Annotated in this window: 49 protein-coding genes, 1 pseudogene and 1 riboswitch (1 of these 51 cut by a window edge); of the genes and pseudogenes, 34 read left to right on the top strand and 16 right to left on the bottom strand. The window is 29.9% G+C overall.

Going from position 1 to position 57,671, the window contains the following annotated elements; genetic code table 11:
- The 3 genes from OCU47_RS11290 to OCU47_RS11280 form a co-directional block, all read left to right on the top strand.
- On the top strand, positions 1-822 hold the 3' portion of the coding sequence (locus OCU47_RS11290; RefSeq protein ID WP_261828701.1) for an SIR2 family NAD-dependent protein deacylase. Its footprint begins 90 nt before the window's first position; 822 of the gene's 912 nt are visible here — the last part of the coding sequence; the start codon falls outside the window, past its left edge; the stop codon is at positions 820-822.
- A 288-nt stretch (positions 823-1,110) separates the two neighbouring features.
- Positions 1,111-1,512, top strand: coding sequence for a pyridoxamine 5'-phosphate oxidase family protein (locus OCU47_RS11285; RefSeq protein ID WP_261830622.1), 402 nt, complete (start codon positions 1,111-1,113; stop codon positions 1,510-1,512).
- Positions 1,513-1,523: 11 nt separating this feature from the next.
- Positions 1,524-1,673, top strand: a riboswitch (FMN riboswitch).
- 151 nt (positions 1,674-1,824) lie between these two features.
- On the top strand, positions 1,825-2,457 hold the full coding sequence (locus tag OCU47_RS11280; RefSeq protein WP_261828700.1) for a 4Fe-4S binding protein: 633 nt from the start codon (positions 1,825-1,827) through the stop codon (positions 2,455-2,457).
- Between the two features lie 91 nt (positions 2,458-2,548).
- Here OCU47_RS11280 and abc-f read toward each other — a convergent pair whose 3' ends face one another.
- Both abc-f and OCU47_RS11270 read right to left on the bottom strand, forming a co-directional pair.
- Complete coding sequence (abc-f, locus tag OCU47_RS11275; protein ID WP_261828699.1) at positions 2,549-4,480, bottom strand: ribosomal protection-like ABC-F family protein; 1,932 nt, start codon at positions 4,478-4,480, stop codon at positions 2,549-2,551.
- Positions 4,481-4,655: 175 nt separating this feature from the next.
- Positions 4,656-5,513, bottom strand: a complete 858-nt coding sequence (locus OCU47_RS11270; RefSeq protein WP_261828698.1) for a DUF4397 domain-containing protein — start codon at positions 5,511-5,513, stop codon at positions 4,656-4,658.
- 121 nt (positions 5,514-5,634) lie between these two features.
- Between OCU47_RS11270 and OCU47_RS11265 the strand changes: the two genes are divergently transcribed.
- Positions 5,635-6,933, top strand: a complete 1,299-nt coding sequence (locus OCU47_RS11265; protein ID WP_261828697.1) for an aminotransferase class V-fold PLP-dependent enzyme — start codon at positions 5,635-5,637, stop codon at positions 6,931-6,933.
- Between the two features lie 158 nt (positions 6,934-7,091).
- Here the strand turns inward: OCU47_RS11265 and OCU47_RS11260 are convergent, their stop codons facing one another.
- On the bottom strand, positions 7,092-8,309 hold the full coding sequence (locus tag OCU47_RS11260; protein WP_261828696.1) for a 6-phosphofructokinase: 1,218 nt from the start codon (positions 8,307-8,309) through the stop codon (positions 7,092-7,094).
- A 284-nt stretch (positions 8,310-8,593) separates the two neighbouring features.
- Here OCU47_RS11260 and OCU47_RS11255 point away from each other — a divergent pair, with 284 nt between their 5' ends.
- From OCU47_RS11255 to OCU47_RS11245, 3 genes are all read left to right on the top strand, one after another.
- Complete coding sequence (locus OCU47_RS11255; protein ID WP_376778059.1) at positions 8,594-9,103, top strand: manganese efflux pump; 510 nt, start codon at positions 8,594-8,596, stop codon at positions 9,101-9,103.
- Positions 9,104-9,116: 13 nt separating this feature from the next.
- Positions 9,117-9,881 carry a potassium channel family protein gene (locus tag OCU47_RS11250; protein ID WP_261828694.1) on the top strand — a complete coding sequence of 255 codons (765 nt, stop codon included), beginning with the start codon at positions 9,117-9,119 and terminating at the stop codon, positions 9,879-9,881.
- A gap of 80 nt (positions 9,882-9,961) precedes the next feature.
- Entirely contained in the window at positions 9,962-10,378 is a 417-nt protein-coding gene (locus OCU47_RS11245) for a Fur family transcriptional regulator (RefSeq protein WP_261828693.1), read from the top strand.
- A 50-nt stretch (positions 10,379-10,428) separates the two neighbouring features.
- Here OCU47_RS11245 and OCU47_RS11240 read toward each other — a convergent pair whose 3' ends face one another.
- The 3 genes from OCU47_RS11240 to OCU47_RS11230 all read right to left on the bottom strand — a co-directional run bounded on the left by OCU47_RS11240 (position 10,429) and on the right by OCU47_RS11230 (position 12,356).
- The gene (locus OCU47_RS11240) at positions 10,429-11,226 is read right to left on the bottom strand and encodes a metal ABC transporter permease (protein ID WP_261830621.1); all 798 of its coding nucleotides are present in this window, start codon (positions 11,224-11,226) and stop codon (positions 10,429-10,431) included.
- Between the two features lie 23 nt (positions 11,227-11,249).
- The gene (locus OCU47_RS11235; protein WP_261828692.1) at positions 11,250-11,921 is read right to left on the bottom strand and encodes a metal ABC transporter ATP-binding protein; all 672 of its coding nucleotides are present in this window, start codon (positions 11,919-11,921) and stop codon (positions 11,250-11,252) included.
- Between the two features lie 75 nt (positions 11,922-11,996).
- Positions 11,997-12,356, bottom strand: coding sequence for a hypothetical protein (locus OCU47_RS11230; protein ID WP_261828691.1), 360 nt, complete (start codon positions 12,354-12,356; stop codon positions 11,997-11,999).
- Positions 12,357-12,524: 168 nt separating this feature from the next.
- Between OCU47_RS11230 and OCU47_RS11225 the strand changes: the two genes are divergently transcribed.
- The 6 genes from OCU47_RS11225 to OCU47_RS11200 all read left to right on the top strand — a co-directional run bounded on the left by OCU47_RS11225 (position 12,525) and on the right by OCU47_RS11200 (position 21,077).
- Positions 12,525-12,920, top strand: coding sequence for a DUF6762 family protein (locus tag OCU47_RS11225; protein ID WP_261828690.1), 396 nt, complete (start codon positions 12,525-12,527; stop codon positions 12,918-12,920).
- A 19-nt stretch (positions 12,921-12,939) separates the two neighbouring features.
- Positions 12,940-14,739, top strand: coding sequence for an oligoendopeptidase F (pepF, locus tag OCU47_RS11220; protein ID WP_261828689.1), 1,800 nt, complete (start codon positions 12,940-12,942; stop codon positions 14,737-14,739).
- 334 nt (positions 14,740-15,073) lie between these two features.
- A complete protein-coding gene (locus OCU47_RS11215) occupies positions 15,074-18,250 on the top strand; it encodes a YhgE/Pip domain-containing protein (RefSeq protein ID WP_261828688.1) in 3,177 nt (1,058 codons plus the stop codon).
- 156 nt (positions 18,251-18,406) lie between these two features.
- Positions 18,407-18,562 (top strand): zinc-ribbon domain-containing protein, encoded by a 156-nt coding sequence (locus OCU47_RS11210; RefSeq protein WP_261828687.1) that lies wholly within the window; start codon positions 18,407-18,409, stop codon positions 18,560-18,562.
- 178 nt (positions 18,563-18,740) lie between these two features.
- Positions 18,741-20,003 carry a polysaccharide deacetylase family protein gene (locus tag OCU47_RS11205; protein WP_261828686.1) on the top strand — a complete coding sequence of 421 codons (1,263 nt, stop codon included), beginning with the start codon at positions 18,741-18,743 and terminating at the stop codon, positions 20,001-20,003.
- Between the two features lie 93 nt (positions 20,004-20,096).
- On the top strand, positions 20,097-21,077 hold the full coding sequence (locus OCU47_RS11200; protein WP_261828685.1) for a rhomboid family intramembrane serine protease: 981 nt from the start codon (positions 20,097-20,099) through the stop codon (positions 21,075-21,077).
- Between the two features lie 169 nt (positions 21,078-21,246).
- Here OCU47_RS11200 and OCU47_RS11195 read toward each other — a convergent pair whose 3' ends face one another.
- Complete coding sequence (locus OCU47_RS11195; protein WP_261828684.1) at positions 21,247-22,986, bottom strand: ATP-dependent metallopeptidase FtsH/Yme1/Tma family protein; 1,740 nt, start codon at positions 22,984-22,986, stop codon at positions 21,247-21,249.
- A gap of 203 nt (positions 22,987-23,189) precedes the next feature.
- Here OCU47_RS11195 and OCU47_RS11190 point away from each other — a divergent pair, with 203 nt between their 5' ends.
- The 5 genes and pseudogenes from OCU47_RS11190 to OCU47_RS11170 all read left to right on the top strand — a co-directional run bounded on the left by OCU47_RS11190 (position 23,190) and on the right by OCU47_RS11170 (position 29,651).
- Positions 23,190-24,155 (top strand): YkvA family protein, encoded by a 966-nt coding sequence (locus tag OCU47_RS11190; protein ID WP_261828683.1) that lies wholly within the window; start codon positions 23,190-23,192, stop codon positions 24,153-24,155.
- A gap of 153 nt (positions 24,156-24,308) precedes the next feature.
- Positions 24,309-25,076: pseudogene (locus OCU47_RS11185) on the top strand (ribonuclease H1 domain-containing protein); the annotation flags it as partial.
- 1,475 nt (positions 25,077-26,551) lie between these two features.
- Positions 26,552-26,722 (top strand): YtxH domain-containing protein, encoded by a 171-nt coding sequence (locus tag OCU47_RS11180; RefSeq protein WP_261828682.1) that lies wholly within the window; start codon positions 26,552-26,554, stop codon positions 26,720-26,722.
- 363 nt (positions 26,723-27,085) lie between these two features.
- Entirely contained in the window at positions 27,086-28,393 is a 1,308-nt protein-coding gene (locus OCU47_RS11175) for a helix-turn-helix domain-containing protein (protein ID WP_261828681.1), read from the top strand.
- Between the two features lie 19 nt (positions 28,394-28,412).
- Positions 28,413-29,651: a helix-turn-helix domain-containing protein gene (locus OCU47_RS11170; protein ID WP_261828680.1), complete on the top strand. Its 1,239-nt coding sequence runs from the start codon at positions 28,413-28,415 to the stop codon at positions 29,649-29,651.
- 20 nt (positions 29,652-29,671) lie between these two features.
- On the opposite strand, the gene OCU47_RS11165 is transcribed toward OCU47_RS11170, so the two are convergent.
- The gene (locus tag OCU47_RS11165) at positions 29,672-31,753 is read right to left on the bottom strand and encodes a helix-turn-helix domain-containing protein (RefSeq protein WP_261828679.1); all 2,082 of its coding nucleotides are present in this window, start codon (positions 31,751-31,753) and stop codon (positions 29,672-29,674) included.
- A gap of 145 nt (positions 31,754-31,898) precedes the next feature.
- Between OCU47_RS11165 and clpB the strand changes: the two genes are divergently transcribed.
- A complete protein-coding gene (gene clpB, locus OCU47_RS11160; RefSeq protein ID WP_261828678.1) occupies positions 31,899-34,499 on the top strand; it encodes an ATP-dependent chaperone ClpB in 2,601 nt (866 codons plus the stop codon).
- Positions 34,500-34,606: 107 nt separating this feature from the next.
- On the opposite strand, the gene OCU47_RS11155 is transcribed toward clpB, so the two are convergent.
- Entirely contained in the window at positions 34,607-35,632 is a 1,026-nt protein-coding gene (locus OCU47_RS11155) for an IS1/IS1595 family N-terminal zinc-binding domain-containing protein (RefSeq protein ID WP_261828677.1), read from the bottom strand.
- A 427-nt stretch (positions 35,633-36,059) separates the two neighbouring features.
- Between OCU47_RS11155 and hisZ the strand changes: the two genes are divergently transcribed.
- The 10 genes from hisZ to hisE all read left to right on the top strand — a co-directional run bounded on the left by hisZ (position 36,060) and on the right by hisE (position 43,954).
- Positions 36,060-37,172, top strand: a complete 1,113-nt coding sequence (gene hisZ, locus OCU47_RS11150; RefSeq protein ID WP_261828676.1) for an ATP phosphoribosyltransferase regulatory subunit — start codon at positions 36,060-36,062, stop codon at positions 37,170-37,172.
- A 9-nt stretch (positions 37,173-37,181) separates the two neighbouring features.
- A complete protein-coding gene (gene hisG / locus OCU47_RS11145; protein WP_261828675.1) occupies positions 37,182-37,805 on the top strand; it encodes an ATP phosphoribosyltransferase in 624 nt (207 codons plus the stop codon).
- Between the two features lie 195 nt (positions 37,806-38,000).
- Positions 38,001-39,299, top strand: coding sequence for a histidinol dehydrogenase (gene hisD / locus OCU47_RS11140; RefSeq protein ID WP_261828674.1), 1,299 nt, complete (start codon positions 38,001-38,003; stop codon positions 39,297-39,299).
- Positions 39,286-40,356, top strand: a complete 1,071-nt coding sequence (hisC, locus tag OCU47_RS11135; protein WP_261828673.1) for a histidinol-phosphate transaminase — start codon at positions 39,286-39,288, stop codon at positions 40,354-40,356. The genes hisD and hisC overlap by 14 nt, the downstream gene beginning before the upstream one ends.
- Positions 40,331-40,915 carry an imidazoleglycerol-phosphate dehydratase HisB gene (gene hisB, locus OCU47_RS11130; protein WP_309297468.1) on the top strand — a complete coding sequence of 195 codons (585 nt, stop codon included), beginning with the start codon at positions 40,331-40,333 and terminating at the stop codon, positions 40,913-40,915. The genes hisC and hisB overlap by 26 nt, the downstream gene beginning before the upstream one ends.
- Positions 40,916-41,176: 261 nt before the next feature.
- Positions 41,177-41,782 (top strand): imidazole glycerol phosphate synthase subunit HisH, encoded by a 606-nt coding sequence (gene hisH / locus OCU47_RS11125; protein ID WP_261828672.1) that lies wholly within the window; start codon positions 41,177-41,179, stop codon positions 41,780-41,782.
- The gene (gene hisA / locus OCU47_RS11120) at positions 41,782-42,504 is read left to right on the top strand and encodes a 1-(5-phosphoribosyl)-5-[(5-phosphoribosylamino)methylideneamino]imidazole-4-carboxamide isomerase (RefSeq protein WP_261828671.1); all 723 of its coding nucleotides are present in this window, start codon (positions 41,782-41,784) and stop codon (positions 42,502-42,504) included. Before hisH ends, hisA begins: the two co-directional genes overlap by 1 nt.
- A gap of 2 nt (positions 42,505-42,506) precedes the next feature.
- Positions 42,507-43,268, top strand: coding sequence for an imidazole glycerol phosphate synthase subunit HisF (hisF, locus tag OCU47_RS11115; RefSeq protein ID WP_261828670.1), 762 nt, complete (start codon positions 42,507-42,509; stop codon positions 43,266-43,268).
- Positions 43,269-43,273: 5 nt separating this feature from the next.
- The gene (hisI, locus tag OCU47_RS11110; protein WP_261828669.1) at positions 43,274-43,603 is read left to right on the top strand and encodes a phosphoribosyl-AMP cyclohydrolase; all 330 of its coding nucleotides are present in this window, start codon (positions 43,274-43,276) and stop codon (positions 43,601-43,603) included.
- Between the two features lie 24 nt (positions 43,604-43,627).
- On the top strand, positions 43,628-43,954 hold the full coding sequence (gene hisE / locus OCU47_RS11105) for a phosphoribosyl-ATP diphosphatase (protein ID WP_261828668.1): 327 nt from the start codon (positions 43,628-43,630) through the stop codon (positions 43,952-43,954).
- 75 nt (positions 43,955-44,029) lie between these two features.
- Here the strand turns inward: hisE and fba are convergent, their stop codons facing one another.
- Positions 44,030-44,893: a class II fructose-1,6-bisphosphate aldolase gene (fba, locus tag OCU47_RS11100; RefSeq protein ID WP_261828667.1), complete on the bottom strand. Its 864-nt coding sequence runs from the start codon at positions 44,891-44,893 to the stop codon at positions 44,030-44,032.
- A gap of 397 nt (positions 44,894-45,290) precedes the next feature.
- On the opposite strand from fba, the gene OCU47_RS11095 reads away from it, so the two are divergent.
- On the top strand, positions 45,291-47,078 hold the full coding sequence (locus OCU47_RS11095; protein ID WP_261828666.1) for an ABC transporter ATP-binding protein: 1,788 nt from the start codon (positions 45,291-45,293) through the stop codon (positions 47,076-47,078).
- Complete coding sequence (locus tag OCU47_RS11090; protein ID WP_261828665.1) at positions 47,078-48,880, top strand: ABC transporter ATP-binding protein; 1,803 nt, start codon at positions 47,078-47,080, stop codon at positions 48,878-48,880. The genes OCU47_RS11095 and OCU47_RS11090 overlap by 1 nt, the downstream gene beginning before the upstream one ends.
- 193 nt (positions 48,881-49,073) lie before the next feature.
- On the opposite strand, the gene OCU47_RS11085 is transcribed toward OCU47_RS11090, so the two are convergent.
- From OCU47_RS11085 to OCU47_RS11070, 4 genes are all read right to left on the bottom strand, one after another.
- Positions 49,074-49,580: an HIT family protein gene (locus tag OCU47_RS11085; protein WP_261828664.1), complete on the bottom strand. Its 507-nt coding sequence runs from the start codon at positions 49,578-49,580 to the stop codon at positions 49,074-49,076.
- Between the two features lie 268 nt (positions 49,581-49,848).
- Positions 49,849-50,622 (bottom strand): histidinol-phosphatase HisJ family protein, encoded by a 774-nt coding sequence (locus tag OCU47_RS11080; protein ID WP_261828663.1) that lies wholly within the window; start codon positions 50,620-50,622, stop codon positions 49,849-49,851.
- A 106-nt stretch (positions 50,623-50,728) separates the two neighbouring features.
- Positions 50,729-51,694, bottom strand: coding sequence for a P1 family peptidase (locus tag OCU47_RS11075; protein ID WP_261828662.1), 966 nt, complete (start codon positions 51,692-51,694; stop codon positions 50,729-50,731).
- Positions 51,695-51,859: 165 nt separating this feature from the next.
- A complete protein-coding gene (locus OCU47_RS11070; RefSeq protein ID WP_261828661.1) occupies positions 51,860-52,462 on the bottom strand; it encodes an ECF transporter S component in 603 nt (200 codons plus the stop codon).
- Positions 52,463-52,889: 427 nt separating this feature from the next.
- Between OCU47_RS11070 and OCU47_RS11065 the strand changes: the two genes are divergently transcribed.
- The 3 genes from OCU47_RS11065 to thiI all read left to right on the top strand — a co-directional run bounded on the left by OCU47_RS11065 (position 52,890) and on the right by thiI (position 55,936).
- On the top strand, positions 52,890-53,522 hold the full coding sequence (locus OCU47_RS11065; protein ID WP_261828660.1) for an HD domain-containing protein: 633 nt from the start codon (positions 52,890-52,892) through the stop codon (positions 53,520-53,522).
- A 123-nt stretch (positions 53,523-53,645) separates the two neighbouring features.
- The gene (locus tag OCU47_RS11060; protein WP_261828659.1) at positions 53,646-54,785 is read left to right on the top strand and encodes a cysteine desulfurase family protein; all 1,140 of its coding nucleotides are present in this window, start codon (positions 53,646-53,648) and stop codon (positions 54,783-54,785) included.
- Positions 54,782-55,936 (top strand): tRNA uracil 4-sulfurtransferase ThiI, encoded by a 1,155-nt coding sequence (gene thiI, locus OCU47_RS11055; RefSeq protein WP_261828658.1) that lies wholly within the window; start codon positions 54,782-54,784, stop codon positions 55,934-55,936. Before OCU47_RS11060 ends, thiI begins: the two co-directional genes overlap by 4 nt.
- A 225-nt stretch (positions 55,937-56,161) precedes the next feature.
- Here thiI and OCU47_RS11050 read toward each other — a convergent pair whose 3' ends face one another.
- Together OCU47_RS11050 and OCU47_RS11045 are read right to left on the bottom strand one after the other, a co-directional pair.
- The gene (locus OCU47_RS11050) at positions 56,162-57,121 is read right to left on the bottom strand and encodes a D-2-hydroxyacid dehydrogenase (RefSeq protein ID WP_261828657.1); all 960 of its coding nucleotides are present in this window, start codon (positions 57,119-57,121) and stop codon (positions 56,162-56,164) included.
- Positions 57,122-57,156: 35 nt separating this feature from the next.
- Entirely contained in the window at positions 57,157-57,588 is a 432-nt protein-coding gene (locus OCU47_RS11045; protein ID WP_261828656.1) for a GtrA family protein, read from the bottom strand.
- Positions 57,589-57,671: the final 83 nt, after the last annotated feature.

The following is a 57,671-nucleotide window of genomic DNA, read 5'->3' as shown; positions in this document are numbered from 1 at the left end:
ATAGTGATTGGAGCTGGATCAGGACTTTCAGCGTCTGGAGGTATAAATTATGCAAATGAAGAACTAGCAAAAAGATGGTTTCCTAAATATTATGAAATGGGACTTAAGAGTATTCTTGAAATACAATCAGTGTTTTGGGAACTAACTGAGAAAAATGTACTTTCATATTGGGGATATTGGGCAAGACATATTCAAAATATTCGTTACAATATGCCTGTCACTAAACCTTACGAAATATTATTTGAGCTGCTAAAAGATAAAGAGTCCTTTATTTGTTCGACTAATGTAGATGGGCAATTTGAAAAAGCAGGATTCAAAAATGAAAAGATTTTTGCACCACAAGGAAATTATGGATTATTTCAATGTTCAAAGCCTTGTAACCAAGATGTTTATGATAATAAAGAAATGATAGATAAAATGATTAATAATATGGGAGATTCTTTAAAAATTAAGGAAGAAGACATTCCAAGATGTCCGAAATGTGGTGAATTTTTAGTCCCTAATCTTCGTGTAGATAATACTTTTGTGCAAAAGCCACATTTTATTAATGCATCTAAGTATGAAAAGTTTGTTAATGAAGCTAAAGTTAAAAAACTTGTGCTATTAGAATTAGGAGTAGGATATAATACACCTGGAATTATAAGATATCCTTTTGAGAATATAACATATAACTTTCCTCAAAGTAATTTAATAAGGATTAATATGAGTAATGCAGAAATACCTATGGAAATTGAGGGGAAAGCAGTAGGCATATCAGCGGACATAGGTAAGGCATTAAGTGATATACTTAATTATTCATGTGAAAATATAGAAATAGAATAGGAGATAGCTTTTATGAAGAAAGCTATACTAATTTATTATAAGACTGAGAAGCTTGTTGCTTAAAGACAAGCTTCTTTTTGTTATATAATATTGCATTTCCATAGTATCCTATTGGAAACTATGATTCTTTAAGGTGCTTATACCACTTTAAAGTGCGTACTTCACAGTATTAATTCATCCCTTTATAATAAAAACATAGGAAGTGGCCACTTCGTACAATAAGGAGCTTAGAGAATGAGTTTTAAAGAAATTATAAAAAATGTTTTTGGAAATAAAGGAGATAACAAAATGAAAGAAGTAATAGAATTTTTACAAGCAAATCCAGTTCAATATTTAGCAACAGTAGGCCGTGATGGAAAAGCAAAATGCCGTCCATTTATGTTCTGTTTAGAACAAGAAGGAAGGTTATGGTTTTGTACAAATAATACTAAGGATGTTTACAAAGACATGCAAGCAAAGCCTGAAATAGAAGTATCAGTTTCAAGTCCAGAATACGCTTGGATCAGATTAAGTGGAAAAGCTGTATTTGAAAATAACATGGCTGTTAAAGAAGCATGTATGGCAAATCCTATAGTAAAGGGACAATATAATGAAGCTTCAAACCCAATTTTTGAAGTATTCTATTTAGAAAATGCAAAAGCAGTAATAGCAGATTTCTCTGGTAACCCACCAAAGGAATATAGTTTATAATATAAATAACATACAATCTTCAGGGCAAGGTGACTCTTATTGAGGAGATCTCAACTAAGCAAGAATTCCTGACCGGTGGTGATTAGTCCACGAGCCTAAGTATTGGTTGATTTGGTGTAAATCCAAAACCGACGGGATAGTCCGGATGAAAGAAGATGGTTACGTTTCAGCATGAAAATAATTTTCACAGAGAAAATAAAATTACTCTTGTGAATATGAAAAAAGCCTTGAAATATATTTCATTTCGGGGCTTTTTGTATTAAATGTCCCCATATTAAAGAATATTATTTAGGGAGAAATAGGAGCAGATGTATGGAAACAAGAGATTATTTAAGGATGTTAAAAGATGAAATACACTCAACAGTATTTGCAACAATAGATGAACATGGATTTCCCCAAGCTAGAGTTATAGATATTATGCTTGTGGATGATAATAGTTTGTATTTTATTACAGCTAAAGGAAAAGAGTTTTATCACCAATTAATGCAAAAACAGTATGTGGCTATAAGTGGAGTGACTGTTGGTGAGAGTTCATTAAACAAGAAGGCAATTTCTCTTCGGGGAAAAGTTAGAAATGTGGGGCAAGAATTATTGCATAAGGTGTTTGAAGTAAATACATATATGCATGACATTTATCCAACAAAAGAAAGCAGAATGGCTTTAGAAGTTTTTCAATTGTATGAGGGGCAGGGTGAATATTTTGACTTATCTACAAAGCCTATAACAAGAGATTCTTTTGCATTAGGAAAAAAGGTAGAGATAAAAGGTGGGTATTTTGTTACAGATAAGTGTAGGGGATGCAAGATATGTTACTCGAAGTGTCCTCAAAAATGTATTGATATATCTGTAAAGCCAGTAGTAATTAATCAAGAAAATTGTTTGCATTGTGGCAATTGTATATCAGTATGTCCATTTGGTGCAGTTAGAAAGAGAGAAAGAATATAAAGTAAAGGTCAGACAAGTGTAGATATACTGTCTGATCTTTACTCTATTAAGTGAAACTTGATTCCGGTGGGGTTTGATTCCCATCTGAATCTTAGTTTAGCTGAGTATCTAATTCCTCCCATTCTTCATAAAGTGCTTCAATTTCAGAATTTAATTCAGCTATTTTTTTATTTACTTTTCCGCATTCCTCAGGATTTGAATAAACTTCTTCTAAGCATAATTGAGCATTTAAATTTTCTAATTCTTCCTCATTTTTAGCTATTAGTTTTTCCACTTCCTTAAATCTTAAAACTACTTTTTTAGATTCTTTTTCTGCTTCTCTTTTTTTCTTTCTTTCTTCTTTTAATTGAGTTTTAGTTTTACCATTTACAGAACCATCATCTAAGTCTTCAAATCTATTAGGATTATTCTTTTTATCAATATAATAATTATAGTTTCCAAGATAAGTTTTTATTCCGTCTTCATTTAGTTCGTAGATTTTTTCAATTACCTTGTTTAAGAAATATCTATCATGGGAAATTACAAGAAGAGTTCCATCATAATTAAGGATAGCATCTTCAAGAGCTTCACGGGATAGTATATCCAAATGATTAGTAGGCTCATCCAATAATAAAAAGTTAGATTGTGACAGAATTAATTTTAATAAGTTTATTCTACAACGTTCGCCACCACTTAAATGACTGATTTCCTTAAATACATCTTCACCTTTGAATAGGAAGGAAGCTAATACTGTTCTTACCTCTGTAGTGGTTAAGTTAGGAAAGGTGTCCCAAACTTCATCAATTATAGTTTTATTTATATTTAAATCAGATTGCTCTTGATCATAGTAACCTATATTAACATTTCTGCCTAAAACTTTACTTCCGCAGTCAGCATTTATTTTATCCATAAGTATTTTCAGTAATGTGGTTTTTCCTCTTCCATTTTCACCGATTAAAGCTATTTTTTCTCCTCTTTTTATGTCTAAAGAAAGGTTTTGGAATAAGACTTTATCTCCATAGCTCTTTTTTAAGTTTTCTACATGAAGAACATCATTTCCGCTCTTAACTCTAGTTTCAAACTTAATTTTGCTAGCAGAAGTTTGAACTACTGGTGAATCTAATCTGTCAATTTTAGCAAGGGCTTTCTCTCTACTTTCAGCAGCTCTTATGCTTTTTTCTCTATTGAAGGAACGGAATTTTTCTATTATCTCTTCTTGACGCTTAATTTCAGCCTGTTGAAGATTATATGCCTTAACCTGAGCTTCAATATCCTTCTCTCTTAGCTCTATAAACTTTGAGTAAGGTGCATTATAACTATAAATTTTTCCGCCACGTAACTCAAAGGTAGAAGTTGTTACTGAATCAAGGAAAAATCTATCATGAGATATTACAAGCACAGTACCTTTATATGATTTTAGGTATTCTTCTAACCATTCTATGGCAAGCAAATCTAAATGATTTGTTGGTTCATCCAGAAGAAGAATTTCAGGTTTTATTAGTAGAAGCTTACAAAGAGCAACTCTGGTTTTTTGACCACCACTTAAGGTAGATACTTCTTTGCTATAGTCTTCTTCAGAGAATCCTAAACCTTTTACAACTTTAGAAATTTCCCCTCTGTAAGTATATCCACCTCTTTTCTCAAAAAGTTCTTGAGATAGAGTATAGTCTTTAATTAACTTTTCGTGATATTCAGCATTTGTTTCATCATAAGGTTCATTTAATTTTTGCTCTAGTAGTGATATTTTATCTTGAAGTTTTGTTAGGTCTTCAAAAACAGATAACATTTCATCATAGATGGTGTTTTCAGATGAAAGATCTAAATGCTGAGATAGATATCCAACACTTTTATTTTTATCTATAAAAAGCTCACCATCATCGTAGGAAAGTTCTTTCATTAATATTTTAAATAGAGTTGATTTACCTTCGCCGTTAGCTCCAATCAAACCTACCTTATCATTATCATTAATAGAAAATGTAATGCCTTTTAATATTTCATCTATACCATAACTCTTAATTAAATTTTTACAACTCAGTACTATCATAACTTTTTACTCCTCTGTTTTTCGTAAGTATCTATGCAGCTAATATTGCAGCATTTTTAAACAACATCAGCCTTGTTGCTCTAATAGTACTATTATACTATGTAAGAAATATATTGACAAACAATGAGGGTAAAACAATAGGAGTTAAATAGATTTATTTAACTCCTAAGAGAAATTAATAATTTTTATTATCTTTGTAAATAGCTGTTCTAATACTATTTGGCATGGTAACATCACCCAAAATAAAAATAGTATAGTGATTGTTAGGCTCAAATAATGTACTTGGGTGTTTAATAGATTTTAGATTGTAATTATTATCATATATATTGAAGCAACATTCTTCATCAGGAAGAAGAAAATAGTTTGTAATTTCTTTATATTTAACATATTGAAAAAGAGGTTTTCCATCTTCTAGAGCGAGCGTTAATAAAGGTGAATATGCTAATAGGTTAACAAATTTAATTGAAAGCGAGTATCTTAAATTAGAAGGTATATCATCTATTATAGGGAAAATATGAAATTTATTATTTTCCTCGAATATTGCTAGTGTATAAATTTTTTTCCCTAAGAAATTTAATGCATTTTCCAATAATGGTTTGGTATTATCCCCACTTTTATATATAGTTATTTTGGAATTATATACGGGAGCATGAGTATAGGGAGTGCTCTCACCAAAACCAAGTTTAGTTTGAATAATAGAATTATCTATATATACATCAATAGCGTCTACATAAGGGCAAGCGTTAAGTATTCGTATAGGTGAAGTTGAGTTTGGAAGAAAATCATAATTACTATTAGAATTAATATTATTTTCTAAGTTAGATTCAGGGAGAGTTTGTAGGGCATTAGGCTGAGGGACTAAAGATGAGAAATTTAGCTTATTATTTTCAAATAGAGAGTGGGTAGTTTCTTCTGAATCAGTATTCATATGCTGACAGGGGCATCCTCTATTAAAATCTAGGTAGGATAAGAACGCAAATTTTATATCATCATCATTAGATTTTAGCGTCATATATTTTTCATCTGGAAACATAGGTTCACCTCAATAAATATTTTATATAAATATATGATTAGAATATTTCAATTTTTACTTATTTTTATTTTTTAGGTACAGAATTAATTAATTTTAATAGTATATAGTGGAGGTAATGTATATGTTAATGAAGGATATTATTAATTGTAAAGATTTATTTGTTGGGCTTGATACCTTAGTTCCTAATACTAATGGCGAAAATGTAAGATACATCAATTTTGATAATGCAGCTACAACACCACCATTTAAAGAAGAGTTAAAGGTTTTAGAAAACTATATGAACTACTATTCCTCAATAGGAAGAGGTAATGGCTATAAGGCTAAAATAAGTACTGAAATTTATGAAGAATCCAGAAATAGGGTGAAAAAGTTTTTTAATATAGACAATAATGATAGTTACACAGTAATTTATGGAATGAATACAACTGGGTGTATGAACTTATTAGCCAATACTTTAATTGATGATAAAAAAGATATAATAATTGCAACAAGAATGGAGCATCATTCTAATGATTTGCCATGGAGAAGGGTAGGAACAGTTAAATATGTGGAAGTAGATGAAAAGGGTAAATTGAAGTTAGATCAATTTGAAACCCTAGCCAAAAAATATGCGGGTAAACTTAAGGTTATTACTGTTAGTGGTGCATCTAATGTTACAGGGTATATTAATGATATTAATTACGTTGCAAGGATTGCGCATAAATATGGAGCTATGATGGTGGTTGATGGAGCACAGTTAGTTCCACATAGGAAAATAAATTTAAACAAAAAGAATTTTGAAGAAGAAATAGATTATTTGGTTTTTTCAGCTCATAAAATGTATGCTCCTTTTGGAACTGGTGTTATTGTGGGAAAAAAGACTCCCTTTATTAAAAAAGATTCTTCTATGCCAGGGGGAGGAACTGTTGATATTGTTGGACATGATAGAGTATTTTGGTTAGATCCTCCAGAAAAAGTGGAGGGGGGAACTCAAAATATAGTTGGTGTGCTAGCTTTAATGATATCTATGGATGAGGTTGAAAAGATAGGTTTTGACTTGATGGAAAAGCAGGAAAGTTTACTTCGAGATCATTTTACTGACGAAATAAAAGCGATGAAAAATATTAAATTATATTATGACACAGATGAAAAAAATAGGTTAGGAGTATGCGGATTTAATATAGAAGGGATATATCATGAGGTATTGGCAGAATACTTGGGAAAAGATTGTTCAATAGGTATAAGAGATGGCTGTTTTTGTGCACAGCCTTATGTGAAGAAAATTTTAGGAATAAGAGATCAGGATACCTTTGTTTTAGCTTATGATAAAACTTTAAAATCACCTGGGATAGTAAGAGTTAGCTTTGCACCCTATAATACTATTTCAGAAGTTGATTATTGTTTGGAATGTATTAATAGATTTATTAGTAAAAAAAGATAGGTGTATATTAATAATAGCTGACAAAACATATAAGAAATTCATATGTTTTATCAGCTATATTTAAATTGTATATTAAATTATGTATTTTGTAGCACAAAGTGTTAGTTAGTAGGTAAGGATACAAAATACATATATTTAAAAGCTAGTAGTATATAAGACTATCTACTAAATACCCTGTATTTAGGTAAATAGTTTTCAATTATTAAATTAGGTTCATCAACAATAAGAGGTCTTAAGTATTTTAAACCTTCTTTAGTAATAAAGTTTCCTTCTTCATTTATCCATTCAGTAGGGAAGTATTTAACTTTATTAGCTACATCTTTAGCCTTAACTAAAAATGTAGAACTCTTATATGGCATGTTAGCATCGCGCTTAATTGCTACCATGTAACCAGAATTGCCATCCTTTGCATAATTCAAAGCTTCTCTGCCAACCATAGCTGCTTCATCAATGTCTGTTTTAGAAGCTATATGCATTGAACATCTTTGCAATACACTAAGTTCAAGAACCTTTACTCTATGAGTAATTTCTTTATCTATAATTAAATCTTTTAGGTAATTTCCTACACCGCCTAGTTGAGTATGACCAAATTTATCGTGAGCCTTCTTTGAATTTAGTGAAGTAATAAAGTCACCATCTTCGTTTTTTAGGCCTTCTGAAGCAACTATATAAACATGTTTTTTCTCTTTATAAAGTCTAGCTACATCTTGAAGAAATTTTTCAGTATCAAAAGCAACTTCTGGTAAGTATATTAAATCAGCCACTGGTTTTCCATCAACAGTTGCAAGAGCACTTGAAGCAGCTAGCCAACCAGTATCTCTTCCCATGGTTTCAACAATAAAAACACCATTATCTATATATACTGTAGAATCTAAATAAGTTTCTAATGTTGAAGTTGCAATAAATTTTGCAGCACTTCCAAACCCAGGTGTATGATCAGTGAACATTAAATCATTATCTATAGTTTTTGGAATTCCTATGAACTTAATGTCTATATTTTTTTCTTCAGCATAAGCACTTAATTTTGCAATAGTATCCATAGAATCATTGCCGCCTACATAGAAAAATGCTTTAACATCTAATTCATCTAAGATGTTCATTAGTTCTGTATATTCTTCTTCATTTTCAGTAAAATTTTTAAGCTTATATCTGCAAGAACCTAAGCCTGAAGATGGAGTGTATTTAAATGTTTCTAATTGATCTTTAGTTAATTCTGAAAGATTTATTATGTTTTTATCTAAAATACCTTCAATGCCGTTTAAACCAGCAAATACATTATTAAAAATTTTTAAATCGTTGTTAGCTTCAACTAATCCTGCAACACTAGAATTTATTACAGAGGTTGGACCACCTGATTGAGCTATTATACAGTTCATTGAAATCTCTCCTTAAACACAATAATAATTACATAATAGTATATATGTGATATACAATTCAAATATAATTGCTACACTATTTAATAATATACACTAAAATAGACATAAAATAAAGCATTTTTTAAAAGAATGTAATCTATTATATATTTTAAGTGTAAAAAAATAGCTAATTATAAATAGTCAGCATATTTTTAGAGTATTAAAAATACAAATAATTAAGAAATAAATATGGAGGAAAAATTGTGGATTATAGTAGGTTGATTTTAATTGCGCTTGCATTATCTATGGATGCTGCAGGAGTATCATTAAGCTTAGGTATAGGGGGAAACTTAAAGAGAAAAAGTAAAGCTCTCTTTGCATTATCTTTTGGATTCTTTCAATTTTTATGTACATTTATAGGCGCATACTTAGGAGTGTTATTTAGTGAGCATTTCGTTGCGATTCCCTGCATTATTGGAGGGATGATTATATCTACTGTAGGTGTATTTATGATAAAGGATGGTATGCAGGAAAAAGAGCAGCCATTAGTAGATAAACCTCAGATGTATTTTATATTGGGAATTTCCGTTAGCGTGGATGCTTTAGTGGTAGGGTTTACAATATTTCAGAATTTAAGGCAGATAAAATTGTTACTTTGGAATACTGGTGTAATTGGAGTAATAACTTTAGTTATATCAATACTAGCATTTATTTTGGCTGAAAAAATAAAAAGTATATCATTTATCGCAAAATATGCTGATTATATTGGAGGAATAATTCTATTTTTATTTGGAATGAAAATGATTTTTTCCTAAGAGGTTTTAAAATATGATTAAAAGAAGTGACTTTTATTATTTTTGTAAGCTTGCTTTTTGCTTTACAGTAATAGTAGTACTATCAATGGAATTGATTTTAAAGCTTCCAAGATCTATATTAATAGTCCTTAACAATGTTGATATTATAATTGGAATTTTATTGCTTTTAGATTATGTAATAGAATTTTTCTACACACAAAACAATTTGAATTTTATAAAAATGAATATTATTGGCTTTTTAGCAGTAATACCAACTGATATTATTGTATTATTGTTTTGCATTCCAAGCCTTTCAGAATATATTGTTACCTATAAGATTATTAAATTTGTTAAGCTTATTAGAATCATGATATTAATTGAACTTTGCAGAGATATACTAAATAGGTTAATAAAAATAACTTTATTTATGTATTCTATTATAGGAACCTTTATCACCACTTATATTGGAGCTATAGGTATAGAAATTGCAGAGGGAATAAGTTTCGAGGATTCCTTGTGGTGGAGTTTTGTAACAGCAACTACAGTTGGATATGGAGACATAACGCCTACAACTATTTTAGGAAAATGTATAGCTTCAATTTTAATAGTAAGTGGGACTGTTTTTATCAGTATATTGACAGGAACAATAGTTGCAAAGGTTATGAAGAAAACCAATAAAGATCAAGATTATAAGAAAAAAGTGATTTCTGAAATTAAAGAAAAACTAGATGATTTTGATGAGTTAAGTGAAGAGGAGATAAAACAGATTTATAATGTGCTTAAAGGTTTGAAAAAATAAAGTTTTTATAGATAATATTAAGAAATTCCTTTAAATTGTGTTATAATTATGTTTATTATAAGGAGAAAGTGGGTAATTGTATGGATGCTGATAGTTTCTTTAGACAGAAGAACTTAAAAGTTACAAAGGCTAGAGTATATATATATATGTTATTGGCTAAAAGTTCAGAGTCACTTACAGCAGAATATATTTATAGTAAGAGCAAAGAGGATGGTATAGATATCAATTTATCAACAGTATATAGAACTTTGGAAATATTTGAAAAGAAACATATTATAGAAAAGTTTAATATAGGTGAAAACAGTCATCTTTATTCATTGATAAAGGAACAACATAAACATGTTTTGCAATGCAGTTTATGCCATAAAGAAATAGAAGTTCCATGTCCAATGAAGCAAATAGAAGAGTTAGTAAAAAATCAAACTGGATTTACATTAACTGAACATACTCTTAAGCTTAAGGGGATTTGTGAGAAATGCTCGAAAAAGAAAGAATAAAAATAGTAAGATAAAAAGAACTTATCCAAGTTAATATGGATAAGTTCTTTTTAATCTGATTTTAAAATTGAACCGAGAATTATTGATATAACCAATGTAGCTACAGTAGTTAATGCTATTGTTCCTCCAGGGGCACTATCGTAACGAAAAGAAAACATTAAACCTAAAAATACATCTACAATACCTAATATTATAGAAATGATCATTGTTTTAAAAAAGCTTTGCCTAAATTGCATAGCAGCTGCTACTGGAATTACAATTATAGATGAAATCACAAGAATTCCCATAATCCTAATTGACATTGAAATAGTTACACCAACTACTATTGTAAATAGATAATTTATAAGTTTTACATTTATACCAGCAATTCTTGCACCTTCTTCATCAAAGGTAACATAAAGCAATTTCTTGTACAAAATTCCAAGGATTAATAAGCACACAATTGAAGCAATTATGATTAGTAGTATATCTTCTGCAGATACAGTCAAAATGCTACCGAACAAGTACGAACTAACTTTTACCGAAGTTTTACCTGTGCTAACCAGAATTATTGCAATGCCTAAACTTAAGGTTAATATTATGTTCATTACTAGTTCACTGTACTTTTTAAAATAACCTCTTAGGAACTCAATTAGTACAGCACAAATAGTTGTAAAAACTAAAGCGGTCAGTATTGGATTGTAGCCTATTACTAAACCAATAGCCACTCCAGCAAAGGATGAATGGGACAAAGTATCTCCAATCATTGAATATCTTTTTAATACCAAAAAGAGACCTATTGAAGGGCAGAGAATTGATAAAAATAATCCTGCTGTAAAAGCATTTCTCATAAATTGTAAACTAAACATGGCTTGTAAATCTTGCATAGGAACTAATCTACCTTTCTTATATATTGAGTGCTATTATTTAAGGAATCTGCATATTCTTCAACAGTATAAAGTGCAGTAGCTCCTTCTGAAACCTCTAGAATATGTGTGGAATATTTTAATGCTATAGGTATGTTATGCTCTACAGATAAAATAGTCATGTTTTTTTCTGTATTGAATTTTTTAATTAGAGAGTAAATTTCTTTTTGAGCTTTTGAATCAACTCCTGTACTCATTTCATCTAAAATTAGCAATTCTGGATTTCCCATAAAAGCACGAGCAATCAATACCTTTTGATATTGACCTCCAGAAAGGCTACCTATAAGCGAATTAAGTTTTTCACTCATATTTACTTCATCTAATGCTTTTTTTAAGCTTTCCTTTGGAAGCTTTAATGTGCTTAAATGACAATTCAATATTTCTTTTACGGATATTGTGAACTGTGAGTTGAAACTGTCCAATCTTTGAGGCACATATCCAATATTTTTTGTTTCAATTTCTATGTCACCAGAAGTTGGTTTAAGTTGTTTTAATATAAGTTTTACTAAGGTAGTTTTTCCGCTACCATTACTACCAACAATAGATACATAAGAACCCTTTGGGATAGTAACATTTATATTTTCTAATTGATTTATTTTCTTATTATAAGAAAAACTTAAGTTTTTTATATTTATCAAAAGTATCACTCCTAAATTCATTGCAACTACTATTATATAACTTAATGCAAATAATTTGCAATGCCTAGGAACGCCTTATTGAAAATAATCATAAACAGTACCTAATTTCCATGAATCATTTTCTGCTTTTGTAAAATATGCCTTATAAGTTACAGATTCATGGGGTGTTTTTTCTTTTGCGCCAGTGACTTCAACCACAGCAGTTTTCTTATCACAGAATGTAAGCTTCATAGAACTTATTTTGAGCAATTTTTTACTATTAAATATGCTTTCAGTCATGTAATACTCGGTAGCTTTATAAATATCAGTACAAATACTATCAACATGTTTGATCCAAAGTGCACTTATAATAATGGTAATAATAATAGTGATAGTTGAAACTTTAAATATAAAAAGCTTGAACTTTAAAAGTCTTTTTGATTTTTTTCTTGCCATTGTATCACATCCTTAAAATAATTTAATAATATAATAGCACTATTTCCAGAAAAATTCCAATTAGTCGTAATATTTACTTATCTAAAATGAAACACTATAATGTAATTATTAAAAATTATTTAGAATAGTTTGGAAGTTATTAAATAACTTAACTTTAGGAGGAAGAACATGGAGTTTCAATCATTGGTATTAATAGAGAGAGATAATGAAGGACATTTCGTAAGGGAGCTATCAAGTTATAAGATTAATCCAGGAGCTGTATATGCAAAAAAATTCTATATGCAAAATGATAAGGTGTACTTAGAATTTCACACTGATAAAGATGTAGAAGAATGGGAATACACAGCAATTTATGATTTGTTTGATATTGAAGCTTTTGAAAAAGCAGGATTAGATATTGAAGAGTTAGATGATGAGTACAATCCTACTTGGAAAGTTTGTTTTGATTTTTATGAAGATCATTTAGAAATGGAAGAAAAATTAAATTCTATATTAGATTTAGTTGAAGATAAAATAGAGGAGGTTCTACAAAATATAAAGGGGAAAGAAGAACAATATCAATAATAAAAAGGGAGCGATAATGATGGGTGAAGTAAAAAGACAAAAATTAAGAGAGGAAATAGACGAAAAGTATAAATGGAAAGTTGACAAGATTTATGAAAGTGTTGAAGCTTTTGAAAAGGATTTTGAAATTCTTAAGGCAGAGGCTCCAAAACTAAAAGAGTACCAAGGAAAACTAAAGGATGGAAAAACTATATACGAATTTCTAAAGGCTTCAGAAAAGTATAGCAGATTGGCTGAGAAGCTTCTTATGTTTGCATACTTAAGATGCTATGAAGATACTTCAAATTCAAAATATCAAGCATTAAAGACTAAAGTTGACATATATCTTGCAGAGTTTGGAAGCTATATAGCATTTTTTGAACCAGAAATACTAGCTTTACCAACAGAAGAATTAAAGAATATTATAAAGAATACTGAAGAACTTAAAGAATTTAATTTTATGTTTGACACATTATTAAGCCAAAAGGAGCATGTCCTTTCAAAAGAAATAGAAGAGGTTTTAGCATTAGCTTCTGATTCAATGCAAGCTCCTGACAATATAAGAAGTATGCTTGCTAATGCAGATATGAGATTTTCTATTATTAAAGGAGAAAATGGAGAAGAAATTCAATTAACTGAAGAAAATTATTCATCTTTAATAAAAAGTAAGGATAAATCTGTTAGAGAAGCAGCATTTAAAGCATTATTTGGTGAATATAAAAAACTAGAAAATACTTTTGGAACAGCCTTAATAAGTTCAATAAAGAATTTTATATTTAATGCAAAAGTTAGACATTATAAATCTGCTTTAGAAGCTTCATTAAAGCCAAATAACATTCCTACAGAAGTATATAAGAGTGCAGTTAAAACTATAAATGACAATTTAGGATTACTTCATAGATATGTTAAGTTAAAGAAGAAGCTATTAAATTTAGATGAAATTCACATGTATGACTTATATGTACCAGTTACAGATTACAAGAGTGAAGAAATACAATTTGAAGATGCAGTAGAAATAGTTAAAGATGGATTAAATCCATTAGGAAAAGAGTACCTTAATATATTTGATGATGGTGTTAAAGCTGGCTGGATAGATGTATTTGAGAATAAGGGTAAAAGAGGAGGGGCCTTCTCATGGGGTTCTTATGATACTATGCCATATGTTCTTTTAAACTATAACTATGAACTTAATGATGTATCAACTTTAGCACATGAAATGGGGCATTCAATACATTCATATTATTCAAGAAAAGAGCAGCCATATCAATATCATAATTACTCTTTATTCTTAGCGGAAGTAGCGTCTACTACAAATGAAATATTATTGATTAATCATTTAATAAATAAGGCTGAAGATAGAGAAAGAAAACTATATTTAGTAAATCAACAATTAGAACAAATAAGAACAACAGTATTTAGACAATTGATGTTTGCTGAATTTGAATTAGTTTCTCATGAAGAGTTAGAAAAAGGTAATGCATTAACACCAGAAGACTTCAATAAAATATGGCATGATTTAAATGTTAAGTATTTTGGGGAAGAAATGGTTGTGGATGAAGAAATAGATATAGAATGGGCAAGAATTCCTCATTTCTTTAGTGATTTCTATGTATACCAATATGCAACTGGTTATTCAGCTGCTAATGCTTTTGCAAATAACATTCTTGAAAATGGAGAAGCTGCAGTTGAAAAATATAAGGGTTTCTTAAAGGCAGGAAGTTCAGATTATCCAATAAAAGTGCTTCAAAAGGCAGGGGTAGATATGCTTACTCCAGAACCAGTAGAAGCTACTATGAAAACTTTTGAGAGCTTATTAGCAATACTTGAAGAAATAATATAAATTAATAAAATATTTTCAAGGGATATTCCTAAAACAAGGAATATCCCTTCTTTGTTATCATATATGTTGAAATTGAACGATAAAGAACAATATTTTTCAACTTATAATTCAATTAAAATGTGATATTTTTTTTACAAATTAATTTTATAAGTATTATATAAAAACGTATACAAATATAAAATAATAAAATTTTTTGAAAAAGTTCGCTAAAATGACGATTATTTTAAAAAGCATATGAAAAAAGTTACTAAAATTTACATTGACTATTAGTCATAAAATAAGTATAGTATTATTGTACTGAGTAGTCAGTATAATTCTCATGGGGGTTGATAGGATGAATTTTCTTCAAATTGCAGGGAATGATATCAAATGCATTTTCAAGAATAGAATCATCAGAGTATCCATTATAGCAATAATAATTGTTCCGTTGTTGTATTCATTGCTATATTTAGATGCCTTTTGGGATCCTTATGCAAGAGTTGAACAACTGCCTATAGCAGTAGTTAACTTGGATAAAGGCGCCAAATTAGATGGTGAAGATAAAAACTATGGAAATGACTTGATTGAAAACCTAAAGAAAAATCATCAAGTGGGTTGGAAATTTGTATCAGAAAGTGAAGCCAATTCAGGACTTGATGGAAAAAAATATTATGCTAAATTACAGATACCAGAAGATTTTTCTGCAAATGTCACAGCAGCAAAAACAGGTACTCCAAAGGTTTCAAACTTACAGTTTGTAAGTAATGATAAGAAGAACTTTTTAGCTGCTCAGATTAATGGTAAGGTAGAAGTAATACTAAAATCAGAGATAGTTAAAAATATATCTGAGAATTATGTAAAAGTTACATTTGACAACTTATACAAAGCTAAAGATGGTATGATTAAAGCTGCCGATGGTAGTGGACAGTTATATGATGGTTTAAACACATTAAATGGTAAGATACCAGAATTAGCAGATGGTGCTTCTCAATTAACAGATGGAGCATCACAATTATATGATGGACAAATTAAACTTAACAATGGAATAGTTAAGGTTGATGATGGCTTAAACAAATTAAACAAAAAGATGCCAGAATTAACAGATGGAACAACAAAGCTATATAACGGACAAATTACGCTTAATGATGCAATAAAGGCTGTTGGTAGTGGTGTAGTTAAATTGAGTGGTAGTATGCCAACATTAGCAGATGGTGTTAATAAGCTATCAGATGGTTCATCACAATTATATGCTGGTCAAATCGCACTTAACAAAGGATTATTTCTTGCAGATGATGGTTTAAACAGATTAAACAAAAAAATGCCAGAATTAACAGATGGAACAACACAGCTATATAATGGGCAAATTGCACTTAACAATGGATTAAAATTTGCAACCACACAATTAAAGTCAGGTGCAAATGATTTGAATGTTGGAGCTTCTCAACTAAAAGATGGTATGGGAGCTTTGAAATCTAAATTGCCAACATTAGCTGAAGGAGTTGGACAGCTAAATGATGGAGCTTCAAAATTAGACGCAGGTAGCCATGGATTATATGCAGCATTTTCATCTCAAAGTGAAGATCTTGTTAATCATCCTGAAAAAATTGGACTTTATCAAGCAATTAGTTTGTTAAAGCAAGGTGCTGATTCTGCAAATTCAAAATTACAGTCTCCTGAAACAAAGAAGAATACAGCCTTATTGTACAAAGGAAGCGATGCTTTAGCATCAGGAATATCAAAAACTAAGGATGGAGTACATGAACTTATTAATGGAGTGCAATCTACATCTGACGTTATGAAGTCAATAGGGCAAGAACTAGCTGTTGCTAGTGCAGCAACTACTGTTGATGAGAAAAATGCTCAAATAAACAAAGCTTTAGCACAGTTACAAGCATTACAAAAAGCTAATGCAGACAACAATACTGATGCTAAGATTGCAGCATTAAGCAGTGGTGTAGATACATTAAATGAACAAGGACAAACTTATACTAATGGTGTTAAAACTTTAATAGGTAGTGTTTCAGATCTTAGTACAGGGATAGGAACAATGAGTTCAAGTCTTGATTCATTAGAAGCAAAATTAAATGAAAATAATAAAGATTCATTTGGAGCTGGATTAAAGGCTCTTGCACAAGGAACTTCAGATTTGAAAACTGGGGTTGTAACAATGCAATCAAAGCTTCCAGAATTAAATGGGGGAGTACAAAAGCTAGTTGATGGTTCTGCAAAGTTAAATAAAGGAACAAGTGATTTATATGCATCAGCAACTGGATTAGCAGATGATTCAGGTGGATTACTTGCAGGTTCAAAAAAATTGGTTGATGGACAAACTCGATTATATCAAGGAATCGTTAAATCAAATACGAAGGAACCAACTTTAAAAGAAGCAATTCCACAGTTAGCAGTAGGAGCAAACCAATTACTTGCAGGTTCAAACAAACTAGTTAAAGGACAAACTCAATTATATGGTGGATTGAATCAATTCAATTCAAGTGTTCCAACATTAAAAGATGGAGTTTCACTATTATCTGATGCTCTTTCAAGAATAGCAGATGGATCAGATGCTTTAGTTGCTGGACAAACTAGATTATATCAAGGAATTGTTAAATCAAATACTACGGAACCAACTTTAAAAGAAGCAGTTCCTCAGTTAGCTGATGGAGCAAACCAATTACTTGATGGATCAAATCAATTAGTTGATGGACAAACTAAAGAAAAGAATGGAATGGATAAATTAAATTCAAGTGTTCCAACCTTAAAGGATGGAGTTAAAAAGTTATATGATGGTTCAAAGGAATTATCTACTAAGTTAGATGATGGAGCTAAACAACTTAAGGATGGTTTAGTGAACTCATCAGATAAAATGGGTACATTTGTTTCTGACCCAGTAAACTTAGCAGCAAATCCAATAAATTCAATACCAAACTATGGTACAGGTTTTGCACCATACTTTATACAATTGTCTTTATGGATAGGCGCAATAATGATGTTCTTTATAATATCACCACATGTTCAAGTTGATGAAAAGACATCTAAGTTTAATAAGGTAATGGGTAAATTCTTATCCTACGGTTTTGTAGGTATACTTCAAGCTCTACTAGTAAGTGTTGTAGTACTTAGTTTAGGATTACATCCAACTAACACTGCATTATATATAGCTCTTATAGTATTCTTATCATTAGTATTTATTTCAATAATACAATGCTTAATAACTCTATTTGGAGATGCCGGAAGAGTACTTGGAATTATCCTATTAATAGTACAATTAACATCTTGTGCAGGAACATTCCCACTAGAGTTAGTACCAAAAATGTTTAAGGTATTAAATCCATTTATGCCATTTACTTATGGAATGGATGCTTTAAGAGAAGCAATTTCTGCAACAACTATTAATTACTCAATAGTAGGAAAAGATGTTGCTATCTTAGGTTTAGTATTTGTAATATTCTTAACTATATCAATAGTATTTAAGAATGCTGGTGAAAAGCTTCAAGAAATTATTGAAGGAAGAAAATCTGAAATAAATATATAAATAATACTTGATTTATTTCGATAAGATGTTATAATAAGTATATGCGTTAGGTTACTTAACGTAAAAGATTAAAAAAGATTCATCTAGATAATACTTTCTTTAATTAGAGAATATATTAATCAACATGAAATCTTTAATTAAAGGAGAGATTTATAAATGGAAGATAAGACTTTAGTATGCAGAGATTGTGGTAAGGAATTCGTATTTACAGTAGGAGAACAAGAATTCTACAAAGAAAAAGGATTCGATAACGAACCAACAAGATGTGCTGATTGCAGAAGAGCTAGAAAGCAACAAAATAACAGAAGATAGTCTGTTGTTAAAATAAGAGTCGTGAATTTTATTCACGGCTCTTTTTATATTTGTATTCAAATCGTAATCAAATAGAGATAGAAATATTTAATTGTAATGAGGTATAATTATTTTATGAAGCAAATACGTTCTTACGCAAATAAACTTTGTGTTTAAAATTAAGAAGGGGATGGCTGTATTGAATAGAAAGATAAAATTAGGATGTATTCCAGTTATAGTTCTGCTAAGTATAAATTTTGTTGGATGCACAAATAAAAATTTAACAGTATCAACCAGTGGTGAGGTAAAGCAAGTAGAAAAAACTAGCTCAAGTGATGAAAAACAAAAAAGTGAAGATCTACTCAAGCAGGCTGAAAAGTTATCACAAGGATATTTTTATGATGAAGCCATTTCTTTATTAGAAAAAGATAAATCAATAAAATCCAGTGATATAGAAAGTGCAATTGATAAATATAAGAAAGAAAAAAGTTCGCTTGTTAAATATAATGGACCAATATTTCATGTTTTTTTTCACAGCTTAATTGTATATCCTGAACTTGCTTTTGATAAGGATAGTAAGGCAGAAGGATATGATATGTGGATGACTACAGTTAATGAGTTTAAGGTAATGCTCCCTAAGTTTAAGGAAGACGGATATGTACTTTATGATATTGAGCAAACTGTTGAAAAGACTGATGATGGGAAAATTAAACCTAAAGATATATATCTTCCAAAGGGAAAGAAGCCTTTGATTATTTCTGTGGATGATGTAAGTTATTATAAGTATATGGATGGAGATGGATTTGCTCAAAAATTAGCCTTAAATTCTTCTGGAGATGTTATTAATTTAGTAAGAAACAAAGATGGACAAGTAACGGAGACTTATGATGGAGATGTAATGCCTATATTAAATAAGTATGTTGAAGCGAATCCAGACTTCTCATATAGAGGAGCCAAAGGGGTGATTGCTCTTACTGGTTATGAAGGTATATTAGGATATAGGATAACTGATTTAAAGGGAGAAGAATTAAAAACAGCTACTGAGCAGTGCAGTAAAGTAGTTTCAAAATTAAAAGAAACAGGTTGGAAATTTGCAAGTCATAGCTATACACACAATAACTATTTTAAAGATGGAACTATTACCTTAGGTCAGCTAAGATATGATACAGAAAGATGGAAAAAATATATTGAACCTGTAGTTGGAAAAACTCAAATATATGTTTCACCTTTTGGTGTTTTATTTAATGAAAATGGACCATTATATAGATATTTAGTTGGACAAGGCTTTGATATATATTGTTCAGTTGGCAGCAACTTAAAAACAGAGTATAATAAGGACAATATGCAGCAGAGTAGATTTGATTTAGATGGGTATACTATGCTTAAAAATGCTGATTATGTGAAAAAGTATTATTTTGATCCAAAGGATGTGCTTGAAGCATCACGTCCGCCAATAAAATAGAGTGTCTGAAAATAGACTGCATATGAATTTACTTATTTCTGAAGATATCTAATATACAAATAGATGTAAAGTGAATTTTAAAAGGAGTAATGCATGGAAGCAATTGAAGAAAGACTATTTAAAACATTGATAAATAATTATGGCTTTTTTGTTGAGCAATATGAGTGCAATGGAAAATTAAATTGGATGGCTTTGGGCAATACCAATACAGGGATTTGTGCAGTTATTGTTTCAAGTGCAAGCATGGAAGAAACTAATGCGTATTATGCTAATGTATATTTAAAAGCTAAAAATATAAGTTATACAGTTCATAATATTATAATTACTGAAGGATCATATGAAAAAAGCAGAGAAGGCAACAATTATGAAAAATTAGTATACAGCAAAAGTGAAGATACAATTTTGTTTTATAGCTCTTCTACGGAACCTATAGCAAAAATTTTTCAATCAGTTAGAAATAATAAGGTTAGCATGAGAAATACAGATAAGTCTTATTTTAGTATTACCAATATACTTATTGGTTTAAATGTAATAATGTTTATTGTTTCTGTTTTGATATCTGGGCAGATTTTTGATATTGATACTGATGTTTTAATTATACTTGGTGCCAAGGTAAACTATTTGATTGACCAAGGACAAATTTATAGACTTGTTACAGCAATGTTTTTACATGGAGGGTTAATGCACATAGCCTTCAATATGTACGCTCTTTATGCTTTAGGAGATTTTATTGAAAGAATATACGGGAAGATAGGGTATTTAGTAATTTATTTTGTTTCAGGCATAGCAGCAAATTTACTTTCATATATGTTGTCACCAAATTATGCGTCTATGGGTGCCTCAGGAGCTATATTTGGTTTGTTTGGCGCAGCCTTAGTATTTGGAATAAAAGAAAGAGATAAGATTGGCAAAGATTTTCTTATTAACATAGGAAGTGTAGTGGCTATAAATGTTTTTATAGGAATGAGTCAAAGGGATATAGATAATGCTGCTCATTTTGGAGGTTTTATAGGAGGAATTGTTGTAGCATTTATTATTAGAGAACTTAAGTTATCAAAAGCTAAGCAAGGGTAAATAAGATATTGAGATAACAAGTTAAACAAGGTAAATAATGCAATAAGATGCTGAGGTAAAAGACTAAGAGGTATTTTGTAATCAACAAAATACCTCTTTTTAGATTTTTGTAAAACTTATAAGATTCAGAAGTTTAGGTTAACTTTAATCATGATTTATAAAGTTAACATTAATGACTTAAAAGTGCTATTTCTTCATCAGAAATTTGTTCTTTCTCTTTAAGTGTATTTGCTATAGCATGAAGTAAAGGTAAGTTTTCTAAAAGAAGTTTTTTAGTATCTTCGTATAGATTATCAATTAACCCTCTTGCTTCTGTTATAACTGGATTACCGTAAGAAGAAGCGAACTCTCCTAGCTCTGATAATTTTAATAAGCCTAGTTCTTTTCCCATACCGTATTCTGTAATCATGGCAGTTATTATTTTTGTACTTTCAGATAAGTCACTATAAGCTCCTGTGGTGATATTGTTTTTTCCAAAGATAATTTCTTCAGCAGCTCGTCCACCAAGCAATACTTGTACTCTGTTTTGCAAGTAAGATAGAGTCTTATATTGTGCATCTTCAGGAATTGTCAATGTGTAACCACCAGCTCCCTTTGTAGTAGGGATTATAGAAACTTTAGATATAGTTTCATTAGGTAATAGTAGTTTTGAGATAACAGCATGTCCAGCTTCGTGATATGCTGTTATTTCTTTATCAGAATCCTTGATATAACTTCTATCCTTCTTTTCTTGCCCTGCAAGAATGATTGAAAATGCTTTTTCAACATGATCCTCATTAATAAAAGGAGCTGTTTCTTTTGCAGCAAGTATAGCTGCTTCATTAACTAAGTTCTCAAGTTTAGCTCCTGAGAATCCAGCGGTCTTTTTTGCTATGCTAGATACGTCTATATTTTCAAAAGGTTTATTATTTAAATGTAGAGACAATATAGATTTTCTACTGTTTACATCAGGAAGACCTACTTCAACATGTCTATCAAATCTACCTGGTCTTAGCAGTGCAGGGTCTAAAGTATCAAGTCGATTTGTAGCTGCAATTACTACAATACCTTCACTTTCACTAAAGCCAGACATTTCTGTTAATAAGGCATTTAATGTTTGGTCACGTTCATCAGATCCGCCTGAAGAACTAGCCCCGCCTCTTTTCTTACCTATAGCATCAATCTCATCAATAAAAATAACAGCTTTACTAGATGCTTTTGCTTTTTTAAATAAATTTCTTATTCTGCTAGCACCAACCCCTACATACATTTGTACGAAGTCAGAACCTGTTACGGCAAAGAATGGAACTTCAGCTTCGCCAGCTACAGCTTTAGCTAAAAGTGTTTTACCAGTTCCAGGTTCACCGTATAGAATAATTCCCTTAGGAATACGTGCCCCGTATTTTGTATATTTTTCTGGGGTCTTTAAGAAATCTACAATGTCCAACATATTTTCTTTTGCTTCTTCATTTCCAGCTACAGAATGAAATCCAAACACAGAATCCTTTGCGAAGGTAACAGGCTCTGTAGATATAGTTGAAAAAGATTTTGCACCTAAGTTTTTCTTTTTTAATATAACTAAGGCAAGTATTACAATTGAAATTGTTAATGTGGTAGCAGGTATAGTTTTACTTAAAGGTTCTTTAGACAACTCAACAACCTTGATATTTTTTTCTAGAAGTTGAGCTTTTAAATTATCGTTTTTAGGATTGTCTGTTAAATATTTTGTATTATTTTTTAAGGTTATTTCTAAATTATCTTCATTAATTTTAACTTTACTTATGTTATTTTTATTTAAATCTTCTTTAAAAGATACATAATTTCTTTGTACATTTATTTTAGGCGACCAAGGATTGTAAATTAAAAATGCAATAGACAAAATTAAAGTTATTATAGAAAATAAAACCCATTTATTTTTCAAATTACTCATAAATACCTCCCTTTAAAAGTGCAAAGCACCAGTCAAATTTTTATCCGTAAATCTATTATAAAAGTTATAATTTTTTTGTCCAACGAAACTCATAGCTTTTACCAATGTAACTTATGGAGATTCTGCCTTTTAAAATTGGTAAGAATAAGCTATACTTAGTTTAGTATGTATTTTTAAATGCCTAAATAATGGAGGGGTAAGGGATGAATATAAGTTCAGTAGATCTTAGGTTAAATGCCAGAGATTTGATGAGTATAATCAATGATTTTGTGAAAATTGATGGATTGAGTATAGGAAGTTTAATTATAGGGGATAGAATATTTGTTGAAGGTATATATAAAAATATAGTAAAGATACCATTTAAGGCAGAGGTTAGTATTGCGTACATTCAAAATAATGTTCTTGCCTTAAAGTTAGAAAAAACAAAGATTTCAAAAATACCAGTATTTAAATTTGTTACGAATTATGCTATGAAATTAGGCTTAAAGAAGTTAGATGTTGTAGGAATTAGTAATACAAAAAATGAAATTAAGGTAGATTTAAATAAAATATTTAAAAAATATCCATTCTTAAATTTAGAGTTAGAAAAGATATATATTGAAGAAACAATTGTTAAAGCACAAGTGAAAGAAGTTTCACTAGATATATCAAGATTTGGAGAAACTGCAGAAGTAATAGCTGATAGTGAGGTACATAATTTGCAAGAAGTAGAAATTGATTATACACATATCAACAAAGTTGAAGATGGATACAATAAAGGTAGAGATTATGTAAAGTCTAATATGCCCCAAAAGATTAAATGCGTTTCTGATTATGTATTAATTATACCTGATATAATTTCGTTAATATATAGGTTGTTAAAGGAAACAAGAGTATCAGGAAAGACAAAAGCAGTTATTATCTCATCTTTAGCATATTTATCTCTACCTATAGACATTATTCCGGATAAAATACCATTCATAGGTAAGATAGATGATGTAGGAATAGTGTTTTTTACGCTAAATAAAATAATCAATGATGTTCCAATGGAAATATTGTTAGAAAATTGGGCTGGAAAGAATGACTTTGTATTTGTTCTTAAGGAAGCAGTAAACTATTTGACACAATTTACTGCTGCAGACAATGTTGATAAGATATACAAGGTTATAGATAGCATGGTTACAGTTTAGAAATTAGGTAACTTCTAAAAGATAAATAAGTCCATATTCTTGAAAGGGTTATTTATTTTCAGATGTTTTAAATCTAAGAAAATATCAATTTGTACTGCGGGAACCAGGCAAATCTAAAATAGCTTTAAATCAATTATAAGGAGAAGATATACTTTGGGAAAGAAAGTTTATGCAATACAAGAAGGTTTTAATTTTGATACAAACCAAAAAATCGAAAATATAATTGTTGATACTTGGGCAGAATGCTTAAAATATGTTAAGGGAGTAAAGGGGGCTAAGTATAAGAGTTTTGAAGATATAAATAGTGCTAAAGAATATTTAAATAGTGGCAGTAAGTTACTTAAAAAGGGAGTAGATAAATATCCTGAAGATTGTCTACATGTGTATGTAGATGGAAGTTATAATGCTGGTACAGAAAAATATGCTTATGGTTTAGTAGCGGTAAGAAATAATATAGTTGAATACATTGATAGCAATTCATCAAAGGATAGTTCTAAAAGTAATATAAGGCAGATCGCTGGTGAATTAGAAGCATCAGTAAAAGCAGTGGAATATGCAATAAGCAAGGGTGAAAAGAAAGTAGTAATCTTTCATGATTATGAAGGGGTTTCTCACCATGCTACCGGCTTTTGGGAAAGAAGAGAGCAATCATCTGTAGAATATTATAATAAGATGAACGAACTATTTAGTAGAGGAATAGAAGTGATTTTTGTAAAGGTTGATAGTCACACAGGAGATTTGTTTAATGAACTTGTAGATGAAAAATGTAAAGAAAAATTAGATATAGGTTCAGATAAGACGGTGGAAAAGTACCTTCTTCAAAATGTAATAGCAGTAAGCAGTGAAGAGGTAAAGCAGCAAATATTAAGTGTTGCTCCTAAGGGAAAAGAAAATATTATAATAGCTGGAGGGGAGAAACAGGTTAACCTTGAAGTTAGGAAACTTAATTTTTACTTTTTCGGGGATATAGGAGTTTATGATAGTTATAATCCAAGATATGTTTTGGATAAAGAGAAGGCATCTGAAATTTTATACTTAATTGCTAATAATGAACCTTTTATGATTTCTAATAAGCAAATAGCTAATACTCTTCACATTGATGAAGCAAAAGTTAATGAGATAATACAAAATCTTGAGGTAATAAATGCAGTTGAGAGAAACAATGACTCATACAGAGTGAAATTTCCTGTTTTTTTAGAAAAGGATGTACAGCAAGTGCAAAAGTTTATTAATGATATAGGCCCAATACTTGGAAAAGAGATAATATCATTAAAAGATGTGCTTTATAAAAATATATCAAAATTGAAATGCTCAGAAATCTATAGCAATGAAAGAGTTCTTTACCACATCATTTGTGATAAAATTTTTGATGGTACAGCCTTTGAGTATTTTGGTAAAAAAGGTGTTTTTTCCACAGCTAAATCTCAGCCTGGAAATAGAGATTATATTATAATAGCATATGAAGAGAGCGAATATATAGAGGAATATAGCAACAAGTTATTATGTAGTAGCAATAATTACAGAAGTTCTAAATTTACTTTCAATAGTTTTGGAGATTCTGATGGTTCAAGAAAGGATATATACAGATTTTTCAGACTTAGTCAACAAAAACTTGGCAGCTTAGAACAATTTGAAGCTTTAAATTCCACATACATGATGTTAGTTGATGCTATGAATAAAGAGATAGTAAATAATAGTGGAGAGTTAATGTGTAAAATTATTAATGATTCACTTAATTATGAAGAAGCTACAGAGCAAGACAAAATATTAATAGATTTTTTGAAGAAAATGGATTATATAAAAAAGGATAAAAAAGAGAATTCTATATTAGTAAATGTGCCTGTTTTTTATGCAGAAGATAAAAATGTGATAGCAGATTTATCAGATATGATACTGTCTAAATTATTACCTACTGTAGAAGGTATTATTAAAAATATTGAGAATATAGGTTCAAGCTTAACTTCAGTAAAGCATGGTGTAGATATAAAGGAGTTGAGTAATGAATTATGGCATCAGATTTTTGGTGCTATTAATGAGTATTTAGTTAAGGTAGGATTTGTTGCACAACCAGATTATTTTGAAATGGAAGGAAGATATTTAAAAAGTTTTTCTATTAATTTTTAATCTAGTTATAATTTATAAAAGTATAGTTATTTATGCCACATATTTCATATCATAAATATATATTTTTTAGACAAAATATTAGTAAGGTATCTGAAAATAAATAACAAATCTAAATATGCGACGGATATTTTTTGTTAGACAAGGAAACAGTCACTGCAGATAGGAATTATCTAAGGGTTCTGTTGATGAAGTATAATGTCAAATAGACTAGCATATAAACTTATGTATCTTTAGGTGCCTAAATAAAATATATTTAGTATGAGGTGATATATATGAGATATCTTAGAGGAATTATTATGGGAACTTTATTAGGATTAACAGCAAGTTTTGCTATGATGCCTAAAATGGATTGGAGAACTAAGAGAAAAATAAGAAGAATGACAGGAAGAATGTTTGATGGTGCAGAAAAAAAGTACAATTATATGATGCATATGGTAAGATAAAAATCTACATAAATTGAATAGCAAAAAAATTAAACTAAATGAAATCCTTATTTGCAATCTAAAATATTAGATAATTAAGATACTTATATTAATTTTAGATTATATTTAAGGATTTTATTTAGTTTTTATTCATTTTTTATTCATTTTTTTATTTAGTTTATTCAACTCTTAACGATAAATAATTTATATCTGAGAATTAAATAAAATCACAAAAAAATAGATTAATTTTGAAAAAAAGCTATAAAATTAATAAAAAATGAAGTTTTAAACAGATAAATGAAGAAAAATAATAGATTATACCACTATAAATATGATATAATTATAAAATGGTGGATAAAGATTAAATGAAAAGGAAGTTAAGAGATGGAGATTCTTTCACTTGGAGAAAAAATTAAAAAAAGAAGAAAAGAGCTTAATATGACTTTAAAAGACTTGGCTGGAGAGAGAATAACTCCAGGACAAATAAGTCTAGTAGAATCAGGTAGGTCAAATCCATCTATGGATTTATTGGAATATTTAGCTAGTACGTTGAATACCTCTATTGAATACTTAATGGAGTCAGAAGAAACACAAGCCAATAAGATATGTACTTATTATGAACAAATAGCTCAAGGGTATATTTGGGAAGAGAATATATCAACTGGCGAAAAATATTTAGAAGAAGGATTATTTTATGCAGAGAAATATAATCTAGAAAATAGAATTGCTAAGATACAATATATGAAGGCAGAAATTTGTGTTAGTAAGGAACAATATTTTGATGCTCAACAACTATTTTTATCGTCTAATGGCTTATTTATTAAAAATAATGATTATGAAAATGTGGTGAAAACATTTTTAAGTCTAGGAAAAGTAACTATTGAAATGAAGGCTTATCATTCATCTATTTCATATTTAAGTCAAGCTGAAAGTGTGTATCAACAAAATCAATTGGGATATGAAGCTTTATTAGCAGAGATTTATTTTTGTAAAGCAGTAACATATTATAGAATCAATGAAATGGACAAGGCTATAAATTATTCGTTCCTAGCTAAAGAAAAGTTTGGGAAATTATACAATAAAAAAGAGTATGCAAGAACGTTATTATTAATTTCTGAACAATATAGTGAGGAAGGAGATTTTGAAAAAGCTATAGATTATTCAAAGAGAGCATTAAAAGAGTATGCAAAAATGAGAGATGATGAAAATATCTCTGATATAGAAAATAACTTAGGAAGACTATTCTTCAACTTTGAAAATTTAGAAGAATCGTTTATTCATTATAATAGAGCTAAAGAAATCAGAAGCAAAAATAATGATAAAAAGTTAATTGATACATTAATGGATCTTTTTGAAAACTATATTAGACAAAAGGATTTAATAAAATGTACAAGCGTTATTAATGAATTAGATAAGATAATTGGATCAGATGATATAGTAAATCTTGTTAAATTACACATTATTAAATTTAGAATATGTATTGCTAATAATAATAATGATGATGCAGAACTTATTTTAAATGAAGCGTATAAAATGGCTAAGGCTAATGGATTAACACAAGAAGCGGCAGATTTAGCAGTTAAGCTTGGAAAATTCTATTTGGATCAACAAAAAGATGCGGAAGCTGCAGAGTTTTTAGGTGAAGGAATTAGTTTATTTAAAGAGATGGGTATAATAAAAGATTGGATGTAATCAATGATGGGTGATTTAAATGAAGATATTATCTACAGGGGAAAAAATTAAACGATCAAGAATATATAAAGGTATAACATTAAAAGAGCTGTGTGAAGACAAGATTTCAATATCTAAAATGAGTTGTATTGAAAATGGTAAGATTGATGCTGATAGAAAGACTTTAGAATATATAGCTGATAAGCTAGATTTAAAGCTAGAGTATCTAATTGAAGATGTAAGAGTTCAGATTGAAAAGAATATTGATAATATTGATAATTTTAAGGGCGAAGAGTACGAGTACGAACTTAAGTCAAATTTTGATTATTCATTAAAATATGGATATGTTGATTTAGCTGTTAAGTCTATTCGTAAGTTATTTAAGTATTATCTTGATAAAGACAAATATGGCCACATAGAAAAGATAATTCCTATGTACTATAATTTATATCAAAAAAATACTTTTATAGAAGATATTTATTATAGAGATATGGCAATGTATTTTTTTAGAACTGGCGAATATTTAGAAGCAATTACATATTTTAATAACATAGGTGAAAAAATAGGGGAAGCTAATAAAAACGCAGAATATTTTTTAGCAGAAAGCTTATGTTATTCAAGTAATAAGCAATATTCTAAAGCTTTTGAATGCATAAATAGAGCAATTGAAAAGTTAGATGAACAAAGCGATGATGAAAAAATAAAGATTCAAATTTATGTAGAACAACTAATCTTAAAGCTAAAGTTAAATGGTGTGCTTGATGAAGAACTTTTAAAGAATGTATGTGAGCCAATTGAAAAATATAAAACACTACATGTAGATTTATATTTAAGGCTAGCAGAAAGTTTTGGAGAAGCAGGAAAAATTGAAGAATTAATGTTTTATATAGAACGAGCTAAATTAGTAGTGGAAATAAAACAAAATTCAAAATATGTTGAATTTTTAAACAGATGCATAGTAGACTTAATGGCATATGATAAATTAAATGAAGCAGGAATTATGGTTGAAGAATCATTAAATTTATCAATTCTATTAGATAATTTAGAGCTAATAGAAAAAGGTTATTATCTTAAAGCTAAGTTATATCAGAAACTTGGTAATATGAATCAAGCAGAAATATACATGAATTTATCTATGGATGCTTTGGCAAAATACTCAGGACCAGAACAAATTCATGATAGGTATTTGGAAATGGGAAATATGTACTATAAACTTAGCGATTTAAGAGAATCATTAAAGTATTTTACCTTAGCTAAAAATATGGAAAAGAATATATAGTAGAAGAGGTGCAAAAACATTTATTCTAAATGTTTTTGCACCTCTTTTATTATTATTAATTGAGCTGAATAACCAGGTAACTTAGCTTGTAAATTTAATAAAGGACTCTTTTTAGTATATTTAAAATTGATTTTTGGAAAAGATGCCTTATGAAGAATCTCTTTTTCTTCTTTACTTAATCTTTTAGGTCTTCCCATACCAATCCAATAATTATATGATGAACCCATGCCTTCATTAACTTCATAAGTGGTAATTCTACAATTTGAGTTAATATTAACTATATTAAGATTATATTTTTTTTGAGTAGTATTTTTTACTCCTCTTAATTTTGAAATACTATTAATATCAGATAAAGATTCTAATTCTTCATTATAAGAATAGAGTAATATTTGATATTCTTCTTCTTCATTTTTGGTTACAATATATCCTTCTCCCATAGTAACTATATAATCACCAAGTTTATTTAATAAATAGTATGCGTAATAAGAAGGCTTTTTAATTCCCTTATCATTAATTAGTCCAGGATATCCGAAGAAGACCTCATTGGTTAGGTTAATCTGCTTATCCAATACATCAAATGCCTTAAATGATGTTAGAGGGGTATCTTGTTTGCATATTTTATTTATTATATAGGGAAGCATATAAGCAGTATCATATATCAAATTTGTATCATTTTCATTTGAGTAATGTTTCTCATGAATATCCACAGAGTATTTGTTAAATAAAATATCTCGTACTTCTTCTTCTAAATGCTTATTAAAATTATTTTTGAATATAAACTTGAAATTACGTAAATTTAAGCTTTCTAATTCATCGAAGTAGTTTAAGAATGATTCAATGGTTAACAAATAATTTTTATCCATAAATTCAGAGTCATCTAATACTATAAGTGGCTTTAAATCTAAGTAATCTAAAAATTCTAATACTGCTAATACTCGACTCCAGTTGTGAAACTGGGAATTCGGGAAAATACCCATATCTGATGAGAAAACATTTGATAATAAGGCGTAATTAAATCCTATTTCTTCTTGAATTTCTTCAACGAAGTCTTTATTATCTTCTATAAGTAAATCAAAGGCATCGCCTAAATTGATAATATTTTTAAAACTTTTTTCAAAGTCTTTTTCAGTTTCACTCATATCAATATTTATTTTAGTTATTTTATTTTCATAGTTAAATCTATCGTAATCTTCTAGGTAGTAGGTTACCATTTCTAGAGCAACATTAGTATCTAAATATCTAATTTGTTTTAGATTTTCATAAGCTTCTTCATTTACGTTATGCTTTTTTCTGAATTGAAGAGGTGTAAGCTTATAGTTTAGTTTAAAGTGTTTGTTGAAATATCTAGTATGTGAGAAGCCTACTTCTTCAGATATTTCTGAAATTGTCATATCAGTATCTAGCAATAATTTTGCTGACTCCTCAACTCTGGTTTGATTTACAAGGTCTGTGAAGCTATAGCCAGTAGCATTCTTTATTTCATGAGACAAATAATGAGAACTTAAAAATTCTTTTTTAGCTATTTCTTGCAATGTTATATTGTTGTAGTTATTAAAAATATATTTTGATATTCTATGATACCTTTCTAATTGTTCTTCATTATCTTTAAGCTCTTCTTTATCATATAGTAGATAATGAAAGTTGTTAATTAAATGATATAGAAGTTCTACTAGAGTTGCTTCTATTTCATCATCATAATTTTCTTGCTTTTGAATTGATTCACAAAGAATTCTGCAAAGAAAAGTTCTAAGTTCATCGTAAGGTTCAGAATCTTGAGCTCCATCGTCAGAACTATTTACGTAGAAAATCATATTAGCAATATCATTATAATATTTCTCAAAGAACCAAGGATCAATGTGAAAAATGAGTATTCTATTTTCATCATCGTTGGAGTATATTCTATGGGCCTCATCTACATTAATTATTTCTAATTGATTATTGCTTATCTTGAAAGTATCAGATTCAATATCTACAAATAGGTTGCCTTCAAGAACATATAGTATTTCTATGCTATTATGCCAGTGAATTGGATATTCTTTAATGCTGCAAAATAATATTTCTACAGGCATATAGGAAGGATAGTTAATGTATTCCTTTCGCATAAAATTCCTCCTTTATTAAAATATATTAATATTAGTTTAACATAAAAAATATAAAAAGAAAAATAAATAAACTTTGACTTTCTTTGATGTTTGTATTATTATAAAAATATACAGAATAGAAAACTAGGTAAGAGAGGTAATGTATATGAATATAGAAAAGATGACACTGAGAGTTCAAGAGAGTTTGAGTGATGCACAAACAACTGCTGTTAGATGCAATCATCAACAAGTAGATGTTATACATTTGTTTTCAGCATTACTAAATCAAGAGGATGGTTTAATTCCTAATATATTCGAAAGAATGGGCAAGAATATTCAGCAAATGAGAAAAAAGGTTTCTGATACTTTAGATAATATGCCTAAGGTATTGGGAGATGCAGCGAGTTCTTCAGCTGTATATGCTACTAGAAAAATAGAAGAAACTTTAGTTAAAGCTGAACAAATAGCTGATAAGTATAAAGATTCATATATTAGTGTAGAACATGTAATGTTGGCTATTATGGAAGTTGAAAAAAGTGGTGCTGTAAGTGATATTTTAAAACAGTTTAATATCAATGAAAAAGATTTTCTTAAAGTTCTTGCAAATATAAGAGGTAATCAAAGAGTTGATACACAAGATCCTGAGGGAACTTATGATGCTTTAAAGAAGTATGGTACAAATCTTATAGAATTAGCAAAACAGCATAAATTAGATCCTGTTATTGGTAGAGACGAAGAAATAAGAAGAACTATAAGAATTTTATCAAGAAGAACCAAGAACAATCCAGTGCTTATTGGAGAACCTGGTGTAGGTAAAACTGCTATAGTAGAAGGTCTAGCTGAAAGAATTGTTAGAGGAGATGTTCCGGAAGGTTTAAAGGAAAAAATAATTTTTTCACTAGATATGGGAGCCTTGATAGCTGGAGCAAAGTACAGAGGTGAATTTGAAGAAAGATTAAAGGCTGTATTAAAAGAAGTTCAAAATAGTGAAGGAAGAATAATTCTATTTATAGATGAAATTCATACGATTGTTGGAGCAGGAAAAACTGAAGGTGCTATGGATGCAGGTAACCTTATAAAACCACTACTTGCGAGAGGAGAATTGCATTGTATAGGAGCAACAACTTTTGATGAATATAGACAGTATATTGAAAAAGACAAGGCTTTAGAAAGAAGATTCCAACCTGTTACTGTAGATGAGCCAACAGTAGAAGATACAGTTTCAATTTTGAGAGGATTAAAGGAAAGATTTGAAATTCATCATGGAATTAGAATTCATGATTCAGCCATTGTAGCTGCAGCAAAATTATCTGATAGATATATACAAGATAGATTTTTACCAGATAAGGCAATTGATTTAATTGACGAAGCTGGAGCTATGATTAGGTCTGAAATAGACTCTTTGCCAACTGAGCTTGATATAGTTAGAAGAAAGATATTTCAGTTAGAAACTGAAAATGAAGCATTATTAAAAGAAACAGATGATTATTCTAAGAATAGATTGTTGGAATTAAGCAAAGAGTTGGCGGAGTTAAAAGCTAAAAATGATGAAATGACTGCAAAGTATGATAAGGAAAAAGGAGCAATCTTAGAAATAAGAAACTTAAAAGCTCAATTAGATGAAGCTAAGGGTAAAATAGAACAATATGAAAGAGCGTATGATTTAAATAAGGTTGCTGAACTTAGGTATGGAGAGATTCCAAGATTAGAGCAAGAGATAAAAATAAAAGAAGCAAAGATGAAAGAAAATTATGAAGGTGCACTATTAAAAGAAGAGGTAACAGAAAATGAAATTTCTGAAATAGTATCAAAATGGACTGGAATACCTGTATCAAGATTGGTAGAGGGGGAAAAGGAAAAGCTATTAAGACTTGAAGAAGAACTTGAAAAGAGAGTAGTAGGTCAGCAAGAAGCTGTATCTTTAGTATCTGATGCGGTAATAAGAGCAAGAGCTGGTATGAAGGATATAAGAAGACCTATTGGTTCATTTATATTCTTAGGGCCAACCGGAGTAGGTAAAACAGAGTTAGCTAAAACTTTGGCAAGAACTTTATTCGATTCAGAAGATAATATCATTAGAATAGATATGAGTGAATATATGGAGAAATATTCAGTATCTAGGTTAATAGGAGCTCCTCCAGGATATGTTGGATATGAGGCTGGTGGGCAGTTAACAGAAGCAGTTAGAAGAAAGCCGTATTCAGTTATATTATTTGATGAAATTGAGAAAGCCCATGAAGATGTATTTAATGTTTTTCTTCAAATTCTTGATGATGGTAGACTTACAGATAACCAAGGTAAAACAGTAGATTTTAAGAATTGCATAATTATTATGACATCTAATATTGGTAGTGAACACTTGCTGCTAAATCAAAGTGAAGAGATAATAGATGATAACATTAAATCCTCAGTAATGAATGAGATGAGGAGTAGATTTAAACCTGAATTTTTAAATAGAGTAGATGATATCATTATGTTTAAGCCATTAAGCAATGAAGGAATTAAGAAGATTATTGATATATTCTTAGCAGATGTAGGTAGAAGATTACAAGAGAAGAATATCAGTATGAATATCACTGAAAAAGGTAAGGAATTATTAGCTAGAGAGGGCTATGATCCTGTCTACGGAGCTAGACCATTAAGAAGATATATTGAACATGTACTTGAAACTGAAATTGCAAAACAAATAATAAAAGGTAATATACAAAATGGTAGTACTATATTAATAGATGCTTCAGAAGATCAGTTGATTATAGAAAACAAATAAAACTAAATAATATTATTGTTTTTGGATAATGCTGTTTGATATTGGATGGTATTACCACAGGACTGTAGATATGATTGTATAATAACAAAATATCTATAGTCTATTTTTTATGCAGCGGATGCAATTAATCCATCTATGGTTACATCTTTAAAATCTGTAGTTCTCAAGACCTTAGTGCTATTTAATAAGTTTATAAATAATCCTTTGACCGCAGTGTCAAATTGAGTAGATCGATTTTTTATTTCCCATACATATAGAGCTAGATAATAGTTAACGTATTTAGTGGCTATGCCCATGAACTTTGCAATATATTTAATAAAATCTAATCCATTACCGCTAGCTTTTTTATTATTTAAAAATTCTCCATTTTTTGATTTATATTTATGAGATAATCCTAAGGCTATCTTTAAGTTATTTTGCTTGGCAAAGTATGCATAAGCAAAGTTTTTAGCCGCGCACAATATTGATTTAGGCTGCACTATAGGTTTAAGCAAGGAACTAATTTCATTATAAGACAATTCCTTAACATCCATACCTCTTAAAATAATATTTTCTGAATCATCTACGCAACTCATTATTTTTATTCTTTCATTATAAGGAATGGTAAATTGTGAATTTATGATTCGGGATTTTTTTAGTTCAAAAGGCTTTATCTTATTGCCTTTAAAGTTTTTTCTCATTATAATTTCAGCAATTTGAACATGATGGCAAAGCTCTTTATCCATAATTTTATTTTCTATAGAGCTTAATATTTTATGTCTCCATGCAAATGCTGTCTTTATATTTATGTTAAGCTGCATGGATATTGATTTTAAAGTCATACCTTTAGCTAAACAACCTAGATATGCTATCCAAAGGCTAATATCTTTTTTACTGTAGCTTAATGGAGAAGTTGTAACTTCAGAAAAAGTCCTATTGCAACTTTTGCATTTATATCTTTTATGTTTGTTTTTGCCACTAATTAAAAAACCATTCTTTACGATATTAGTGCTATTGCAATGAGGGCAACTATCTATTTTATTATTACATTTAACAAAATTATTATAATAATTCTCACAGTCACTTATATAGTTTGAGTTAGATACATCAAAGTTTTTGTTGTAAGTTGAAAATAAATCTAAGTTATAGTACATAATAATCACTCCATTTAGAAAATGCGTTATGCATTAATTATTGACTGTTTTGGTGATTATATTCAGTTGGATAGGGAACATTTATCAATGAGGTTGTGTAAATAAAAATTACGTATGTATATAGAAGTATTCCGTTAAAAAGTTGATGGACAAGTTACAAAAATTCGACAAAATTTTATCAACATTTATATGGAATACTTCTATACGTGTTGAGAAAAAATAATATTATCAGGTTATATCTAAATTATGGATGAAAAGTTAATTGGCATATAATATTATAATTAGTCTAAATTATGCACATATTAGTACGGAATAGTGACTTGACAAAAATTGAAAATATGCTATTATTAAATAAAGTTTAGCAAGTTAAAGCGATAAAATGATAAATCGATAAAGTTTTTGCGTTAAAAATATAGGAGCGAGGATAATGATGGATATGAGCAAGAATATTCCTGGAGGAATGAGAGATATAGTACCTTCTGAATGTGAGCAAAAGTTGTTTATAAAAAATACTTTAGAAGAAATTTTTTATAGCTGGGGATATGAAAGAATAATAACCCCTACTTTAGAATTTTATGATACATTTCAGCAATATAAAAATTCTTTAGGACAAGAAGAAATGTATAAGTTTTTTGATAATAAAGGAAGAATATTAGTATTAAGACCAGATATGACAGTGCCCATTGCAAGGTTAGTAAGTACAAAGTTTAAGGATAAGAAAAAACCTGTAAGATTGCAATATTATGCAAATGTATTTAGGGTGAATGAATCATTAGGTGGAAAAAGAGATGAGTACATTGATTGTGGCATAGAACTTATAGGTAAAAAAGGATTTAATGCTGATATAGAAGTAATATTATTAGCAATTAAAGCATTAGAAAAGCTCGGACTTAAGAATTTTAAAGTAGAAATTGGTCATATAGGAATTATGAACTCTATATTTAAAAAATTAAATATTTGTGATGAAAAAAGAAATGAAATAGCAAGTCTTATTGAGAAAAAGAGAGTTGTAGACTTACAAGAAAACCTAGAAAGTTTAAATTTAGCTGAAAAGGAAAAAGATATATTGAATAAGCTTCCTTGGCTGTTTGGCGGAATAGAGGTACTTGAGAATGTATTAAATATGAACGTGTCAGAGGATGTAAATATTGAAGTTAAGTACTTAAAAGAGATTTTTAATTTCTTAAAAGACTTTGGCTATGATAAAAATATTAGTTTTGATCTTGGAAGAATACCAGAGCCAGACTATTATACAGGAATTATTTTTAGGGCATTTACAGATGGAATTGGTGAAAATATTCTTTCAGGTGGAAGATATGATAAATTGTTGAGTTGTTTTGGTAATGAAGAAGCAGCAGTAGGTTTCTCAGTAAAAGTAGATTCATTGTTACCATTGTTTAAAAATGAAGAGAAACAGGTGGTAGAAGTATGTTGCAATAATAACTTAAAAGCTGCAATTTTAGAAGCAGAATCCTTAAGAAGTAAAGGTGAACGTGTAGTTTTAGTAGAACAGCCCAATATAGATGGGAAGAATAAATAGGGGGTAAAAATGAGTATAAATATTGCTATAACAAAAGGAAGATTGGAGCAAGAGACAGTTAAAATTTTTGAAAAAGCTCAATTTGATATAGATGAACTTAAAAATAAGGGTAGAAAGTTAATCTTTCAAGATAAGAGTAACTTATATAAATACTTTTTGGTTAAAGGTGCTGACGCCATAACTTATGTGGAACATGGAGTTGCAGATGTGGGAATTGTAGGAAAGGATACGTTAATAGAAAGTGATTTGGGATATTATGAGCTTATGGATTTGGGCGTAGGGCGATGCAAATTTATTATGGCATCTTTACCTAATACGGAGGTATTGAATGCAGAAAGACATATAAAAATAGGAACAAAGTATCCAGTGGTTGCAAAGAAATATTTTCAAAGCAAGAATATGGATGTTGAAATAATAAAAATAGAAGGATCAGTAGAATTAGCCCCATTGCTTGGACTATGTGATGCAATAGTAGATATCATGGAAACTGGTACAACTCTTAAAGAAAATGGGTTAATTGTAATAGATGAAATTTGTAATATTAGCGCAAGAGTTATTGTTAATAGAGCATCTTTTAAATTAAAGCAAAAAGAAATAGAAGATTTTTTAGATAAAGTTAGAAAAGTGTTATAAATAAAAAGTTAAAATAAAGTTTAGCTAATAACATTAATATATATGTTGCAATTAGTTTTCTGCATTGAGTGCTTAGTTATTTAATTAAGTTTAAATGTTAGTTAAGAAAATGTAGTTTTACTATTGGAACATATATCATTTTGTTGATAATTAGAAGTTGTAATTATAGAGAGTTTATACAAGGAGGCGTAATATATGTTTAATATATTTCAGTATAGTGAAGATAAATATAAGGAATTTGTAGAGATTTTAAATCAGAGAAAAAGTCAACAAAGCAGTAATGTAACTGAAAAAGTTCAAGATATACTTGCAAAAGTTAAGCAAGAAGGCGATGGAGCCTTAATTGAATTAACAGAAAAGTTTGATGGAGTTGTATTAAAGGATTTAGAAGTCAGCAATGAAGAACTAGAAGAAGCTTTATCAAAAATAGATGATGAATTCAAAAATATCTTAGAAGAAGCAAAGAAAAATATTGAAAGTTATCATAATAAAATGCTTCAAAGATCTTGGTGTGATTTTCAAGAGGATGGAGTGTTTTTAGGGCAAAAGGTGGTGCCTCTTGAAAGAGTGGGGGTGTATGTTCCAGGTGGAACAGCAACATATCCTTCCTCAGTTCTTATGAATATAGTTCCAGCTAGAGTAGCTGGAGTTAAAGAAATCATTATGGTAACTCCTCCAGATAAAGAAGGAAAAATAAATCCAGCAGTAGCTGTGGCAGCAAAGGTTGCAGGAATTGATAAGATATATAAGGTTGGGGGAGCACAAGCAATAGGAGCTCTGGCTTATGGTACTGAAAGTATTGGAAAAGTAGACAAAATAGTGGGACCAGGAAATATATTTGTTGCTACTGCTAAGAAAGAAGTTTTTGGAGAAGTAGACATAGATATGATTGCAGGACCTAGTGAAATTTTAGTTATAGCTGATGAAAATGCAAATCCCAAACATGTAGCAGCTGATCTACTTTCGCAAGCAGAACATGATAAATTGGCTTCATCAATTTTTGTAACTACTTCAAAAAAGTTAATGGATGAGACTATAGAAGAATTGAAAATACAAACTAGTAAATTATCAAGAAAAGAGATTATAGAAGAATCACTTGAAAACTATGGGCTGTTTATTTTATGTCAGAGTATTGATCAGGCAATAGAGTTATCCAATAAAATAGCACCAGAACATTTAGAACTAATGATTAGTAATGTAACAGAAAACTTACCTAAAGTTAAGAATGCAGGTTCAATATTTTTAGGGTATTATACTCCTGAACCAGTAGGAGATTATTTTGCTGGCCCTAATCACGTATTACCAACTGCAGGAACTGCTAAATTCTTTTCTCCTCTATCAACAGAGAGTTTCTTAAAGAAATCTTCATTTTTATACTATTCCCAAGAGAAGCTTAATAAAGAGGGAAATAAAATAATTAAATTTGCAGAACAAGAAGGGTTAACTGCTCATGCAAATTCAGTGAGGGTGAGGGTTGAAGATGGCAGAGTTTAATGGATATACGGCTGAAATGGGCGAAGCTAAGATAAGACTTAACGGTAATGAAAGTTTTAATGATATATATAAAGAGTACTTAAGTGAAAGTTTAGAAAATGGATTGGAGCTTAATAGATATCCGGAGGATGAATCTATTGAGCTTAGAAAAGCTTATGGAAAATATGTAGGAGTGAGCGAAAAAAATATTATAGTAGGTAATGGATCAGATGAGATGCTTCAGTTGATTATTGGTGCGAGAATAAAGAAAGGTAAGAAGTTTTTAACGGTTTGTCCCGATTTTTCTATGTATGATTTTTACGTGGCTTCTTATGATGGTGAGATAATCAAACATGACTTTTACAATAATGGTGAGTTTGATTTAGAAGGATTTATAGAAAAGGGAAAATCAGAAAATGTTAGCTTGATCATGTTTTCTAACCCGAACAATCCTACTGGTGGTGTTCTTACAGAAGAATCTATAATAAGAATACTTGAAGAATTTAAAGACATAGATGTTGTTGTTGATGAAGCATATGTTGAGTTTTACGGAAATAGCATGATTAAGTATATCAGCAAGTATAAAAATCTAATTGTTACTAGAACTTTATCAAAAGCGTGGGGGTTAGCTGCAATTAGAGTAGGATTCTTAATAGCAAATCAAGAAAAAATAGAGGAACTAATAAAATACAAGGTTCCATATAATATAAATTCTATTTCTCAAAGTATAGCTACTTCAGCTATAAATAAGCCAGAAATTATGGAAGAAAACTTAAAGATAATTTTAGCTGAAAGAGAATATTTAGTGAAAGAATTAAAGAAAATAGCAGAGAATAACCAGGGCAAGATAAAGCTTTATGATACGAAATCCAATTTCATTTATGCTCAATCAGAAGTTAAATCAGAAATTATAAAAGCTTTAGAGAACTTTGGAATAGTTATTAGAAATTTTAATGATGATAAATTCAGATTAACAGTTGGCTCAAGAGAGGATAATAGTAAAATTATCAGTATAATAGAAAGAGTTTTAAGGGGGGATAATTTTGCAGGATTTGCAGGAGAGGGTAGCTGCTTATAGTAGAAAAACTAAAGAAACAAGTATAGAAATAATGATGAACCTTGATGGTGAAGGTAAAAGCAACATAAGTACAGGAGTTGGCTTTTTTGATCATATGCTAAATTTATTTTCATTTCACAGTGGAATAGATTTGGATGCAAAGGTAACTGGTGACTTATGGATTGATGATCATCATATGGTTGAAGATTTTGGTATAAGTTTAGGGTGTGCCATAAAAACAGCATTAGGAGATAAAAAAGGAATAAATAGATATGGAACTTGCTATTTACCTATGGATGAATCTTTAGCATTTGTAACTTTAGATATTAGTGGGAGACCATATTTAGTTTTTGAAGCTGAGTTTAATAGAGATAGTGTTGGTCAATTTTCTACTGAAATGGTAGAAGAATTTTTTAGGGCTGTAGCCTTTAATGCAGGGATAACACTTCATTGCAAGATTTTATATGGAAAGAATGATCATCATAAAATAGAAGCTCTTTTTAAAGGATTTGGAAGAGCGTTAAGAGATGCTATTGCGGTTACTAATGATAATATACCATCTACTAAAGGGGTTCTTTAATTAAAGACTATTCTTATAAATTTAGGAAGTGTTTTTCAGTAGTTTGATGCTTAGGAACCCTTTAAATGGAAGTATTGCTATAGAAGAAAGCATAAGTTATTAATTTTTAATGTTATTCAACAAGTTATGAGAAGCATAGAAGAGAAGATGCCTTACATTTTACTGTTAATCATATTAAATAATTGTTGAAAATCATAAAAACCACAAAAAATATAAAAGTGATAAGAGTAGTTAAAGCAGTTAGAATAAGGAGGTGCTGAGATGATTGTTGTTATAGATTATGGCATGGGAAACTTGAAAAGTGTTGTTAATGGACTAAAATATCTTAATATAGATTGTAAAATATCAAGTGATGAAAAAGAAATAAGAGAAAGTAGCAAATTAATTCTTCCTGGAGTAGGTGCTTTTAATAAAGGAATGGAAAATTTAAAGGCATCTCAATTGGATAAAATAATAATAGAAGAAGCGAGAAAGGGCAAACCTATATTAGGAATTTGTCTTGGAATGCAGCTGTTATTTGATAAAAGTTATGAAATTGAAGAAACTCAAGGACTTTCATTAATTAATGGAGAAGTAGTAAAATTCCAATGCGATGCAAAGATACCTCATATGGGATGGAATTCTCTTGACTTTAAAAAAGAAGATAATATTTTATATGGTACGGAAGAAGAAAGTTTTGTGTATTTTGTTCATTCATACTATGCTGAGATGCAAAACAAAGAGGAAATGGTTGCAACATGCACTTATGGAGGGATTGAGGTACCAGCAATAGTTAGAAGAGAAAATATAATAGGAATGCAGTTTCATCCTGAAAAGAGTGGAGATATAGGACTTAATCTATTAAAAAACTTTAAGGAGCTGATATAATGATAATCCTACCAGCAATAGATATTAGAGGTGGCAAAGCTGTAAGGCTGTACAAGGGTGATTATGATAAAGAAGAGGTAGTAGACTCAGATGTTGTTAAGAGAGCAAAAGAGTTTGAGACCTTGGGCGCTGAATATATTCATATAGTTGATTTGGATGGAGCTAAAGAGGGGAAGACAGTAAATAAAGAATTGATTTTTGAAGTAATAAAGAACGTAAACGTGCCAATAGAAATAGGAGGAGGCATAAGAAATTTTGAAACAGTAAAAGAGTATGTTGAAAATGGAGTAGAAAGAGTCATTTTAGGAACAGCAGCCATAAGCAACAAAGAGTTATTAGAAAAGAGTTTACAAGCATATGGAGATAAAATTGCTGTGGGTATAGATGCTAAGAATAACATGGTTTGTGGTTCTGGATGGCTTGAAACTAGTGAAAGAGAGTATATAGAGTTTGGTAAGGAATTATATGCTATGGGTGTAAGGACCTTTATAGTAACAGATATATCAAAGGATGGAACCTTAAATGGAGTTAACATAGAAATGCTTAAAAAATTTAAAGAAGAGGTTACTTCTAATGTTATAGCATCAGGTGGAATTAGAGATATACAAGACATAAATGCTCTTATAAAAATGAACATTTATGGAGCAATAACCGGAAAGGCCATATATTCAGGAAAGTTAGATTTAAAAGAAGCCATTGAAGCAAGTAAAAAGGGGCGATAATAATGCATACTAAAAGAATAATTCCTTGTCTAGATGTTAAAGATGGTAAAGTCGTTAAGGGAGTAAACTTTTTAGGACTCAAAGAAGTTGGAGATCCAGTGGAGCTTGCTACTTTCTACAACCAGCAAGGTGCAGATGAATTGGTTTTTCTAGATATAACTGCAACTCATGAGGGAAGAGGAATAATGGAAGATATGGTTAGACGTGTGGCAGAGCGTATTTTTATTCCTTTTACTGTTGGAGGAGGGCTTAGGAACTTAGATGATATGAAGGCAATTTTAAGAGCTGGTGCAGATAAAATATCATTAAATTCTGCAGCCATAAAAGATTCTCAACTAGTAAAGCAAGGGGCAGAATATTTTGGGTCTCAATGCATAGTGGTTGCTATTGATGGAAAAAGAAGAGCAGATGGAACTGGATGGAACGTGTTTATTAATGGAGGAAGAATAGACACTGGGTTAGATCTTTTGGAATGGGCGAAGAAAGTTAGAGATTTGGGATGCGGTGAAATTCTTTTGACCTCTATGGATGCTGATGGAACAAAACAGGGATTTGATTTGGAGTTGACAAGAAGAGTATCAGAAATAGTTGATATACCTGTAATTGCATCAGGTGGTTGTGGTGATATATCTCATTTCTACGATGCATTTAATGAAGGAAAAGCAGATGCAGCTTTAGCAGCATCATTATTTCATTATGGAGAACTTCAAATTAATGAAGTGAAAGAATATTTAAAAGAAAAGAAGATACCAGTGAGGATGTGATTTTTATGACAGGTAATTTGCTACATGAAATTGATTGGAAAAAGTGTAATGGATTGATTCCAGCTATAATTCAAGACAAGCAAACTAAAGATGTATTAATGATGGGGTACATGAATGAAGAGAGTCTTAGCAAGACTTTAGAAACAGGATTTACTTGGTTTTATAGCAGAACCAGACAAGAGCTTTGGAACAAGGGAGCTACTTCTGGACATTATCAAAAGGTTGGAGATATATTTTTAGATTGTGATGGTGATACTCTTTTAGTACTGGTAGATCAACAAGGTGTAGCTTGCCACACAGGAGAAAAAACTTGTTTTTTTAGAAAGTTTTATTAAAAAGTTTTATTGGGAGGTAGATTAATGGATAGTGTATTAGAAGGTTTATATGAAATAATAAAACAAAGAAAAGATAATCCGGAGGAAGGGTCGTATACATCATACCTATTTAATAAAGGATTAGATAAAATTCTTAAAAAGGTTGGAGAAGAGAGTACAGAAGTAATAATTGCTTCTAAAAATGCAGATAGCAAAGAGACTGTGCTTGAAATCTGTGATTTAGCTTATCATATCTTGGTTATGATGGCTGAGCAAGGGATTAGTTTAGATGAAGTTAAGAAAGAGTTAGAAGTAAGAAGGAACAAGACTGGTAATTTAAAGAGTGAGAGAAAAGCTGTTGAGAATCTATAAAGGTGTAGTTATGTTTATATAAGAAAAAAGGAACTGATTGAAAAACAACCAGTTCCTTTTTTATATTCAAATTAATTAAGCTTTGTTTACAGAACCGAAAAGATCCATCTTTTCTTTAACTGTAGCTTTGATTGCTTCGAATCCTGGAGCTAATAACTTACGAGGGTCAAATCCTTTTCCTTCTAAGTCTTTTCCAGCTTCTATATATTTACGAGTAGCTTCTGCGAATGATAATTGACATTCAGTGTTAACATTGATTTTAGCAACTCCTAAAGATATAGCTTCTTTAATCATTTCAGCAGGGATACCAGTACCTCCGTGAAGAACTAGTGGCATATCTCCTGTAAGTTCTTTGATTGCAGCTAATGCTTTGAAATCTAATCCCTTCCAGTTTGCTGGATATTTTCCGTGGATATTTCCGATACCAGCAGCTAACATTGTAACTCCTAGATCAGCGATTGATTTACATTCGTTTGGATCTGCAATTTCGCCAGCTCCAACAACTCCATCTTCTTCTCCACCGATTGATCCAACTTCTGCTTCTAAAGATATTCCTTTTTCAGCAGCAAGTTTAACTAATTCTTTAGTCTTTTCAATGTTTTCTGCTATTGGATAGTGAGAACCATCGAACATAACTGAAGAGAAACCAGCTTCTATAGTTTTAAAAGCTCCTTCGTAGCTACCGTGATCTAAGTGTAATGCAACTGGAACAGTGATTTTAAGGTCTTCTAATAAACCATTAACCATTCCAACTATAGCGTGATATCCACCCATATATTTTCCTGCACCTTCAGAAACACCAAGTATAACTGGTGAGTTGTTTTCTTGTGCAGTTAATAAAACTGCTTTTGTCCATTCTAAGTTGTTGATATTGAATTGACCAACAGCATATTTTCCATCTCTAGCCTTGTTTAACATTTCTTTAGCTGAAACTAACATTGTATATTACCTCCATTTGTTTGAAAATTTTGTTTTAAAAATTTTGCTATTTATAATTTGTGAAAAGAAAAATTATTAAATCATTTTTCCTCTACAAACCATTATAACTTTAAATCAAATAAAATGGAATACCTTTTTTAAATTATACGATTTCCTGAAAATATTTGTTATAAAATGAAAAATAAAGTACAAAGTGGATTTGATATTATTTACAAATGTAAAAAATAAATGTAATATTTATTTATATATAAAGAAAAATAACCCAAAAATGTATTTAAAATAATAAATTTTTCTTGTGAAAAATATCAGTTTAATCACAGAAAATAAACATTGTTTTTATGTATCATTTTTGCTAAAAGATTTATTAAATGTCATAGGTAAAAAGGGGGAGATGTCTATGAAATTAGAAAAACAAAAATATGGGTTAGGGGACATAGTAAAAATACCACTTAAAAGTGCACCCATATCTGCTACATTAATGGGGGTTTTAAATTTATTTCAAGGTTTGATTCCAACAATTCAATTATTGATTACAGCTCAATTTTTGGATACAGCTATTGCTATATTTAATAAAAAGCAAGATGCTTCAAGTATAATTACTCCATTAATATTATTATCCTTGACAATAGCTTATACATGGATTTCTTATCAAATTATAAAATTTTCTGAGGTAAAGCTTGAAAATAAGCTTAGACAAAACTTCAGGGTGTTTTTAGTTGAGAAAATAGCTAATTTAAAATATAAGCATATTGAAAGTCAAGATAGCTGGGATCTAATTTCAAGAGTAGTTAAGGAACCAGAAATTCAGTGCAGAAATGCTTACGATCAATTACTTGCTATGATTTCAATGATACTTAGGATTGTAGGTATTCTCGCTATATTATTTGCTAAAGTATGGTGGTCAGGTTTATTTATTGTTGCAATTTCAGCACCTTTATTTTATATAGCATTAAAAGGTGGAAAAGCGAGTTATGAAGCCAATAGAGAAACTGAAAAATTCAAAAGAAAAGTTGAATATCTAGGAGAGGTTTTAAATGGAAGAGAGTCAGTAGAAGAGAGAAGTCTTTTTGGATATTCAGAAGAAGTAAATAAAAAGTGGCATAAGCAATATGAGACTGCTAGAGGTATAGAGTTTAAGGTTAACTTAATTTGGTTTTTAAAAGCTAAAGGTGGCGGTGTTATTACAGCAATTTTATCTATATTAATAGTATTTATTTTAATCAGTCCAGTTCAAAAAGGATTGATATCAGTTGGTTTATTTATCTCAATAGTTAATAGCGTTTTTAGCTTAATACAAAGTTTATCATGGCAGCTTCCACAGTATGGAGATCAATTGGCTAAAAATAAGGAATATCTAGTTGACCTAACTAATTTTGTTAAACTTGATAGTAAGGATGGAGCTGTGGACAAACCTTCAGAAGATATTAAGAAGTTAAAAACTTTGGAGTTTAAAAATGTCTCTTTTAAATATCCAGGAACAGATGCCTATATATTAAAAAATATATCTTTTATTATAGAAGAAGGAAAACACTATGCTTTTGTAGGGGTGAATGGATGTGGTAAAACCACTATAACTAAGTTAATTACAGGTTTATATGATGAATTTGAAGGAGAAATATTACTTAATGGAAAAAGCATTAAAGAATATGCTCAAAAAGATTTAAAGGCAATGTGCTCCGTTGTGTATCAAGACTTTGCTAAGTATTTTGTTTCTGTAAGAGATAATATAGCATTAGGAAATGTAAATAATGATAATCAAAATGAAGAAATAGAGAAATCTATTGAGACAATAGATTTAGGAAAAGCAATTGATGAATTGCCAAAGGGAATAGATACAATTTTAGGAAAGATAAAAAGTGATGGTATAGACGTATCTGGGGGACAATGGCAGCGTATAGCTATGGCAAGAGCAATTGTAAGTCCAGCTCCTCTTAGAATTCTAGATGAGCCAACAGCAGCGTTAGATCCTATCAGTGAAAGTAACATGTATGAAAGATTTGAGAAAATCAGTAGAGGTGGAACAACTATTTTTATAAGTCATCGTTTAGGTTCAACTAAGCTAGCTGATGAAATATTTGTTATTGGAAATGGTGATATTTTGGAAAAAGGCTCTCATGAAGAACTTATGGATAAAGATGGTGTTTATGCTGAAATGTTCGAGAGTCAAAGGAGTTGGTATTTATAATGGAAAGAAAAGCTGAAGCAAAGGAAGTTTCCTTTTTAAAGATATTAAGAAAAATAGGCCCACTAGTAGTTATGGCTTGCCCAGTATATTGTATAATGAATACTATAATTGCTGTGTTCCATGGTGTTTCATTTGGGCTTAATACTGTTATGACACAAAAATTTTTTGATGCAGTAACTAATTTAGTTAAAGGTAGTGCAACGTTAAAAACTACAATTATAATGTTAGGATTACTATGTTTAACCCTTGTTTCTAGTCAAATTTTAAATGGAGTTAGTAATTTTCTAACAGGTAACTTAGGAAAAAAGTTAGTAGGTAAGATGACAATAATTTTAAATAGAAAAAGTTCAAAATTAAATGCAGTTAATTTTGAAAATCCATTACTTCTTGATGATATAAATAAGGCTAAAAAAGGTTTAGAAAATGGCGTCTATTTAATTATGATGTTGTTTTTTATAGTATCTTTCTATATACCATATTTTCTTTTTATGGGAGTTTACTTGTATAGTTTGAAACCAATACTTTCAATATCCTTGGTGTTGATTTTTATTCCTGTTGCCTTAGCACAATTCGTAAAAATAAAAATATTTGCTAATTTAGAGGATCAGGTTGCACCAGTAAGAAGGGAATACGAATATTATGAAAGATGTATAAAAGATAGGGAGTATTTTAAAGAAACTAGACTTTTAGGGGCCTTTGGTTACTTTAAAAGTTTATATAGTTCATCCTTGGGAAGCTTAAATAAAAGTATATGGAAGGCAGAGAGAAAGTCTGGACTAATTGAAATTGGTCTTAAAATAGTAACACTTGCAGGTTATATAGGAATATTAATATTATTATTTGATGCATTAATGGATGGTTCAATATCAGTAGGAGCTTTCGGTGCGGTTTTTTCATCTATAGGATTTATGTTTGATATTATGGAAGAAATAATAACTATGCATATAGGAACAATTACTAGGAATTTAGGAACAGTAAAGAATCTTGTAAGATTTTTAGAAATGCCAGAGAGAATCGGAGAAGATATAGAAATAAATTCAGTTCCAGAAATATCTCTAAAGAATGCATCTTTTTCTTATCCTGGAGCAGATAAAAAGTCACTAGAAGAAATATCATTAGATGTTAAATCTGGAGAGACTATAGCCATAGTAGGAGAAAATGGTGCAGGAAAAAGTACTATAGTTAGACTTATGACTGGCTTATACATTCCAACAGAGGGAAAAGTATTTTTTAATGGAGTGGATACTTCAAAAATATCAGCCCAATCAATTTATAAAGGAATATCTGGAGTATTTCAGAAATTCCAAAAATACAAGATGACTTTGGAGGAGAATGTTTCTATAAGTAATACAGATGTACTTTGCAATGAAGAATTATTAAATATAGCAGCAGATAAGGCTGATTTAGAAATAAATTCAGATAGATTTCCAGAAGAATATAAAACCATGCTATCAAGAGAGTTTGATGGGGTGGATTTATCAGGTGGACAGTGGCAAAGAATAGCTATAGCAAGAGGTTTTTACAAGGCACACAATATGATTATACTTGATGAACCTACAGCAGCTATAGATCCTGTAGAGGAGACAAAAATCTATAATAAGTTTAAAGAAATGTCAGTGGGAAAAACAGCTGTAATAGTTACTCATAGACTAGGATCTGCAAAAATAGCAGACAGAATCCTAGTAATGGATGCAGGAAAAATAGTACAAGTTGGAACTCATGATGAACTCATTGCAGTAGAAGGCAAATATAAGGATATGTATGAAGCTCAAAGCAAGTGGTATATAGAGGAATGCAGTTAGGCAGAATAGCTATAAGTTACGTTATTTTGTTTTATATAACTTTTCATTAGGAATTATGAAAAGTTATATAAAGTTGATGCTTTAAGATATGTCTTTCTTCAAGATATGCTTTGTGATTATGAATATGGCAATAAAGTGGACAGAAATACCTGTCCACTTTATTGATAATTATATTATTTTTAGGTTTCTTTATCTAGAGCATTAACTCTTTCATTCTACACTTATAAAGTTCTACTTCTTCTTTATAATCCATAAGAATTCCTTCTTCTCTGACAAAATTTTGGTAGCCTCTTGGTTCTCCTTTTAATCGAGGGAAAAGTTGAAAATGCAGATGATTTCTTTTGCCATCACATATAGTACACATATACACTTTTTCTGCACCAATAATTTCCTTATGAAGATTAATTATCGCATTTGATATTTTTAATATATAAGTTCCTAATTCAAGAGGCATTTCAGAAATGTCTTCGTAATGCTCCTTTGAAACAATAATTGTTTGACCAGTTGCTCTTGGATATTTTTCAAATTGACACCTTACTTTCTCATCCTCGTAAAAAATCAATCCATCGTCAGGGAATATATCTCCTGTAGTAAAGTTATAACATCCAAAACAGATGTCTTTTTCTTGTAGTTCTTTTATCTTTTCAAATCTTTGCTTTAGTGATTTCTCTTCATCTTCTGATAATTTCTTAACGTACAATTTAAGTCCTCCCTTTTCACAGAATAAGTAAATGTATAATATTACTATAAATCAAGTGCTATATTCTGTAAACTGAAATTCAAATCCTATCTTAAGTATTTTTTAATAATTAAAATTTCATAAGAAATAAATATAGATTTAAATAAAACTTTATTTATAGAAATATATAAATAAAGTTTTATAGAAAAATATATAAATATTTATAGGAAAAATCGGCGTTTTGGATGGGAGGGGAGTATAGTTGTTACAATAGACTAGTAACCAAATTTTATTTAATATTTAGCGGAATAAGCTTTTTCTCTCTAAAGGTAACAGGTGTAAGATTTAATGAGTTTAACATAGTTAATCCTGCTTCAAAATTATTCATGATATCTTGTGGCTTATGAGCATCAGATCCTAAGGATATATATCTTCCGCCTAAGTCATAATACCTTTTTAAAATTGTATTTAAATTATTGAAAGCAGTCTTGTCATTAAGTCTACGAGTATTTAATTCTAGAACCTTATCTTTTCTTATCAAAGTTCTTAATACAGTGTCAATGTGATCACTGAAGTCTTCATAATACATTTCTGGATCTTTAAATGGAGCATATCTACTAGGGTAGTCTAAGTGAGATAAAACCTGAAAGCAGTCGTATAGTTCAATGCATTTTGCAGTGAATTCGAAGTATTCTTCAAAACCAGCTTGTTTGGTTACACCTTCTTGAAAAAATTCATTGAATATATCTTTGTCATTTACAATATGGATTGAACCTAAAACAAGGTCAAAATTATTGTTTGAAGTTTCAATATTTTTGTCTAAAATTTCTTCTCCAAGACCTATTTCAATTCCAAGGTTTAAAGTGTCATTTCTATATTTTTCGTAAGCTTTTAAATAAGCTTTTACATCACATCTAAATAAATTAGGATTTCGATAATTCCAATCAACATGTTCTGTGATTGTAACTCCTAGATTATTTTCTTTTTGTACTTTTAGGATTTCTTCTATTTTCATTTTAGAATCTGAGGACATTTCGCTATGCATGTGATTATCAAATATCATATTAATTCACTCCTTAAATCAAATTTACTAAATTAGGCAGCTAAAATAAATAAAAAGCTTAGAATAGGTTATGCATTGACTTACATATTTTGAAGATCTATATATATTATTTTAAATTATTATATGATAAGAAGTTATGTGCAGTTTCAGCTGCCTTAACTCCATTTACGATTGCTTTTTCCATAACTCTTGCAGCAAGAAGGCCAACTACGTTCATATCAGCATCCACTTTATTAGTAGCCATAGTGAAAATTGTATCACCATCAAACATGGTATGAGCAGGTCTTATTGCTCTTCCATAACCATTATGAGCCATAGAGGCTACTTTGTTTGCTTGAGCCTTGGTAAGATTGGCATTTGTAACAATAATACCTATAGTAGTGTTGCCTTTAAAAACGTTCTTTTCCTTATCATATTGTGATATCATTATTTCTTCTGTGTTTAATAGGCAAGTCTTATCGTCATTAAGTACGCCGGCTATAAAGCTTTGAGATTCTGAGTCATATATATCACCTAAAGCATTTACAGCAACTATAGCACCTACTTGCAAATCTCCAACTTGAACAGCATAGGTGCCAAGGCCACCTTTCATTGCATATTCAGGACCTTTAAATTTACCTACTGTAGCACCAGTACCAGCACCTATATTTCCGTTTAAATTATCTTTGTAGGTTTCAGAATTTATGCAGGCGTTATACCCCATAGATTTATCAGGACGGCAATTGCTGTCTCCACAAGGCAAATCAAAAAGTACAGCGCTGCAAACTATAGGTACCTTTGTGACAGCAACATCAAAACCTACATCATGTTTTTCAAGATATTCCATTACTCCAGAGGAAGCATCAAGACCAAAGGCACTACCACCAGCTAAAACTACTGCGTGTATTTTATCTACCATTTCTACTGGGTTTAGTAAATCTGTTTCACGGGTTCCGGGCGAACCACCTCTTACATCAACACCACCTGATGCACCAGCTTCACAAATAACTACTGAGCATCCAGTACCGCCTTTGGGATTCTGCGCATGGCCAAGTTTTATGCCTTCCAGATCAACAAAATTAATTTCTTTCATATAATTTCACCTTTCTTTCATCAATATTAAAATTAATATATAATTTCTAAATTAATGTTTTGAACCAATAGTTAATGAAGTAACTAAAATAGTTATTCTTGTTTTTATAATAATATACCCTCAACTAGTATGCCAAACAAGTTGAGGGTGATTAATAACTAAAGTTTATTTTCTTTTAAATGCTTTTTTAGTTGCAAGAACTATAGGAACAGTAATAACTGCTGAAACTATAGCTTCAGGAATTCCATTAACAACACCTATCCAAGCAATAGCCTTTGCTCCTGCAGAGGCAGTTAATCCTAAAGATTTTGCAAATCTGTCTAAGTAAATAAAATATGCAAGACCTAAAACACCAATAGTGTTAATTAATGATCCACATACTGCTGCAAAGCCTATAGAAAAACCGGAAAGTTTATTTTTTAAAGCTTTGTTAATGATTGCGTATATATAGTAACTACCAAGTCCTATCAATATTCTAGGAAGCACAGCTACTAATGGATTCCAAAATACAAAAGCAGTTGGTGTTGGTGTGACAAAGGCATTATACATACTGAATAAGCCAAAGAATAATCCAACTAAAGCACCAGCTAAAGGCCCTTCAAGTATTGCACCAATGATTACTGGCACATGAAGTATAGTTGCTTTTACTGGAGGTATAGGAATAAATCCTAAACCAGATAAACCTAGAAATATTGAGATTGCAGAAAGCAATCCTACTGATACAAGCTTTCTTGTATCGAACTTTGATTTTGATAATTTTCTTTCCAATATAATTCCCCCCGTTCTTATTCCTTATGGATATAAGTCGTAATATTATTTTAATAAATACATTAGTTCGGTTCTTTTTGAAATACCGACAATATGTATTTTATCATGAAAAAAATATATATCAATAGCTTTAATAAAAAAATAACATTGCCATGTAAAAACGTAACATTGCCATTTAAAAAGTAAAAGGAATGAAAAATGCATCATAAGCATAAAAATTAATATTAATATAGTTAATCGTTAAAATAAATGAACTTTTAAGTTTAGACATCAAAGTATATTTAGTTTGAGAATTAGAAAATTTTTATTTGGATATAATAATAAGGAATCTTGAAAAAATAAGTAAGTCCATCTGCTAGCATATTTGGACTTGTTATTTTTTCTTAGATGATTAAATGTTTAATTAATATAAATGGAGAAGATGAAAATGAATAATAATGAAATTTTTAATGATATAGAAAAGCACCTTTTAGAAGATGAGAAACCATCACTTTGGATTGAGAAAATGAGAAATAAGGGTGTATTTGATGTTAAACCTTTTAAAGTTTTTTCAGAATTGAATGAAACACTACAAGAGAAAAAACATCACCCTGAAGGAAATGCATGGATTCACACTTTAATGGTAGTGGATAGAGCTGCTAAGGAAAAGGAAAAAAGTGATTTTCCAAGAGCTTTTATGTGGGCAGCTTTATTGCATGATATAGGTAAGGTAAGAACAACTATGAAGAGAAATGGGAGATGGACTTCTTATGACCATGACATAGTAGGAGCAGAAATGGTGAAGTCATTTCTAGATGAATTTCAGCTAGATGATGATTTTAAAGATAGGGTAACAGCTTATGTAAGATGGCATATGCAACCATTATACGTAATAAATCATTTACCTTTTCAAAACATTAAAGCAATGGTAAAAGAAATTGAACCTAAGGAATTAGGTCTATTATGTTTTTGTGATAGGGTTGGCAGGGGAAATCTTACTAAGGAAACATTGAGTGATATCACAGAAGAAAATAAATTATTTATACGTAAAGCAGAGAAGGTCAAGGAAGAATTAAATTAATTAATAATATACTAAAATTAAGTTGAAATTTTTGTCCTTATTATGTATCATTTTAATGTTAGATAAAAATAGACTGGTTATTTGTTTATAAAATAAAAATAAATGTACGTAAGAGGTGGAAAGATGGAGGTATATTTTGACAATAGTGCCACAACCAAACCTTATGATGAGGTGGTAAATGAAGTTGCAACAGCAATGACAGAATTTTATGCCAACCCCTCATCATTACATAAGCTTGGAATGAATTGTGAAAAGAAATTATCTGAAGCTAGAGAAATCCTAGCTTCTACAATAAATTGTTCAAAGGATGAAATCTTCTTTACTTCAGGTGGAAGTGAAAGTAATAATTTATTTCTTAAAGGTTTAGCCAAAGAAGGGAATCATATAATAGTATCACGATTTGAGCATCCAAGTATTTTGAGGACCGTTGAGTTTATGGAAAAGAACGGGGTAGAGGTAACTTATTTAGATATAGATGAGAATGGACAAGTTTCTGTTGAGCAAATTAAAGAACAAATTAAAAAAAATACTGTTTTAGTTTCTGTAATGTTTGTAAACAATGAGATTGGATCAATTCAAGATCTTGCTCTTATAGGTAAGACCATAAAGGAGTGTAGCAATAGAGCTAAATTTCATGTAGATGCAGTACAAGGTTATGGAAAAATAGAAATAGATGTTAAAAGCCAAAATATTGATCTTTTAAGTATTAGTGCTCATAAAATTCACGGACCTAAGGGAGTTGGTTTCTGTTACATTAGAAAAGGGATAAATCCAAATCCTTTAATTCATGGTGGTGGACAAGAAAAAGGGGTACGTTCAGGAACTTCTAATTTACCGTTAGTTCTTGGTATGGTTAAGGCTACTGAAATAACAATAGACAATATGAAAGATAGTTATAAAAAAGTAACAGAGTTAAAAGAATATTTTATTCAAAGACTTGAAGACATAGAGAATATAAGGATAAATAGTCCTATTAGAGATAATATGAGTCCTTATATATTAAATGTATCTTTTAGAGGTTTGAGATCAGAAGTATTGCTTCATATGCTAGAAGAGATGGACATTTACGTTTCTACAGGTTCAGCTTGTTCATCAAAATCAGGCAAAGGAAGTCATGTACTGTTAGCTCTAGGATTAGAATTAAAAGATGTGGATTCTGCAATAAGATTTAGTTTTTCACCATTCAATAGTAAAGAAGAAGTGGATTATGTAATAGATAGTTTGAAAAAATCATTGACATTTTTAAGGAGAGTAAAAAAATGAACAAATTAGTGTTAGTAAAGAGTGCACCAGAAATATTTTTAAAGGGTTTAAACAGAAATAAATTTGAACAAAAGTTAAGAACTAATATTTCAAAAAAGCTTAGTGGTATTGAGCATGCTATGGTTGTAGACCAAGGAAGATGGTTTATACAATCAGAGGAATTAGACAAAGTTGTAGAAAGAACTAGAAAAGTTTTTGGAATTAAAGAAGTTTGTGTAGTTACTGTAGTTGATGTAGATTTAGATAAAATCAAAGAAGAAGCATTAAACAAAGTAAAAGAAAGCAATGCAAAAACTTTCAAAGTAGTTACTAATAGAGCTAATAAGAAATTCCCAATGAACTCTATGGAGGTTTCAAGAGATATCGGTGGGTATGTATTAAGTCACATAGAAGATATATCAGTAGATATACATAAACCAGAGTGTATATTAAATGTTGAAATCAGAGAAGGAAATGCTTATGTATTTACAAATCATGATAAGCTTAAGGGAGCAGGTGGACTTCCTTATGGAATGAATGGTAGAACCTTGCTTATGCTTTCAGGTGGTATTGATTCACCAGTTGCAGGTTATATGATGGCAAAAAGAGGTGTAGAGCTTAACTGTGTTTATTACCATAGTCATCCATATACTTCTGAAAGAGCAAAGGATAAAGTTAAGGAATTAGCTAAGATTTTAGCAGGATATACAGAAAGAATAAATCTATATGTAGTTCCTTTTACAGATATTCAAATGCAAATAATTGAAAAGTGTAGAGAAGACGAATTAACTATCATAATGAGAAGATTTATGATGCGAGTTGCATGCAAAGTTGCTGAGGATAAAGAAATACATTCTGTAGCAACAGGAGAAAGTATAGGACAGGTGGCAAGTCAAACTATGGAGGGACTTGTAGTAAGTGATGATGTTTCTGATAGACCTGTATTTAGACCATTAATAGCTATGGATAAAGAAGATATAATTTCTGTAGCTGAACAAGTTGGAACTTATGAAACTTCAATTTTACCATATGAAGACTGCTGTACTATTTTCGTACCTAAGCATCCAAAGACTAAGCCAAGATTAGAAGAAATTAGAAAGTCAGAAAGTGTTTTAGCAATTGATGAATTAGTAAATAAGGCTGTAGAGGATATGGAAGTATTTACTTTCTAATTGATTGTAATGGAAAATCAAAGGCTTCAAGCTTAAATTTGAATTTAGACAATCTAATCTAATGTTAGATTGTAGAATATGATAAAAAGAGGCTAACTAGACAATTAAACTTGTTTAGTTAGCCTCTTCTTAGTTTATAAGTTCTAATTAGTAAAACTTATTTTCACCTGATATTTGCTTATAACTTCAGCTTTGATGATTAATAGTTCTTAAATCTTATATAAGCTAATCAACTCTATTTCTATATTCACCATTTTTAAAGGCTCTTATGTTTTCAGCTACTTCCGAAATAACGCGGTTTCGTGCTTCTATGGTGGCCCATGCTATATGAGGAGTTATGATTAATTTGTCTCTATTTTTCACTGTTAAGTATGGACTTTTAGGATCTATAGGTTCCTTTGAAATAACGTCTATACCAGCACCGAAGATTTTATCTTCATCTATAATTTTGCATAAATCAGCTTCGTTGATAATTCCACCTCTACCAGTGTTTAAAATTATGGCAGATTTCTTCATTAGGCTTAGTTTCTCATAATCCATTAGATTTTCAGTGTTCTTATTTAATGGTGCATGTATTGAAACAATATCACTTGTCTTTAATAATTCTTCTAGTGAAACATGTTTATATTCATTATTACTGTTCTTGCCTGAAGTGGAGTGATATATTATATTGCAGCCAAAGGCTTTAGCAACTGCAGCTACTTTCTTTCCTATTTGTCCAAGACCAATGATGCCAAAAGTTTTATTATTTAATTCCCAAAATGGTTTTGACAAATGAGTAAAGGTAGAACTTCCGGTATATCCACCATTTATTACATACTCATCATAATATTTTAGATGTTCTAAAACGTAGAATAATAGAGCAAAGGTATGTTGAGTTACACTGTCAGTAGAGTAACCAGCTACATTGCAAACTGCCACTCCATATTTTTTAGCAGCTGCTAGATCAACATTGTTTGTGCCAGTAGCTGTAAGGCAAATTAATTTTAGATTTTTACATTGTTTTAATATATCTTCTGTAATTAATATCTTGTTTATAATTATAACCTCAGAAGATTGGGATCTTTCTATCACCTGTTCTTTTGAAGTTAAATCATAAATTTTAAAATCATAGTTGAGATTTTTAAGTGGAGATAAATCTACATCATCACCTAAAGTTTTGTAATCTAGCATGGTTATTTTCATATTAAAGTCCCCCTCATCCATAGTAATTTATATATTTATTCATCTTTTTTGAACACTATAAATTTGTTTATTAAAAATCCTAATATTCCTGTAGTAGCAGAGGCAATTAGGTTACAGATATTAGCCCAAAGTGGGCGATGAAGTCTAAATATATTATGAACAGTAAACTTTGAAACTATAATTGCATCTATAGCAGAAAGTAGTGCTAGCACTGAAACATAGTCTATATAAGATGAATTTTTATTTTGTTTTTTAAAAGTTACTTTTTTATTTAAGATATATCCGTTTGTAGAATAAATGCAAAAGGATATAAACTTAAATAAATAATTTATTTTTCCAACAGACCTTCCAGTGACGAACCATAATATATTCAATACTATTTCATCAAGTATAAAATTAGAGGCGCCTACTAATATATAGCATATAAATTGTAAAATTGGTTTTGAATCTTTGGATTTAATTTCCATAAACAACAGTCCTTTAAAAAGTTTTAAAATCTATATAATTAAGGTTATTCAATAACTCAAAAAGTATTCTATAAATTATCTAT

This window comes from Clostridium sp. TW13, from assembly GCF_024345225.1.
GTDB lineage: Bacteria > Bacillota > Clostridia > Clostridiales > Clostridiaceae > Inconstantimicrobium > Inconstantimicrobium mannanitabidum.
Note: the sequence above shows the minus strand (reverse complement) of the source record. Positions and strands in the feature narration are given on the sequence as shown.

Coding starts and splice junctions, on each gene's coding strand:
- OCU47_RS11285 (WP_261830622.1), top strand. CDS start 1,111: ATGAAAGAAGTAATAGAATTTTTACAAGCAAATCCAGTTCAATATTTA.
- OCU47_RS11280 (WP_261828700.1), top strand. CDS start 1,825: ATGGAAACAAGAGATTATTTAAGGATGTTAAAAGATGAAATACACTCA.
- abc-f (WP_261828699.1), bottom strand. CDS start 4,480: ATGATAGTACTGAGTTGTAAAAATTTAATTAAGAGTTATGGTATAGAT.
- OCU47_RS11270 (WP_261828698.1), bottom strand. CDS start 5,513: ATGTTTCCAGATGAAAAATATATGACGCTAAAATCTAATGATGATGAT.
- OCU47_RS11265 (WP_261828697.1), top strand. CDS start 5,635: ATGTTAATGAAGGATATTATTAATTGTAAAGATTTATTTGTTGGGCTT.
- OCU47_RS11260 (WP_261828696.1), bottom strand. CDS start 8,309: ATGAACTGTATAATAGCTCAATCAGGTGGTCCAACCTCTGTAATAAAT.
- OCU47_RS11255 (WP_376778059.1), top strand. CDS start 8,594: ATGGATGCTGCAGGAGTATCATTAAGCTTAGGTATAGGGGGAAACTTA.
- OCU47_RS11250 (WP_261828694.1), top strand. CDS start 9,117: ATGATTAAAAGAAGTGACTTTTATTATTTTTGTAAGCTTGCTTTTTGC.
- OCU47_RS11245 (WP_261828693.1), top strand. CDS start 9,962: ATGGATGCTGATAGTTTCTTTAGACAGAAGAACTTAAAAGTTACAAAG.
- OCU47_RS11240 (WP_261830621.1), bottom strand. CDS start 11,226: ATGTTTAGTTTACAATTTATGAGAAATGCTTTTACAGCAGGATTATTT.
- OCU47_RS11230 (WP_261828691.1), bottom strand. CDS start 12,356: ATGGCAAGAAAAAAATCAAAAAGACTTTTAAAGTTCAAGCTTTTTATA.
- OCU47_RS11225 (WP_261828690.1), top strand. CDS start 12,525: ATGGAGTTTCAATCATTGGTATTAATAGAGAGAGATAATGAAGGACAT.
- pepF (WP_261828689.1), top strand. CDS start 12,940: ATGGGTGAAGTAAAAAGACAAAAATTAAGAGAGGAAATAGACGAAAAG.
- OCU47_RS11215 (WP_261828688.1), top strand. CDS start 15,074: ATGAATTTTCTTCAAATTGCAGGGAATGATATCAAATGCATTTTCAAG.
- OCU47_RS11210 (WP_261828687.1), top strand. CDS start 18,407: ATGGAAGATAAGACTTTAGTATGCAGAGATTGTGGTAAGGAATTCGTA.
- OCU47_RS11200 (WP_261828685.1), top strand. CDS start 20,097: ATGGAAGCAATTGAAGAAAGACTATTTAAAACATTGATAAATAATTAT.
- OCU47_RS11195 (WP_261828684.1), bottom strand. CDS start 22,986: ATGAGTAATTTGAAAAATAAATGGGTTTTATTTTCTATAATAACTTTA.
- OCU47_RS11190 (WP_261828683.1), top strand. CDS start 23,190: ATGAATATAAGTTCAGTAGATCTTAGGTTAAATGCCAGAGATTTGATG.
- OCU47_RS11180 (WP_261828682.1), top strand. CDS start 26,552: ATGAGATATCTTAGAGGAATTATTATGGGAACTTTATTAGGATTAACA.
- OCU47_RS11175 (WP_261828681.1), top strand. CDS start 27,086: ATGGAGATTCTTTCACTTGGAGAAAAAATTAAAAAAAGAAGAAAAGAG.
- OCU47_RS11170 (WP_261828680.1), top strand. CDS start 28,413: ATGAAGATATTATCTACAGGGGAAAAAATTAAACGATCAAGAATATAT.
- OCU47_RS11165 (WP_261828679.1), bottom strand. CDS start 31,753: ATGCGAAAGGAATACATTAACTATCCTTCCTATATGCCTGTAGAAATA.
- clpB (WP_261828678.1), top strand. CDS start 31,899: ATGAATATAGAAAAGATGACACTGAGAGTTCAAGAGAGTTTGAGTGAT.
- OCU47_RS11155 (WP_261828677.1), bottom strand. CDS start 35,632: ATGTACTATAACTTAGATTTATTTTCAACTTACAACAAAAACTTTGAT.
- hisZ (WP_261828676.1), top strand. CDS start 36,060: ATGATGGATATGAGCAAGAATATTCCTGGAGGAATGAGAGATATAGTA.
- hisG (WP_261828675.1), top strand. CDS start 37,182: ATGAGTATAAATATTGCTATAACAAAAGGAAGATTGGAGCAAGAGACA.
- hisD (WP_261828674.1), top strand. CDS start 38,001: ATGTTTAATATATTTCAGTATAGTGAAGATAAATATAAGGAATTTGTA.
- hisC (WP_261828673.1), top strand. CDS start 39,286: ATGGCAGAGTTTAATGGATATACGGCTGAAATGGGCGAAGCTAAGATA.
- hisH (WP_261828672.1), top strand. CDS start 41,177: ATGATTGTTGTTATAGATTATGGCATGGGAAACTTGAAAAGTGTTGTT.
- hisA (WP_261828671.1), top strand. CDS start 41,782: ATGATAATCCTACCAGCAATAGATATTAGAGGTGGCAAAGCTGTAAGG.
- hisF (WP_261828670.1), top strand. CDS start 42,507: ATGCATACTAAAAGAATAATTCCTTGTCTAGATGTTAAAGATGGTAAA.
- hisI (WP_261828669.1), top strand. CDS start 43,274: ATGACAGGTAATTTGCTACATGAAATTGATTGGAAAAAGTGTAATGGA.
- hisE (WP_261828668.1), top strand. CDS start 43,628: ATGGATAGTGTATTAGAAGGTTTATATGAAATAATAAAACAAAGAAAA.
- fba (WP_261828667.1), bottom strand. CDS start 44,893: ATGTTAGTTTCAGCTAAAGAAATGTTAAACAAGGCTAGAGATGGAAAA.
- OCU47_RS11095 (WP_261828666.1), top strand. CDS start 45,291: ATGAAATTAGAAAAACAAAAATATGGGTTAGGGGACATAGTAAAAATA.
- OCU47_RS11090 (WP_261828665.1), top strand. CDS start 47,078: ATGGAAAGAAAAGCTGAAGCAAAGGAAGTTTCCTTTTTAAAGATATTA.
- OCU47_RS11080 (WP_261828663.1), bottom strand. CDS start 50,622: ATGATATTTGATAATCACATGCATAGCGAAATGTCCTCAGATTCTAAA.
- OCU47_RS11075 (WP_261828662.1), bottom strand. CDS start 51,694: ATGAAAGAAATTAATTTTGTTGATCTGGAAGGCATAAAACTTGGCCAT.
- OCU47_RS11065 (WP_261828660.1), top strand. CDS start 52,890: ATGAATAATAATGAAATTTTTAATGATATAGAAAAGCACCTTTTAGAA.
- OCU47_RS11060 (WP_261828659.1), top strand. CDS start 53,646: ATGGAGGTATATTTTGACAATAGTGCCACAACCAAACCTTATGATGAG.
- thiI (WP_261828658.1), top strand. CDS start 54,782: ATGAACAAATTAGTGTTAGTAAAGAGTGCACCAGAAATATTTTTAAAG.
- OCU47_RS11050 (WP_261828657.1), bottom strand. CDS start 57,121: ATGAAAATAACCATGCTAGATTACAAAACTTTAGGTGATGATGTAGAT.
- OCU47_RS11045 (WP_261828656.1), bottom strand. CDS start 57,588: ATGGAAATTAAATCCAAAGATTCAAAACCAATTTTACAATTTATATGC.